Origin of the sequence: Agromyces litoreus, from assembly GCF_040496015.1 — a bacterium.
GTDB classification, from domain to species: domain Bacteria; phylum Actinomycetota; class Actinomycetes; order Actinomycetales; family Microbacteriaceae; genus Agromyces; species Agromyces litoreus.
Genome location: NZ_JBEPKA010000022.1, coordinates 1 through 51,726, shown reverse-complemented (window position 1 = coordinate 51,726; position 51,726 = coordinate 1). Strand labels below are relative to the sequence as shown.

Genomic DNA, 51,726 nt, shown 5'->3' with positions numbered 1-51,726 from the left:
GCCTGGTCGGTGGAGTACGACGGGGCGACCCAGGTCTCGAACCTGCAGACCGGGGTGCGGTCGGGCCCGGTCGGCTCGGCGAGCGGCCAGCACCCGTTCCGGGAGGGACTCGTCGTGCGCGAGGCCCAGCCCGATCGTCGGCTCTACACCCCGCGGTTCGGCCGCGTCGAGGTGGTCGCCGCGATCGACGACCTCGACGAGCACGCGCTCGCCGCGCTGTGGATGATCGGGGTCGAGGAGGACCCCGCGCAGTCGGCCGAGATCTGCGTGTTCGAGGTGTTCGGGCGCGACATCGCCGACGACGGCAGCGCGCTCGTCGGCATGGGCGTGCACCCCTTCAACGACCCGGCGATCACCGACGACTTCGAGCAGGTCCGACTGCACGACGACGTGCGAGAGCCCCACACCTACGCCGTCGATTGGCGACCCGACGAGGTGGTCTTCTCCATCGACGGGCTCGTCCGCAAGCGCGTCGCGCAGTCGCCGCAGTACCCGATGCAGCTCATGCTCAACGTGTACGCGTTCCCGTCGGCCGACGAGGCGCAGCCCGTCGAGCCGGCGTACCCCGAGTCGTTCGCGGTGCACGCCGTGCGCGGCTACCGGCACGACTGACGCCCCGGCGCCGCGCCGGGCGACGAGGAGGCTCGTTCGGACGGGAACCGTCGGACGCCTGCGGTCCGGCGCGACGAATTCCGTCCGATCGGGGCGAACGCGCGGGGGTGCCGGTCAGGCCCGGGGCGCGTGCGCCTCGAGACGGTGCCGGTCATCCCCGAGGCGCGTGCGCCTCGAGGAACTGGTACACCTCGGTCTGATCGACGCCCGGGAAGGTGCCGGTGGGCAGCGCCGCCAGGAGCGAGGTCGGGGTGCGGGCGGCCGGCCACGAGGCATCCGCCCACTTGCCCGACAGGTCGTCGGGCGCGCGCCGGCAGCACGACTCGTCGGGGCAGCGCGACACCGCACGGTGCGGTGTCTCACGGCCGCGGAACCACTTCACGTGCTCGAACGGCACGCCGACCGAGACCGAGTACTCGCCCTCCTTCGCCTTCTCGATGCGCGAGGTGCACCAGAACGTGCCCGACGAGGTGTCGGTGTACTGGTACCACGGGCTGAAGCGGTCCTCGACGTCGAACACTGTGCGGGCCGTCCAGTTGCGGCACACCGTCGTGCCCTCGACGGCGCCGAGCGCGTCGGCGGGGAAGCGCACCGAGTCGTTCTCGTAGGCCTTGATGATGGTGCCCGACTCGTGCACCTTCATGAAGTGCACGGGGATGTCGAGGCGCGCGGTCGCGAGGTTCGTGAACCGGTGCGCGGCGGTCTCGTACGAGACGGCGAAGTGGTCGCGCAGCTCCTCCATCGAGATGCGCCGGAGGTTCTTCGCCTCCGAGAGGTAGCGCACCGCGGCCTGCTCGGGCAGCAGGATCGCCGCCGTCAGGTAGTTCGTCTCGATGCGCTGGCGGAGGAAGTCGCCGTAGTTGCCCGGCTCCTCGTGCCCGAGCAGGTGCGAGGCGAGCGCCTGCAGGATCGGCGAGCGCGAGTCGCGCGACGGGGACTGCTGCGTCGGCAGGTAGATCCGTCCGTGGCGCTTGTCGGTGACCGAGCGCGTCGAGTGCGGCAGGTCGCCGACGTAGTGCAGCGAATAGCCGAGGTGGCTCGCCATGTCGGCGACGAGCTGGTGCGAGACCGGTCCGCCGGCGTGCCCCACGGCCTCGAGGAGCTCGGCCGCCTTCGCCTCGAGCTCGGGGTAGAAGTTGTCGCGCGCCCGCATCTCCGCGCGGAGCTGGGCGTTCGCGCGGCGAGCCTCCTCGGGGGTGGCCGCGCGCTCGCGGTGCAGGCGGTCGATCTCGTTGTGCAGCGCCAGGATCGTCTCGAGCGTCTGGTCGCTCATCGTCTTCGCGACGCGGAACGGCTCCAGGCCGAGTGCGGAGAACACCGGACCGCGCTGCGCGCGCTCCACGGCGATCTCGAGCGCGGCGCGTTCGGACGGCGCATCCGGCCGGAGCAGCTCGTCCGCAGTCGTGCCGAGGGCCATCGCGATCGTCCGCAGCATCGACAGGCGCGGCTCGCGCTTGCCGTTCTCGATCGCGGAGACCTGGCTCGGGGCACGGTCGATCGCCTCCGCCAGGCGGCCGAGGGTCATGCCTGCGGCGAGGCGACGCTCGCGGATGCGGCGCCCGAGCGTGAGCGCGTCGACCTCGTCGGAGCCGGGCTCGGGCGCGGCGGACGATGCGCGTGCGGGCGTCGCGGCATACGCGGCCGGCGGGGTCGCGAGGCGGGCTCGATCGGCGATGACCATGCCTCATGCTCACATGAGCGAGCCGATCCGCAAAACGGAAACCTCCATGGTCTTCTGCGTGGCACACGCGGTTTCGGTGCAGATTCACCGAAAGCGTGTCTGGTCGAAGTGAAATGCGGCCGAAGTTCTGAAACGTCGTGGGTTGCCTGGAGCTCGAGCTCGGCATCACCGCGTTCGCCGACCTCAGCGGGCCGGAGTCCTTCCAGGAGGGCTATGCGGACCCGGAGGGCGCCGTCGCGAGGCTCGAGGACGCCGACGCCAGGTTCGCCGCGACCGTCGCCGGGGTCACCAACCCCGACGTGCAGGTGGCCGCCGCACGCGCCGCCGACGGCATGCACGCCTACGTCGCCGCCGTGAGCGAGATCGTCGCCGATCCCGAGCACGCCGATCTCACCGCGCTGGGCGAGCAGGCCACCGAGCTCGGAGCCGCCTTCGCCGCCGTCGGCGAGTACTGCGACGTGTAGGCCGTACTCGGACGCCGGCGACGGCCGCGACGACGAGCCCTGAGCCGGACGCTCCAGAGCCGACGATCGGCACCTCGCCCTGCCGCTACATTCGTGCCATGGATCTCGTCGACGCCTGGCCGCTCTTCGGCCTGACCCTGCGCACGCCCCGCCTCGAGCTGCGGCCGGTGCGCGACGACGACCTCGCCGCGCTCGCCGACGCGGCGATCCGCGGCATCCACGACCCGGCGGTGATGCCGTTCGCGCACCCGTGGAGCGACGAGCCGCCGGAGGTGCTCCGCCGCGAGCTCGCCCGGTACGTCTGGCGCGAGCGCGTCGGCACGACGCCCGACGCCTGGACGCTCCTGTTCGCGGTGATCGAGGACGGGGTGCCGATCGGCATCCAGGACGTTCGCGGAGTGCAGTTCGCGAAGCTCAGGACGATCTCGACCGGGTCCTGGCTCACCGCCGCGCGCCAGGGCGTCGGAATCGGGATCGAGATGCGCGCGGCGGTCCTGGCGTTCTGCTTCGACCACCTCGGCGCCGAGGTCGCCGAGTCCGGGGCGATCGAGTGGAATGCGGCGTCGCTCGGCGTCTCGCGCCACCTCGGCTACGAACCGAACGGCGTGAAGCGCGTGCTCACGCGCTCCGAGGCGGTCGAGCGCGAACTGCTCCTCCGGCTCGAACCCGCCGGCTTCCGACGTCCCGACTGGACGCTCGAGGTCGAGGGGCTGAATGACGCCGTGCGGGCGCAGCTCGGCGCGTGAGGTCGACCCGGGGCCGCCGGGTCGCCCGCCCGGACACGGGATCCGACCGTCGTCTGGTTCACTGGGTTCGCGGCACACGCCGCACCGACCCTGCTCGGAGGTCCCTGATGTCGCTGCTGCGCACCGCCGTCCTCGTCCCCGCCGCCGTCGGCGCGCTCCTGCTCGCCGGCTGCACCGGCGGAGCGGATGGGACCGCACCGACCACCGTGGAACCGATCCCCACGGATGAAGCCGCATCGGACCAGAGCGTCGAGGAGGCCTGCGCCATCCTCGCCGCCGGATCCCGGGACTTCGTCGAGCTGTCGCAGCGGGACGACCTCCCCCAGTTCGCCGCGACCGACCCCGAGGGCGCCCTCGACCAGCTCGAGTTGGCGGCCGCGACGTTCTCCGACGCCGTAGTGCAGGTCACGGAGCCGGAGGTCCTCCAGGTCGCCGCAGCGGCGGACGGAGCGATGACCGGGTACGTCGCGTACGTCCGGGACCTCCTCGACGACCCGGCGAACGTCGACGTCGAGGAGCTGAACGCGCGCATGGACGGGATGACGCAGAGCTTCGGCGCGATCGGCACCGTCTGCGGCTGACGCCCGCCGGTCGCGGCACGCGTGGTCGAGGCCGCGAGCCGTCCGATCAGGCGACGCGCGTCGCCGTCACGTCGTCCGCGGCGTACACCCGTTCGCCCTCGACGAAGGTCTGCTCGACCCGCGTCGAGGCGATCTCGTCGGCGGGGCCCGCGAACGGGTCGCGGTCGAGCACCACCAGGTCGGCGTACTTGCCCACCTGGATGCTGCCCGTCACGTCGTCGAGGTGGTTCACCCACGCCGAGCCCGCCGTGTAGGCGGTGAGGGAGGTCGCGAGGTCGATCGCCTGCTCGGGCAGGAACGCCTCGTACTCGCCCTCGGCGTACGCGGGCGCCGCCTTCCGGTTCACGGCGGTGTGGATGGCGGCCAGCGGGTCGGGCGTCGAGACCGACCAGTCGCTGCCGGCCGCGAGCACCGCGCCGGAGCGCATGAGGTCGCCGAAGGGGTACTGCCGGGCGCTGCGCGGGTCGCCGAGGAACGGCAGCGTCAGGTCCACCATCTGCGGCTCGAGCGCCGCCCACAGGGACTGCATGTTCGCCGCGACGCCGAGCTCGCGGAATCGAGGCACGTCCTCCGGGTGCACGACCTGGATGTGCGCGATGTGGTGACGGTGGTCGTTGCGTCCGTTCTCCGCGATCGCGTGCTCGACGGCGTCGAGGCACTCCCGCACGGCCCGGTCGCCGATGGCGTGGAAGTGCAGCTGGAAGCCGAGGCGGTCGAGCTCGGCGGCCGCCGGGTTCAGCACCGCCGGGTCGACGAACGAGATGCCGGAGTTGTCGGTGAAGTGCCCGTGCCCGTCGCAGTAGGGCTCGAGCATCGAGGCGGTGAAGTTCTCGGCCACGCCGTCCTGCATGATCTTGATGCTCGTCGCCGCGAAGCGGCCCGCGCGATAGGCGTCGCGCTTGGCCACCAGGTCGGGGATCTGCTCGATCCCGCGCGTGCGGTCCCACCAGATCGCACCGACGACGCGACCGGTCAGGAGCCCGGCGTTCGCGGCGGCGACGTAGGCGTGACCCGGGTCGCCGGCGTCGCCGTACGTGCCGACGATCGCGTCCTGCCATCCGGTGACGCCGTAGGAGTGCAGGTACCGCTGCCCGAGCAGGAGCGCCTCGGTGAGCGTCTCGAGCGTCGTCTCCGGAAGCAGGCGGTTCACGAGCGACATCGCGCCCTCGTGCAGCGTTCCGGTCGGGTGGCCGTCGGCGTCCCGCTCGATCCGGCCGTCGGCGGGGTCGGGGGTGTCGCGGTCGATGCCGGCCAGGCGCAGCGCGGCCGAGTTGACCCAGGCGCCGTGACCGTCGCGGTTGGGCAGGAACGCGGGCCGGTCGGGCACGACCCGGTCGAGTGCCGCCGCGGTGGGGGTGCCGCCGGGGAACGCCGACATCGACCATCCGCCGCCGAGCACCCACTCGTCGTCGGGATGCGACGCCGAGTACGCCGCGATCTGCGCGAGGTACTCCTCCGGCGTGTCGAGCTCGGACAGGTTGCACCGGAGCAGGTCGAGCCCGCCCCAGACGGGGTGCACGTGCGCGTCCTGGAACCCCGGCACGAGCAGGCGCCCTCGGAGGTCGACGACCTCGGTCGACGCGCCGATCAGGTCCCGGACGTCGTGGTCCGAGCCGACGGCGACGATGCGGCCGCCGCGGACCGCGACGGCGCTCGCACGTGAGCGCACGGTGTCCGCCGTGAAGACGGGACCGCCGGTGAAGACGAGGTCGGCGTGGGACATGGCGCGGGACTCCTTCTGGTGCGTCGGTTCGGCGGGTGCGTCGGTCGCTCAGCCGCCGGACATGGTCCGGGCGATCTGGGTCGCCGAGTCGCCGGCGCGCTTCAGCACGACCGCGACGAGGGCGAGTGCGGCGAGCGTGAGCAGCAGCATCACGGTCGAGACCGAGGCGATCTCGGGCCGCAGGCCGCCGCGCAGCGCGCTGAGCACGTACACCGGCCAGGGGGTCGAGCCGGAGACCTGGACGAAGGCGGCCACGACCGTGTTGTCGAGGCTCAGCGTGAACGACAGCAGCAGCCCGGCGAGCACGGCCGGCATCGCCAGCGGCAGCGTCACCCGCCGGAACGTCGTGAACGGCTTCGCGTACAGGTCGGCGGACGCCTCCTCGAGGGCCTCGTCGAGGCCGACGAGCCGGGCGCGCACGATGTAGGTGACGACCGCCGTCGAGAACAGCGAGTGGCCGATCACGAGGCGTGCGGTGCCGTCGTTGAAGAGGGTCATCCCGGCGTCCTGGCCGAGGAACACGAGCCACGGCAGCAGAGAGACCGCATCGACGATCTCGGGCGTGACCGAGACCAGCAGGAGGAGGCCGACGAACCAGAACGCCCACTTGCCGGGCCTCCTCGCCAGCGCGATGCCGCCGAGCGTGCCGAGCAGCGTCGCGAGCACCGCCGCGATCGCCCCGGTGCGCAGCGACACCGCGACGGCGTCGCGCACGGCGGGCTTCTCCCAGAGCGCCCGGTACGGCTCGAAGCCGAACTCGTTCCACGCGATGAGCAGGCGTCCGTTGTTGAACGAGTACACGATGATCACGAGGATCGGGGCGAACAGGAACAGGAAGACGAGCACGCTCCACGCCGTGAGGGCGAGGTCGGCGGGCGACCACCGGCGGCGGCGCGGCGTCGGGGCGGGTGCCGCGGTGCGCGGCGCCGGGGCCTCGGCGACCGGCGTGGTGGGCTCCGCGGCAGTCGTGGTCGAGGGTGCGGTCGTGGTCATGCCGAGGCCTCCAGGACGACGCGGTTGCGGGCACGGGCCGGCAGCGACACGAGCCAGAGCACGAGCCCGATCGTCGCGGCCGAGAGGATGATGACGAGGATCAGCAGTACCGCCATCGCCGAGCCGAGGGCCCAGTTCTGGGCCGCCTGGAACTGGCTGGCCACGAGCTGGCCGACCATGTTGCCCTGCGCGCCGCCGAGCACGGTCGCGGTGATGTAGTCGCCCATGAGCGGGATGTACACGAGCAGCAGGCCCACGATGATCCCGGGCCGGGCGAGCGGGAACGTCACGCGCACGAACGTGCGGACGCGGTTCGCGCCGAGGTCCTTCGACGCCTCGCGCAGTGCCGGCCCGACGCGGTCGAATGCGACGAACAGCGGCAGGATCATCAGCGGCAGGTAGTTGTAGACCACGCCGATGAGCACGGCACTGCGGGTGTAGAGGATCTCGAGGGGACCGTCGGTGATGCCGACGGTCTGCAGCAGCTGCGACATCCAGCCCTCGGGGGCGAGGATGATCTGCCATCCGATGGTGCGGACCAGGAAGTTGGTCCAGTACGGCACCATCACGAGGGCGAGCAGGAGCCCGCGACGGTTCGCGGGTGCCTTCACGGCCATCCAGTACGCGACCGGCAGGCCGATCACGAGGCAGAGCAGGGTGCCGCCGATGCCGACCCACAGGGTGTTCAGGAACACCTCGAAGAAGGTCGGGGAGAGCGCTTCGGCGTACCGGTCGAACGAGAGCTTGTCGGTCGCGTGGGTGCCGAAGATGCCCGGCTTGTACCCGAAGCTGAAGTACAGCACCGCGCCGACCGGCACGACGAAGAAGGTGACGAGCCACGCCCACGCGGGGATCGCGAGGGCGAAGCTCGGCAGGCGGAGACTACGCACCGGCGGCGGCCTTCGCCTTGTTCCAGATGTCGACGTTGCGCTGCTGGGCCTCGTTGACCTCGCCGTCGTGCATGGTCGCGATCTGCTCCTCGGTGAAGAAGACCAGGTCGAGCATGTCGAGGCCCTCGGCGTTCGCGGCCTCCTCGATGCCGGCGGCGCCGGTGTGGTAGCCGATGTAGTCGACCTGCAGGAGCTGGTTCTCGGGGACCATGGTCCAGTCGATGAACGCGTGCGCGGCCTCCGGGTGCGGAGCGCCGACGGGGATCGCCCAGTTGTCCATCCAGAGCTCGGTCGCCGGCGAGCCGAGCACCCACTGCCAGCGGTCGGGGTCCGGGCTCTCCTGGATGCCGATGCGCGCGTCGCCGTTCCAGGCCTGCATGAGCACCTGCGTGGCCTGCGGGATCGCCTGGCCGCCGGGGTACGAGTCGAACGCCGAGATGTGCTGGGCGAGGGTGTTCACGATGAAGTCCTCGCAGGCGGCGAGGTCGGCCTCGTCGGTGGTGTTCCAGTCGATGCCGTTGGCCCAGTAGTAGAGGCCGGTGACCTCGGCCGGGTCGTCGAGCACGCTCGTCTTGCCGCTGGCCTCGTTCTGGGCGGCGTCGATGAAGTCGTTCCAGTCCTTCAGCTCGCGGGTGATGACGGTCTTGTCGTAGACGAAGCCGGTGGTGCCCCACGCCTTGCAGACCGTGTACTCGTTCTCGGGGTCCCAGCTGCGCGCGAGGAACGCCGGGTCCATGTGCTGGAGGTTCGGCAGCAGGTCCTTGTTGAGCTTCTGGATGATGCCGTTCTCGATCATCTGCGGGACGAAGGAGCCCGTCGGGACGATGATGTCGTAGCCCGAGGTGCCCTTCGCGGCGATGAGCTTGGAGATGAGCTCCTCGTTCGAGCCGTAGGAGTCGAAGGTGACCTTCGGGCCGAGCTCGGAGGTGAAGCTCGCGACGACGTCGGGCGAGTCGTAGTCGCCCCAGGTGTAGATGCTCAGGGCGTTCTCGAGCTCGCCGCCGGTCGCCACGGGCGCCGACGAGGCGCTGCCGCCGGGCGACGCGCAGGCGGCGAGGAAGGCCGTGCCGCCGGCCGCGGCGATGAAGCCCAGGAACCGGCGTCGGTCGATCGCGCGCTGGAGGATCGGCACCTGCTCGGCGCTCGCGAGGATCCGGATCGGGGTCTGCTTGTCGGCCATGTCGCTCCTTCGGGGGCAGGGGTGGGGCAGGGTGTGGGGTGGTGCGGGGGTCGTGGCTGCGGTCAGTGCGTCGGCGGGGCGACGTACCCGCCAGCGGCCGCCGCGTCGTCGGAGGGGAACACCTGCACGCAGGCGGCGCTCCACGAGCAGGAGACCGCGGTGCCGACGGCGAGCTCGGGCGCCTCGGGCGTCGGACGGCGCACGATCAGGCTCTGGTCGTCGCCGAGGCGGACGAGGTACTGCATGGTCTCGCCGAGGTGCGAGACGCCGAGGAGCGTCCCGGGCACCCGGTTCGCCCCGGTCGGCTCGGCCACGGCGGACTCGGCCTCGATGCGGACGAACTCCGGGCGCACCGCGGCCTGCGCGGGCGCGCCGTCGGCGATCGCGAGGGCGCGGTCCGAGCGGATGCCGCGGACGAGTCCGTGCGCGGAGTCGACGGCGGCGCCGCCCTCGATGGCCGTGCCGTGGAAGAAGTTCTGCTGCCCGACGAAGGCCGCCACGTACGCCGAGGCCGGGCGGGCGTAGATCGTGTCGGCGTCGGCGAGCTGCTCGATGCGGCCGTCGCGCATGATCGCGATGCGGTCGCTCATCGAGAGCGCCTCGCCCTGGTCGTGCGTCACGAACACGAACGTGATCCCGAGGCGTGACTGGAGCAGCTTCAGCTCGAGCTGCATCTCCTCGCGGAGCTGCCGGTCGAGCGCGCCGAGCGGCTCGTCGAGCAGCAGCACGGAGGGGCGGTTGACGAGCGCGCGGGCGAGGGCGACGCGCTGCTGCTGGCCGCCCGAGAGCTGGGTGGGCTTCCGGTCGGCGAAGCGGCGCATCTGCACGAGGTCCAGCGCGTCGGCGACCCGCTCGCGGATCTCGGCCTTCCCGGTCCGGCGCTGCTGGAGCCCGTAGGCGACGTTCTCGGCGACGCTCATGTGCGGGAAGAGCGCGTAGGCCTGGAACACCGTGTTCACGTCGCGCCGGTACGGCGGCAGGCCCAGGACGGATCGTCCGGAGATGCGGATGTCGCCCGCGTCGGGCTGCTCGAATCCCGCGATCATGCGGAGGGTCGTGGTCTTGCCGCAGCCGGACGGGCCGAGCAGCGAGATGAACTCGCCGGGCTCGATCGTGAGCGACAGGCCGTCGACCGCGGTCGCGTCGCCGTAGCGCTTCGTGACCCGCTCGATCTCGATGGAGCCCGAGGCCCCATCGCGCTCGTCCACGGGGGAGGCGCTCCTCGCCTCGATCGCTGTCGTCACCTCAGGGCACCTCCGGTCCACTCACGCCGCGTCGCGTCCGGCCATTCAAGAACGTTGTTGCACACCTGTGCAATGGCGTGGGCGAGAACCGGACGGAACATCGTGCCGGACCTGTGCGCCTGACAGATCGTCCGGACGTTCGTCACCGGAGCGAAACAGTGCGAGTCGTTTCGTCATGCGGGCGAAACGCGCGCGGCCGGGGCTGCGCCTCGGAGCCGAGGCGCGGGGCTCAGGCGAAGGCGAACAGCGGAGGGAAGGCGATCACGACGAACGCGGCCCACGCCGCGTACACCGGCAGGTAGGCCGTCTGCCAGTGCTCGACCCGGGAGAAGCGGAGCCGCCCCCGCAGGAAGCCGAGTTGCAGCCACGCCGCCCACGCGAGGTTCGCGAGGAGGATGACGTTCAGGCCGAGTGACGCGGTCTTGTTCGCGCTGAAGCCGAACTCGCCGATCCGGGCGAGCATCGCCACGAGCACGACGACGTCGACGGCGAGCGCCGCGCCGAGCATGACGAGCTGGAGTCGGTCGAACCACCCGGCGGGGGCGAGCGGATCACGCGCCGAGTACGAGTAGACGAGCAGTCCGAGCACCACGACCAGCACCAGGTCGAACGCGATGAGCAGGTCGCGGTCCGCCTCGACGAGGTTCCACTGGATCATCGCCGCGGCGATGAGCACCAGCATCATGAGCGTGACGAGCGGCGTGAACACCCGGGTGAGCACCGGCGCGATGTTCTCGATGACCTGCTGCTTCGCCTCCACGAGCCACGCGGCCACGAGCACGGCGCCCGCGGCCCCGCACGGCAGCACCCATGCGGCGACGACGGGCAACGCGTCGAGCCCGATCGCGGCGAACACGCCGACGGTGAGCATCGAGAGCGCGCCGCCGACGAGCGCGATGAGCACGTAGTAGACGGCCCACTCGCCGCTGAAGCGGACGAAGTCCATGCGTGCGGCGTCGCTGCGCCACCGCCCGCCCGTGTACGCGACGCCGGTCGCGAACCACAGCGCCACGGCGGCGTGCGTCGCGGCCAGCACCTCCGTCATCGCCGGCTGCCCCGCGACGTCGGCGGCGAACGGGTAGCCGTCGAGTACCAGCGCGGCGACGGCGAAGGCGCCGGCGACCGCGGCGATCGCGCCGACCGGCGGGCGGTGTCGCCAGGCGAACCAGGCGGCGAGGAACGGCAGGACGAGGATCGCGGCATTGCGAAGGAGGAAGTCCGGCCCGGCGCCGAGCAGGTCGGCCGCCTTGACCGCGAGGCCCGCGCCGACGCCGAGGCCGATCGCGACGGCGAGCCCGTTCGCCCGGCGGGCGAGGGTGATCGGGCGGCCCGAGCCATCCGTCGCCGGTCCGTCCGCGCCCGGTGACCCGTCGAGCACGAGCTGCTTCCAGAGCCGCTCGGAATGCGCTCGCGCGTACTCGCGGGAGAGGTCGTCCACGGCGCCGAGCCGCTTCACGGCGACGAGGAACGCCTCGTCGTCGTGCAGTCCGGCGGTGCGCAGGGCGTCGACGCGGTCGAGCAGGTGGCCCTCGAGTTCGTCGACGTCCTGCTCGCTGAGCGATCGTCGCCCGGCGACCCAGTCGCGCCACGAGGCGACCAGGTCGGCGAGTGCGGGGCGTTCGTCGAGCGGCATCTCACGCACCTCCGAGCGCCGCCCGCGGCGCGCCCGGGCCGTCGGGCCACACCTTGGCGAGCACGTCGCCGACGACGTCCCACTGCCGTCGCTGCTCCGTGAGCGCGGCCGCGCCCTGGGTGCTCAGCCGGTAGTGCTTGCGCCGGCGCCCGGTCGGGGAGTCGCGCCATTCGGACTCGACGTGCCCGAGCCGCTCGAGCCGGTGCAGGAGGGGGTAGAGCATGCCGTCGCTCCACTCGAGCCGACCGCCGGAGAGCTCCGCGATCCGCTGCAGGATCGCGTATCCGTAGGACTCGCCCTCGGCGAGGATCCCGAGCACGACCGGCGTGGCCGAGGCGGCCACGAGGTCCTTCCCGATGCGCATGCGTGCCTCCGTCCGCGGCCCGTTCGGACCGAATGCCTGACAGTGCTATGTACCTTGCAGCACAAGGTATCACTGCGGGCGCACGGAAGCGACCGCGTCCGGCGTCAGGCGTCAGGCGTCAGGCGTCCGCGCGCCCGTCCTGCCCCGTCTCGGGATGAGCCGCCTCCGGATCCCCGGCGATCCCGCCGCCGGGATCAGCGGCATCGCCGGGCGCGGCCTCGCGGGACGAGTCCCCCCGGCGAGCCGCGGCCTCGTCCGCCGCGCGAGCGTCCTCGAGCGCGAAGAGGGTGCGCATCCCGGCCGTCGTGACCCCGAACCCGATCGCGATCCCGGCCACGACGAGCAGGACCCATCGCGGATCCTCCTGCGTCGCCAGCACCACGCCGACCACCGCCACGGCCGTGCCGACCACCGGCCCGCCGACGAACATGGCGACTCCGCGCACGCCCGTGCGCGATCGCCGGCGCTCGCGCCGGAGCGCCTCGCGGGTGTCGCCGTCGTCGTGCGTCACGCCTCCATTCTGCGCGCCGCGGCGCCCGCCGCGCGCGCGGCCCGCGGTTGTTCCGGCACGCAGAACTTTCGCGGAAGTTCACCCCCCGGAACGTCCGGTGAGGGGTGCGAACGCCCCGCAGCATTGAACCCACAGACCCCCGGACGGGCCGTCGCAGACGAACCGGACGGACCACGAGACATCCGCACCGCTGCACCGAAGGAGCACCACGATGAGCACCCAGAACCGCCCCGGCGACCAGACGCAGACCGCCGCCGAGCTCCAGCTCGAGTGGGACGCCGACCCCCGCTGGGAGGGCGTCAAGCGCGACTACACCGCCGAGGACGTCATCGCCCTGCGCGGCCCGGTCCGCGAGGAGCGCACGCTCGCCCGCCGCGGCGCCGAGAAGCTGTGGGAGAACATCCAGAAGAACACCGGCACCGCGTTCGAGCGCATGGAGGACCCGGAGTGGTCGGCCGCGCTCGGCGCCCTGACCGGCAACCAGGCGGTGCAGCAGGTGCGCGCCGGCCTCAAGGCCATCTACCTCTCGGGGTGGCAGGTCGCGGCCGACGCCAACCTCGCCGGCCAGACCTACCCCGACCAGTCGCTCTACCCGGCCAACTCGGTGCCGGCCGTCGTGCGCCGCATCAACAACGCGCTCCTGCGTGCCGGCCAGGTCGAGCAGGGCACCGACGACCGCGACTGGATGGCGCCGATCGTCGCCGACGCCGAGGCCGGCTTCGGCGGACCGCTGAACGCCTACGAGCTCATGCACCAGATGATCGAGGCCGGCGCCGCGGGCGTGCACTGGGAGGACCAGCTCGCCAGCGAGAAGAAGTGCGGCCACATGGGCGGCAAGGTGCTCGTTCCGACCGGCCAGCACATCCGCACGATCAACGCGGCCCGCATGGCGGCGGACGTCGCCGGCGTGCCCTCGATCATCATCGCCCGCACCGACGCGCTCGCCGCGACGCTGCTGACGAGCGACCACGACGAGCGGGACCAGCCGTTCACCACCGGCGAGCGCACCGCCGAGGGCTTCTACCACGTGCAGAACGGCATCGAGCCGGTCATCGCGCGCGGCCTCGCGTACGCCGAGTACGCCGACCTGCTCTGGGTCGAGTCGGCCGAGCCCGACCTCGAGCTCGCCCGCCGGTTCGCCGAGGCCGTGCACGCGAAGTTCCCTGGCAAGCGCCTCTCGTACAACTGCTCGCCGAGCTTCAACTGGAAGCGCCACCTCGACGACGACCAGATCGCGAAGTTCCAGCGCGAGCTCGCGGCGATGGGCTACGCGTTCCAGTTCATCACGCTGGCGGGCTTCCACTCCCTGAACCACGGCATGTTCACGCTCGCCAAGGACTACAACGAGCGCGCCATGTCCGCGTACGTCGAGCTGCAGGAGGCCGAGTTCGCCTCCGAGGCCGACGGCTACACCGCCACGCGCCACCAGCGCGAGGTCGGCACCGGCTACTTCGACCAGATCGCCACGGCGCTGAACCCCAACAGCGCCACCCTCGCCCTCGTCGGATCGACCGAGGAAGAGCAGTTCCAGCACTGACCAACGACCCGTCGGTCGGGTGAGCCCGCGCGGCCGCCCGACCGGCGGGACCGGAAGGAGAAGCCATCATGAGCATGACCATCGAGCGCACCCGCACCGCGCCGCAGCCCACCCGCGAGCGTCCGACGCCGGAGCCCAAGCCGGCCACGGGCAGCTTCCAGACCGTCCAGCCGCACCTCGAGGTCACCGCACCGCTCGGCGAGCGCTACGGCGAGATCCTCACCCCCGAGGCCCTCGACTTCCTCGCGCAGCTGCACGACCGGTTCGCCCACACCCGCCACGAGCTGCTCGCCGTGCGCCTCCAGACGCGCGTCGACGCCGCCAACGGCCGTGACCCGAGGTTCCTCCCCGAGACGGAGTGGATCCGCAACGACGACACCTGGCGGGTCGCCGGGGCCGGCCCGGGCCTCGAGGACCGCCGCGTCGAGATCACCGGCCCGACCGACCGGAAGATGGCGATCAACGCGCTGAACTCCGGCGCGAAGGTGTGGCTCGCCGACCACGAGGACGCCACGAGCCCGACCTGGGCCAACGTCGTCGAGGGCCAGCTGTCGCTGTTCGACTTCCTGCGCGGCGACCTCGAGTACACCAGCCCCGAGGGCAAGGAGTACCGAGTCACCGCCTCGGAGACGCCGACGATCGTCTTCCGCCCGCGCGGATGGCACCTGGTCGAGAAGCACCTGAAGTTCCACGACCGCGCCGGCCGGGCCATGCACGCCTCGGGCTCGCTCGTCGACTTCGGCCTGTACTTCCTCCACAACGCGAAGGCCCTCATCGACGGCGGTCGCGGCCCGTACTTCTACCTCCCGAAGCTCGAATCGCACCGCGAGGCGAAGCTCTGGAACGACATCTTCACCTTCGCCGAGGAGTACGTCGGCATCCCGCACGGCACGATCCGGGCGACGGTGCTGATCGAGACCATCCAGGCCGCGTTCCAGATGGACGAGATCCTCTACGAGCTGCGCGACCACTGCGCGGGACTGAACGCCGGACGCTGGGACTACATCTTCTCGATCGTGAAGACGTTCCGCTCGCGCGGCCGCCGCTGGGTCATGCCCGACCGCAAGCAGATCACGATGACGGTCCCGTTCATGCGGGCCTACACCGAGCTGCTCGTGCAGACCTGCCACAAGCGGGGCGCGCACGCGATCGGCGGCATGAGCGCGTTCATCCCGAACCGCCGCGACCCCGAGGTGACCGAGCGCGCGCTCGCCGCGGTCAGCGCCGACAAGCGCCGCGAGGCCGGCGACGGGTTCGACGGCACCTGGGTCGCGCACCCCGACCTGATCCCGACCGCCCGCGCCGAGTTCGACGCGGTGCTCGGCGACCGGCCGAACCAGGTCGACCGGCTCCGCGACGACGTCGAGGTCACGGCGGCGCAGCTGCTCGACATCCCGTCGGGCGGTGGCGAGGTCACCGAGGCCGGCGTGTACGACAACGTCTCGATCTGCATCCGGTACATCGAGTCGTGGCTCCGAGGGACCGGCGCCGCGGCGATCGAGAACCTGATGGAGGACGCCGCGACGGCCGAGATCTCGCGGTCGCAGGTGTGGCAGTGGCTGCACGACAACACGGTGACCGCCGAGGGCACTCGGATCGACCAGACGTCGATCGTGCGGATCATGGCGGCCGCCGTGGCCGACCTGCCGCGCTTCGAGGGCGACCGGTTCGACGACGCGATCTCGGTGTTCCGGTCCGTCGCGCTCGAGCCCGAGTTCCCGACGTTCCTCACCGTCGGGGCGTACGCCCGGTTCATGTAGGCCGGGCCGCGCGGGAGCGCAGGCGAGCGGATGTCGCGGATGGGAAGCCCGCGGCATCCGCTTCGTCGTGCCCGCCCGCGCGCTCAGCGGAGCGGGACCGGGACGTCGACGCCGCCCTCCGGCGTGACGCGCGCGTTCATCTTCAGCAGCGTCGGCGCCGGCACGAAGCCGCCCGCGAAGAGCGCCTCGCCCTGGCGGAACCACGGCGAGCGCGCGATGAGGCCGGTCGGCGCGTAGCCGAAGTAGGTCGCGAGCCCCTCGAGGTCGATGGGCGAGGACATCTTCATGAGGGCGAGGTTGTCGCACTGCGAGATGATCCCCGGATGCACCTTCGAGGGCCGCTGCGTCGACAGCAGCAGCCACAGGCCGAACTTCCGGCCCTCGGCGGCGATCTGCACGAGCCGCTCCCGCACGGCGACCGCCACGGGCGAGTCGAGCTGCGGCGAGCACAGGTTGTGCGCCTCGTCGATCACGAGCAGCACCGGCCGGCGCTCCTCACGGCGCGCCCAGAGCTCGTCGAGCACGGCGAGCGCGACGACGAGCTGCTGCTCGGGCGTCGAGAAGCCGCCGAGGTCGAGCACCGCGGCATCCGGCCGCTCGTCGATGACGTCGGTGGCGGCGCGCTCGCTGCCCGCCCAGACCTCCCACTCCATGAGCCCGAGGTTCTCGATCCGCAGCGCGAGCTCGCGGTGCGCCGGGTCGGTCGACGAGCGCAGCGTCGGCAGGACCGATCCGAGGTCGTTCGTATCGAGCACGTCGCGCAGGTGCACGATGGCGTTGTACTCGAGGCGGTCGACGACGGGGTCGAGTTGCAGCACGGCGGCCTTGGACGCCATCGGCAGGTCGACGAACCGCGCCCGCAGGCGCTCGGCGCCCTCGGTGCTCGGTCGCAGCACCCGGATGTCGCGCTCGCGCAGCGCGTCGGCGGTCGGCCCGCCCGCGCCGGGCGCGAGTTCGCCGAGCCGGACGAAGTCGGAGTTCGGATCGAACACGACGACCGGCAGCGCGGTGTGCGCGATGACCTGCTCGAGCACGACGCCGAGCGCGTAGGTCTTGCCCGAGCCGCTCTGCCCGCACCAGAACGTGTGCCGGTTGAAGCGATGGGGGAGCAGGCGTGCGGGTCCGCCGGGCGGGGTCAGGTCGGTGCCGACCTCGAGCGCGGCCCCCGTTGCCGCGTGCAGCAGGTCGACGGCGGACGGGTCGACCGCGGCCACGGCGGCCTCGGCGAACGCATCGCTCGTGCGGACGTCGAGGCCCCCGTCGCCCACGGTGCCGAGCAGCCGACCGCGGAGGCTCCCGCGTTCCTCGTCGTGCTGCTCGATGAGGCCGAGCTGCCGATGCTCCCCGTCGTCGACCACCACGAGCGCCCCGACCACGAAGCCCTCGGCGGGCCCGGTGATGCGGAACGAGCGGCCGTCGTCGGATCGGGCGGTGGCGCGGGCACGGCTGGCGTCCATGCCGCGATCCTGCCATCGGGGCGGCGCGGGCGGGAGGGGCCCGCGTGCACGACGCTCGCTGGGATCGATGGACCGGATCGCGTGTCGGGCGGTAGCGTCGGGCCTGTGACCGTGACGATCCGGCCCGCGACGCGCGACGACGGCGAGGCCCTGGCGCGCCTGGCCGCCGTGACGTTCCCGCTCGCGTGCCCGCCGTCGACGACGTCGGACTCGATCGCGTGGTTCCTCGCCGAGCAGCTCTCGGAGGTCCGCTTCGCCGAGTATCTCGCCGATCCGGGGCGGACGCTGTTCGTCGCGGAGCCCGACCACGGCAGCGGCGCGGGCATCGCGTTCGCCGGTTCGGAGGAGGTCGCCGCCACGGGCGGCCTCGTCGCCTGGTCGATGCTCGTCGAGACAGAGGGCGGCGTGCCGGCCGACGCGGATGCCGCGGCGAGCGTGACCACGCGACCGGCGATCGAGCTGAGCAAGCTCTACGTGCACCCCGTGGCGCACGGCGCCGGCATCGCCGGCACGCTGATGACGGCGACGCTCGAGGCGGCGGCCGGCACGGGCGCCGCGGTCGCGTGGCTCGGCGTGAACCAGGAGAACGCGCGTGCCATCCGCTTCTACGAGAAGCAGGGGTTCGAGATCGTCGGCACGAAGCGGTTCCGCGTCGGCGACCGCCTCGAGCACGACTACGTGCTCGAGCGCGCGCTGCGCTGACGCGGGCGGCCACGCGCGGCGCCTACTTCGATGCGTTGACCTTCTCGTACGCCGCGAGCGCGGCGGCGCGCGTCTCCTTGAGGTCGACGATCGGTTCCGGGTAGTCGTCGTCGTCGAGGTCGGGCAGCCAGCGCCCGACGTACTCGCCGTCGGGGTCGAACTTCTCCCGTTGCAGCTCGGGGTTGAAGACGCGGAAGTAGGGCGCCGCGTCGGCGCCGGAGCCGGCGACCCACTGCCAGCCGAACGGGTTCGAGGCGGCGTCGGCGTCGACGAGGGTGTCCCAGAACCACTGCTCGCCGCGGCGCCAGTCGATGAGCAGGTTCTTGGTGAGGAACGACGCGGTGATCATGCGGGCGCGGTTGTGCATCGAGCCGGTGCGCCAGAGCTCGCGCATCGCGGCGTCGACGACGGGCACGCCGGTCCTGCCGCGCTCCCAGGCGGTCAGCGCGCTGGGGTGCAGCCGCGGCCACGGGAACGCGTCGAACTCGCTGCGCCAGTTCTCGGTCGCGAGGTCGGGGAAGTGGAACAGCACGTGGTAGGCGAACTCGCGCCAGCCGACCTCGGAGAGGAACTTGCGGGCGCCCTCGGTGCCCGGGGCGCGCTCGCGGGTGGCGTGCCAGATGGCGTGCGGGCTGATCTCGCCCCAGCGCAGGTGGGGCGAGAGCCGGCTCGTCGCCTGCCGGTCGAGGCGGTCGCGGCCCGTCGAGTAGCGCGCGAGGTCGCCGTCGAGGAACGCGCGCAGCCGCCGATGGGCGGCGCGTTCGCCCGGCTCCCACGCCTCGCGCAGGCCGGCCGCCCAGTCGGGGTGCGTGGGCAGGAGCTCCCAGTCGCCGAGGTCGTCGCCCGCCGGCCCGCCACGACCGTCGGGGCCGCCGTAGCCGTCGAGTTCGCGCGGCGCCGGCAGCGGGTGCCGTGGCTCGTCGGCCGCGAGGCACGCCTTCCAGAACGGGGTGAAGACCGAGAACGGAGTGTCGGATCCCGTCCGGATCGTCCACGGTTCGAAGAGCAGCGAACCGCCGAAGCTGCGGACCTCGAGCCCGTCGTCGCCGAGCTCGGACTTCAGCCCGGCGTCGAGCTCGCGTTCGGCGCCGCCGTATCGCCGGTTCCAGAACACGGCACCGGCTCCGGCGTCGTCGACGACCGAGCGGATGGCGCGGTGCGCCGGTCCGCGCCGGAGCACGAGGCGCACCCCGCGCTCGCGCAGGTCGTCGGCGAGCGCGGCGAGCGAGTGGTGCAGCCACCACTTCGCGGCGCCGCCGAGCGGGCGGATGCCGGGCGACTCCTCGTCGAGCACGTACACCGCGACGATCGGTTCGCCGCGCTCGACGGCGGCGTGCAGCGCGGGGTGGTCGCCCACCCTGAGGTCGTCGCGGAACCAGACGACGGACGGCGAGGCGGTCATCCTCCGACGCTAGCCCGTGCCTCCGTCGAGGCTGCTGGGGGTTGACTGCGGATCGGATCCGCGCCGGCTGAACGAGCCGGCGTCAGGCCGGGTCGTCGGCGACGCGCAGCACCAGCTTGCCGCGCACGTGGCCCTCGCCGAGCCGGTCGTGCGCCGCCTCGCCGTCGGCGAGCGGGTACACGCCGTCGACGTGCACGCGGATCGCGCCGTCGTCGATGAGCCGAGAGATCACGGAGAGGATGCGGGCGTCGGGCGACATCACGAAGCCGGTGGCGCGGATGCCGCGGGCCGCCGCCTCCTCGGCCATCGTCGGCCACGACTTCGTCGGCACGTTCACGACGAGGCCGCCGCGGCGGAGCACGTCGAGCGAGCGCGTGCCGGTGTCGTCGATCACGTTGCCGATGAGGTCGATGACGACGTCCTGCTCGCCGGCGACGTCCTCGAACCGCTCCGACGTGTGGTCGATCACGTGCTGCGCACCCAGGGATCGCAGGAACTCCGCGTTGCGCGGCGACCCGGTCGCCGTCACGTGGGCGCCGAAGTAGCGGGCGAGCTGCACGGCGAAGTGGCCCACGCCGCCCGCGCCCGCGTGGATGAGCATGCGCTGGCCGTCGTGCGTGCGGGCGACGTCCACGACGGCGCCCCAGGCGGTCAGCGCCGCGCACGGCACCGCGGCCGCCTCGACGAACGTCGTCGCGGCCGGCATCGGCGCGAGCGACATCGACGGCACGCTCACGAGTTCCGCGTAGGTGCCGGCCATGCGCGGCACCCGGCCCACGCCGTACACGCGATCGCCGGGCCGGAGCGGATGCGCGGCGTACGGCACCTCCTCGACCACGCCCGCGACGTCGAGTCCGAGGATCGCCGGGTAGGTCGTGATGGCCGCCGAGACGCCGCGGCCGAGCTTCGTCTTCCGGTCGATCGGGTTCACGCCCGCCGCGACGACGCGCACGAGCACCTCGTCCTGGACGCGGAGGGGCGCCGGTACCTCCGCGAGTCGGAACCGGGCGTCCTCGCCCGTCTCGTCGACCACCAGCGCCTGCATCGCATCCCCCGTCGGCTCGGCTCCCGTCCGACCATTCTGGGGCAGTGCCGCTGATCAGGCGAGGGGGCCCGGCCGGTAGAACGAGCGGTCGGGCGGTGCGGCGACCACGGGCTCCGCAGCGCCGGGCTGGGGGCGGATCGCCTCGAGCAGCAGGCCCGCCAGGTGCACCAGGCGGGCGATCTGGTCCTCGTCGCGGTCGATCCACCGGCACTGGGGGTCGCCGACGGGCACGAACCCGTCGTGCTGCTCCCACACGACGAGCGTGCGCTCGGCCCCGAGGACGTACTGCTGCCACCACACCTGGCGGAGGTAGCCCCGGGGGATGCCGCGCCAGGGCTTCGACGTCGTCTTGATCTCGCACAGCTCGAGCGCGCCGTCGGCACGGACCGCGAGCCCGTCCGGCGTCGCGAGGTGGCGGCGGTCGGAGGCGGCGTGGAACAGCAGCGTCGACGGGTCGATGCCGTGCTCGCGGCGCACCCACCTCGCGATCACCGGCTCGCGTTCGCGCCCGTGGTCGGTGTACCGGCTGCCGCCGAAGCCGCGGCTCCGGCCGCCGTACAGCTTCTCGCTCGCGGCGGCCCGGACCGACGACGCGGAGGCGAGCTTCGCGGCGTCCGTCGCCGTGACGCCGCGAGCGCGCGCCTTCAGCCACGCCACGCGGTCGCCGGAGTCGGCGACGATGCGCGTCTCGTGCGGCAGCGCCGGCTGCCGCAGGGCCGACGCCACCCGCGGTGCGACCGACTCGAGGTCGAACAGCGCGAAGGGGGTGTCGGTCACCCGACCACGGTACCCCGGGCCACCCGCGATCGCGGGGCGTCGCGGACGCGCGGCGCGACCCTCGTGAACATCGCCGACGCACCGTCCGGTCGCCGCGCCCACCCCTACGATCGATCCATGCCGTCCGGACCGAGCACCGCCCGTCATCGTCCGCGCCCCGCCTCCGGGTCGCCCCGATCCGCGCGTCCCGCGGACCGGCCCGAGCGCGACCTCTCCCGGCCGCTGCCCGCGGGGCTGAGCTGGGGCGTGCTCGCCGTGTTCGGGTCGGCGATCGCGGTCGGCGCGGTGACCGGGGCGGTGCCGTGGTGGCTCGCCGCGTGGTTCGGCATCGCGAGCGTCGTCGGGTTCGTCGCGTACGCGATCGACAAGGCGGCGGCCCGACGTGCGGCGCCGCGCGTCCCCGAGCGCACGCTTCACCTGGTGGACGTCGCGGGCGGATGGCCCGGTGCGCTCGTCGCGCAGCAGCTGTTCCGCCACAAGACCCGCAAGCGCAGCTTCCGGCGCGTCTTCTGGGCCACCGTCGCGGTGAACCTCCTCATCGCTGCCGCCCTCGTCGCACTGCCGTTCCTGCAGTCCGGCTGATGGCGGATGCCGCGGGGGAGGGGGTCCTGCGGCATCCGCCGGCCGTCCGGCTACACCCGCTCGGTCACCGTCCCGTGCGTGAGGTGCAGCCGCCGCTCGGCGCGCTTCGCGACCGCCGAGTCGTGCGTGACGATCACGAGCGTGAGCCCGCGGTCGCGGTGCAGCCCGGCGAGGAGGTCCATGATCTCGTCGCGGGTCTGCTCGTCGAGGTTGCCCGTGGGCTCGTCGGCCAGCAGCACGTCGGGCTCCTTCACGAGCGCCCGGGCGATCGCCACGCGCTGCTGCTGCCCGCCCGACAGCTCACTCGGCACGTGGTGGGCGCGTTCGCCGAGGCCGACCGATTCGAGGGCGGCGGTCGCCCGCCGCCGTCGCTCGTCGCCGGAGACGCCGAGGGGCTCGAGCGCGGTCTCCACGTTCTCCTGCGCGGTGAGCGTGGGGATGAGGTTGAAGCCCTGGAACACGAACCCGATCTCGGCGGCGCGGATGCGGCCGAGCTTCGCGTCGGGCATGCCCGACAGGTCGGACTCGCCGAGCGCGACCTGCCCGGAGCTCGGGCGATCGAGGGCGCCGAGCAGCTGGAGCAGCGTCGACTTGCCGCCGCCGGTCGGCCCCTGGATCGCGACGAGCTGGCCCGTCGGGATCTCGAGGCTGACGTCCGTCAGCGCGTGGATGGTGCGTTCCTTCTGGCGGTACGTCTTCGAGACGTTCTCGAGGGTGTACATGGTTCCTTCTTCCGGTCGTTCGGGGTGGATGGGCGCGGGCCCGGTCAGCCCACGCTGCGCAGCGCCTCGGCGGGCCGGAGGCGGCTGGCGCGCCATCCGCCGATCGCACCGGCGAGCAGGCCCCCGACCACGGCGAGCCCGACCGCGAGCGCGACCACGGTCCAGGTGACCGGGGCGCCCAGGGCGACCTCGGTGGTCTGCTGCAGGCCGGCGAGCGGGCCCCCGGCGCCGCCGACGCCGCCGGCCCGCCCGCCCGCGGCGGCGCCCTCGGCGGCCAGCGGGATCGAGGTGGCGGCGAGGCTCGGCGAGATCGCGTTCACGATGCCGATGCCGACGAAGCCCAGCGCGAGGCCTGCGACGCCGCCGATGAGGCCCTGCACGAGCGACTCGCCCGCGACCTGGCCGACGACCCGCGTGTTCGACCATCCGATCGCCTTCAGCGTGCCGAACTCGCGCGTCCGGCGCGTCACGCCCTGGATGGTGAAGAGGATGGCGATGAGGAACGCGGCGGCGAGCACCGCGACCGACAGCCACAGGCCGAGGCTCGAGATGAGCGAGCTCGCGCTGCCGAGGGAACCCGACACGCTCGCCGCGAGGTCCTCCTGCGAGCTCACGGTCTGGTCGGGCAGGGCCGCCTCGAGGTCGGCCTTCACCGCGGGGATGTCGGCGGCCGACGCCGCCTGCACCGAGATGTCGGTGACCTGGCCCTCGGCGCCGGAGAGCTCCTGCGCGACGTCGAGCGGGATGTAGGCGTCGGAGGCGGTGGAGGCGTCCGCCGAGGTCGAGCCGACCGTGCCGACCACCTCGAACTCGGAACCGCCGAGCTCGATCACGTCGCCCACGGCGATGCCCTCGGTCGTGGCGTAGGCGGCGTCGAGCACCGCGACCTGCGTGCCGGCGTCCGCGGCATCGAGGCCGCGACCGTCGGCGAGCTCCACGGCGCTGAGGGGTCCGATGGCGGTGGCGGCGGGGTCGATGCCCGTGACCGTCGTGCTCGAGACGTCGAACGCGCCGCCGCCGAAGCCGCCCGCGCCGCCGGCGGCGCCCGCGCCGCCCTCGCCGGGTGCGGCGGCCGTGCCGTCGCCGGCGGCCTGGTCGCCGGCGGGGCGCTCGGGCAGCTCGCCGTCGAAGCTGATGTCGGTGAGGCTGAGCGTCGCGGAGGCCGCGGCGACCCCGTCGATCGACTCGACCGTGTCGAGCTTCGCGGCGTCGAAGGTGGCGGATCCGCGCTCGGTGACGAGCCGCGAGGTGCTGAGGGCGGTGCCGTCGTCGGTGGACTCGCCGTCCTCCGAGCCGAACTCGAAGCGCACGCCCGGGCCCTCGCCGGAGCCGGGTTCGGGCGGGGCGGCCGCCTCCGACACGGTCAGGTCGGTGCCCACGCCGTAGACGGACTCGAGCACGGCGGCCTGCGCGTCGCGCACGCCCGCCGAGACGCTGTTCACGATCATGACGAGCGCGATCGCGAGCGCCATCCCGACCGCGACGATCGCGGTCTGCCGTCGGCGCCCGGCGAGCTCGCGCCGGAGGTAGGTGAAGAACATGGGGTCCCCATCGGGTCGTTCGCGGCCCACGGCGGTCGCGGGCTCGTCGAGGACGCTATGGACGCGGGCTGTGCCGCTCCGATGGCCGGCCTATGGATCGTCCATGAGGCGGATGCCGTCATTGCCGGGTCACAGCCCGCACTCGCGGGGGTCATAGGAACCCCACAGGTCGGCGCGCATACTCGGAGGCATGAGCATCGAGACCGGCACCGCGCATCGACCCCATGTGGCGAAGGCGGACGGCACCCCCGTGCGCGTGCTCGTCGTCGACGACGAGCACTCCCTCACCGACCTGCTGAAGATGGCGCTGCGCTACGAGGGCTGGGAGGTGCGCACCGCCGCCGACGGGCTGGGCGCCGTGCGGATCGCGCGCGAGTTCCGGCCCGACGCGATCGTGCTCGACATCATGCTCCCCGACATCGACGGACTCGAGGTGCTCCAGCGCGTGCGCGCCGACGGGACCGAGACGCCCGTGCTCTTCCTCACCGCGAAGGACTCGCTCGACGACCGCATCGCGGGCCTGACCGCCGGCGGCGACGACTACGTGACCAAGCCGTTCAGCCTCGAGGAGGTCGTGGCGCGGCTGCGCGGGCTCATCCGCCGCTCGACGCTCACGCTCGCGCAGGCGAAGGACCCGGTGCTGCGCGTCGGCGACCTCTCGCTCGACGAGGACTCGTACGAGGTCGCGCGCGCCGGCGCCCCCATCGAGCTCACCGCGACCGAGTTCGAGCTGCTCCGGTTCCTCATGCGCAACCCGCGGCGCGTGCTCTCGAAGGCGCAGATCCTCGACCGCGTCTGGAACTACGACTTCGGCGGGAAGGAGTCGGTCGTCGAGCTGTACATCTCGTACCTCCGCAAGAAGGTCGACGCGGGTCGCGACCCGATGATCCACACCGTGCGCGGTGCGGGCTACATGCTCAAGGCGGCCGGATGACGCATCCCGGCACCCCCGGCTACGCGGCGGCCGCCCGGCGTGCCGCCACGGAGCGCGCCCACCCGCCGGCGGACCCGACGGCCGACCAGCCGGAGCCCCCCGCCGCGACGGTGCCCGCTCGCCCGCATCGTCGGCCGGCGCCGCAGACGCTCCGGCGCCGACTGCTCGTCGTCATCGCCGCCCTCGTCGTGCTCGTCAGCGCGATCGTGGGACTCGTGAGCGTCGCAGCGCTGCACAACCAGCTCCTCGCCCGCCTCGACGCGCAGCTCGTCCAGGCGACGGACCGCGCCGCCCGCACCCTCGGCGACGAGCGCGACGAGCGCGAGGAGCCGGACGAGCGCGAGGACCGGGTGCCGCTCCCGCCGGAGGGCGCCGAGGCGCTGCTGCGCATCCCCGGGCAGCCCGTCGGGGCGATCGCCGCACTCGCGACGGACCGCGCGGTCGTGACGTTCGGCGCGATCGGCGAGGAGGGGGAGTTCATCGATCCGCCGCAGGCCGTGGCGCCGGTGCTCGCCTCCGTGCCGACCGATCGCACGCCGGTCACCATCGAGCTCGACGAGCTCGGCGAGTACCGGGCGATCGCCGCGCCCACCGACGGCGGGTACTCGTTCGTGGTCGCGTTCCCGCTCGCGGACGTGAACGCGACCACCGCGCAGCTCGCCATCACCGTCGCCGTCGTCGCGCTCGCCGGCCTCGCCGCGGCGCTGGCGCTCGGCGCGGTCATCGTCCGGCGCGCGCTCGTGCCCCTCGACCGCGTCACCGAGACCGCGACGCTCGTCTCCGAGCTCCCGCTCGCACGCGGCGACGTCGAACTGCCCGAGGAGGTGCCCGTCGACGACGAGCGCACCGAGGTGGGCCGGCTCGGCACGGCCTTCAATCGCATGCTCGGCCACGTGTCGTCCTCGCTGTCGGCCCGCGAGCGCTCGGAGCGCAAGGTGCGCCGGTTCGTCGCCGACGCGAGCCACGAGTTGCGGACCCCGCTCGCGTCCATCCGCGGCTACGCCGAGCTCACGCGGCTGCACGGCGGGGAGCTCCCGCCCGACGTGCTGCACGCGCTCGGGCGCATCGAGGCGGAGTCGCTGCGGATGACCGACCTCGTGGAGGACCTGCTGCTCCTGGCCCGACTGGACGAGGGCCGCGAGCTGCGGCACGACCCCGTCGACCTCACCCGGCTCGTGGTCGACGCGGTCGGCGACGCGCAGGTCGCGGCGCCCGGGCACGACTGGCGCGTCGAGGTGCCCGACGACGCGGTGACCGTCGAGGGCGACGCCAGTCGTCTCACCCAGGTCGTGGCGAACCTGCTCGCCAATGCGCGCACGCACACGCCCGACGGCACCGAGGTCGTGGTGCGCCTCGAGCGCGCCGACGGCGTGGGCGCGCAGCCGGGCCGCGTGCGGATCACGGTGGCCGACGACGGCCCCGGCATCGACGAGGGGCTGCGCACGACGCTGTTCGAGCGGTTCGCACGAGGCGACGCCTCGCGGTCCCGGCGGGCGGGCAGCACCGGGCTCGGGCTCGCGATCGTGAAGGCCGTGGTCGAGGCGCACCGCGGCACGGTCGACGTGCGCAGCGAGCCGGGGGCGACCGAGTTCGTCGTGGACCTGCCCGCGACCGCCTGACGGGTCGGCGTCAGGCCTCGGCGACCACGCGCAGCAGCTCGGCGAACCGGCGGAGGTCGTCGGCGGGGTGGTCCCGCAGCGCGGCACGCAGGCGCGACTGGTTCGCCTCGCGGACGGCGCGGATGCGCTCCTCGGCCTCGGCGGTCGCCGCGAGCAGCCGGAGCCGTCCGTCGCGTTCGTCGGGACGGCTCGTGACCAGGCCGATCTCCTCGAGCGCGCGCACTTGGCGGCTGACCACGCTCTTGTCCATGTCGAGGTGCTCGGCGAGCACGTGCGCGTTCGTCGGGCCGAGTCGCACGATCGCGCTGAGCAGCTTGTAGCCGGCCGGCTGCAGGTCGGGGTGGACCTGCTCGGCGGACTGCTTCCACACCGTGCGGATGCGGTTGAACATCACGCCGAACTGCTCTTCGACCAGCGCGATGGCCTCGTCGACGGCGGGATCGGCGGTCATGCCGTTCATGCTACTTGCGCGCCCCCGTCGCGGCGGCGTCGCGCTCGGCCGCCCGTGGCGCGTCGACGACGGCGATCGACGACGTGGCCGACGAGCCGACCTCGGCCTCGGCGAGGTCGATCGCGGCCCGCTCGGCCTCCTCCTCGAGCTGCTCGGCCGCGTTCCGGCGAGAGAGGGGCCGGTTCGGCAGCAACGCGATCGCGATCAGGCTCAGCACCGCGAGCGGGATCGCGATCAGGAACACGTCGGCGATGCCCTGGCCGTACGCGCCCTCGACGATCACGCGGATCGCGTCGGGCAGCTCGCCGACCTTCGGCACGCCGCCGCCGGCGAGGCCCTGGAGGGCGGCGACCTCCTCCGGCGAGGTCGGCGTGTACGAGGACAGCCCGTCGGTGACGCGCGTGGTGACCTGGGTGGCGAGCACGGAGCCCATGACCGTCACGCCGATGGTGCCCGCGATCGTGCGGAAGAAGTTCACGTTCGAGCTCGCGGCGCCGAGCTGGCTCGCCGGGGTGTCGTTCTGCACGACGAGCGTGAGGTTCTGCATGACCATGCCGAGCCCCGCGCCGAGGACGACCATGAACACCGAGACCCACAGGAAGTCGGTGTCGTAGCGCAGGGTCGACATGAGCGTGACGCCGACGACGATGAGCGCGGACCCGAGCAGCATCCAGCCCTTCCACCTGCCGAAGCGGCTGACGAGTGCGCCGATGCCGATCGACGCCCCCATCTGCCCGACGACCATCGGGATCGTCATGAGGCCCGACTCGGTCGGGGTCGCGCCGCGCGCGAGCTGGAAGTACTGCGCGAGGAAGACGCTCGTGGCGAACATCGCCACCCCGACGGCGATCGACGCGATCACGGCGAGCGTGAAGGTGCGGTTCGCGAAGAGGGTCATCGGCACGATCGGCTCCTCGACGAGGAACTCGGTGACGACGAACCCGACCAGCGCGACCGCGGCGACCCCGATCACCACGTAGCTGGTGACCGAGTCCCAGGCGAACTGGCTGCCGCCGAGCGAGACCCAGACGAGCAGCAGCGAGACGCCGACGGCGAGCAGCGCCGCACCGACGTAGTCGATGCGCACCCGTTCGCGGGTCGCCTTCGGCAGGTGGAGGGTGCGCTGGATCAGGATGAGCGCCGCGACGGCGAAGGGGATGCCGAGGAAGAAGTTGGCGCGCCATCCGAAGGCGTCGGTGACGACGCCGCCGAGCAGCGGCCCGCCGATGGTGGCGAGCGCCATGACGCCGCCGACGATGCCCATGTACCTGCCGCGCTCGCGCGGCGAGATGATCAGCGCGACCGCGACCATCACGAGCGACATGAGGCCGCCGGCGCCGACGCCCTGCACGACGCGGACGGCGATGAGCATGGTCGTGTCCTGGGCGAAGCCGGCGATCGCGGTGCCGACCACGAAGATGCCGAGCGCGAGCTGGAGGAGCACCTTGCGGTCGACGAGGTCGGCGAGCTTGCCCCAGATCGGGGTCGTGACGGCCGTCGCGAGCAGGCTCGCGGTGATGACCCACGTGTAGGCGGCCTGGTCGCCGCCGAGGTCGGCGATGATGCGGGGCATCGAGGTCGAGACGACCGTGCCGGAGAGCACGGCGACGAACATGCCCATGACGAGGCCCGACAGGGCCGTGAGCACCTCGCGGTGCGAGCGGGTCGCCGGCGGCGCGTCGGCGGTGGTGGGTGATGCGGTCATGGAGCCCCTGTCCAATAGTTGATGACGGTCAACCATACGAAGATCGTTGCATTATGTCAACTATCGACCACGGTCAACTATTCCCGCCCCCGAAGCGTTTCTCAGCAGGACGCGATTTGGCGGCGGATGCGCCATCCGGTACGCTGGTCCGAGCCGAAGACCGCTGGTCGTCGTGCGCGCAGGTCGAGAGACCGGTTCGTGCGACCGAAGCTCTGCGAATGCAGGGGCCCGCGCAGGTGTGACGAAGACTTTCCCGATGATCGGGTCCGAGCTCCGCGCGTCTGCGCCGGAGCTCTTTTTCATTCCCACACGTTTCCAGCGGCTCCGAGGCCGTGCATCGCCACCGCGGTGCACGTTGAAGACACAAGGAGTGGCCATGGCGAACAAGGAAGCCGCGGTTGCCGAGCTCACCGAGAAGTTCGAGAGCTCGACCGCCGTTCTGCTGACCGAATACCGCGGCCTCACTGTTGCCCAGCTCAAGGAGCTGCGCAAGTCCATCAGTGGGGACGCGAGCTACGCCGTGGTGAAGAACACGCTGACCAAGATCGCGGCGAACAACGCCGGGATCACCGCGTTCGACGACCAGCTCGCTGGCCCGTCGGCCGTGGCCTTCGTGCACGGCGACCCCGTCGCCGTCGCGAAGTCGCTGCGTGACTTCGCCAAGGCGAACCCCCTCCTCGTGGTCAAGGGCGGCTATTTCGATGGCAAGCCCCTGACCGCCGAAGAGGTAGGCAAGCTCGCCGACCTCGAGTCCCGCGAAGTGCTCCTGGCGAAGCTCGCCGGTGCCTTCAAGGCCTCGCTGTTCGGAGCCGCATATCTGTTCAACGCGCCGCTGTCGAAGGCCGTCCGCACGGTCGACGCGCTGCGTGAGAAGCAGGAGTCCGCTGCGTAGGCGCGAGCCTCTCAAGCGGTGAGTTACCAGAAATCTAAGGAGAAGAATCATGGCGAAGCTGTCCACTGAGGAGCTGCTCGAGCAGTTCAAGGGCCTGACCCTCATCGAGCTCTCGGAGTTCGTCAAGGCGTTCGAGGAGACCTTCGAGGTCACCGCGGCCGCCCCCGTCGCCGTTGCCGGCCCGGCCGCCGCCGGCGGTGGCGCCGCTGCCGAGGAGGTCGAGGAGAAGGACTCGTTCGACGTCGTCCTCGAGGCCGCCGGCGACAAGAAGATCCAGGTCATCAAGGTCGTCCGCGAGCTCACCTCGCTCGGCCTCGGCGAGGCGAAGGCCGTCGTCGACGGTGCTCCGAAGGCCGTCCTCGAGGGCGCCAACAAGGAGACCGCCGACAAGGCGAAGGAGGCCCTCGAGGCCGCCGGCGCCACCGTCACCCTCAAGTAAGCCTGCGCGCTCGCTCGAGCGCCGCAGCATGAGGTGACCTGCGTCACCCAGCACACGGATGCCCCGTGCCGATCCACTCGGCACGGGGCATCCGTCGTTCCCGCTCCGCTCAGTCGTGCTCGCTCCGCACCACGAGTGCGGCGAGTCCCGCGTACGTGTTCGGCCCGGGCGCCCCGTCGATCGGTCCCGTGTACCCGCCCCGCTGGGCGATGCGCTGCAGGCCCCGCCACGTGTTCGCCCCGGGGACGCCGTCGATCGGACCCGAGTACCCGGCGCCGGCGAGGATGGCCTGGACCCCGCGCCACGAGTTCGTGCCCATGACGCCGTCGTACGGCCCGAAGTACCCGCCGATGCGCGCCATGGTCTGCAGCGCGCGGTAGGTGTCGGTGTCCGGGACGCCGTCGACCGGCATCACGTAGCTGAACGGCCCGAGCAGTCGCTGCACGCCCTTCCACGATTCGACGCCCATGGCGCCGTCGATCGGGCCGGTGTAGCCGTCGAGCGCCGCGAAGCGCTGGAGCGCCTTCCAGGTGTTCGTGCCCGGTGCGCCGTCGATCGGGCCGGTGTAGCCGTAGCCGGTGACCAGCTGCTGCAGCGCCCGCCACGTGTTCGGACCGGGAATGCCGTCGTTGGGGCCGTCGTACCCGCCGCCGCGGGCGATCCCCTGCAGCGTGAGGCCGTCGGCGTGCGTGATCGCGCCGCCGCGGGCGGCCGTCGTCTCCGTGGTCATCGTGCCCTCCTTCATCGATGGGCGGCGTTCGGTTCCCGATGGAGATCACCGGCGACCGGGTCGCCCGCTGGCGAAGCTACGAGCGAGTGCGTCGCGACTCGACCGGGCTGTCCCTGATCGCACCTCCCGGGGCGCCCGGAGCTCCGGCCCCGGATCACTCGGCGAGGACCGGCCGCAGCGTCGGTGCCGTCGTGCTGCCGCGCACCCTCAGCCGCGTCTCGAGCGGACGGTCGAAGTCGGGCAGGCCGTCGGGCGTCAGCGGATCGTCGTCGCTGGTCGGCTCGCCGAGCAGTCTCAGCACGGCGTCTACGGCGAGCCGCCCCTGGGCGCCGGGCCACTGCTCGATGGTCGTGAGGCCGAACAGCTCCGAATGCTCGTGGCCGTCGAACCCGATGATCGAGAGCGTGCCGGGCACGGAGATGCCGAGCCGTTCGGCGGCGCGCATGACCCCGAACGCGATCTCGTCGGAGGCGGCGAAGACCGCGGTCGGGCGGGTTCCGGGGTGCCCGAGCAGCTGCAGCCCGGCGGCGTACCCGCCGGGCAGCGTCATCTCGGCCTCGACGATGCCGCCGTCGCCGCCGACCGGATCGAGCCCGGCCTCGCCCATCGCATCCAGGAAGCCGGTCCGGCGCATCGCCTGCACGCTCTGCGCCGCGGCACCCGCCCGCGCTCCCGCGAGGTGCGCGATGCGCGTGTGCCCCTGGTCGATGAGGTGCTCGGTCGCGAGTCGAGCGGCGCCGCGGTCGTCGATCGCGAGGCGGGGCGCACCAGGGGCGGTGCCGCCGAGCGCGATCACGGGCTTGCCGCGGCGTTCGACGAGCTCGACCTCGTCGCCGGTGAGGTCGACGCCGACCGCGATCACCGCGTCGACCCGGCGCCGGGCGAGGAAGTAGTCGAACACGCGATGCCGCTCGGGGCCGGCGAGCGCCAGGTTGTAGAGCGTGAGGTCGTAGCCGGCGGCCAGCAGCGTGCGCTCGATGCCCTCGAGCACCTCGCCGAAGAACCAGCGGTTGATGAACGGGATGACCACGCCGACGTTCTTGGTCCGGCCCGTGACGAGGCTCGCGGCGTTCGGCGAGGCGATGTAGCCGATCTCGGCGGCGGCCTCGACGACGCGCTGCCGCGTCGCCTCCGAGACGTACCCGCGGCCGGTGAGGGCGCGGGATGCGGTCGACTTCGAGACCCCGGCCAGCCGCGCGACATCCGAGATCGCCGTCATCGCACTCCCTCCGTCGGGCACCTGCGCCTCCGACTGTACTTCGAAACGAGTCTGATGTGGAACCGGTGCCAGTCGCGAGGGTCGTCACCCGATCGTGATGCGCGGAAACCTTGCCTCATCCCACCGGCGTCGCCTAGCGTGGGGATCTGGAACCGATTCCCGGTTCCAGCCTGCACCACACTCAACGAGGAGAAGACATGAGACTCACACGGCATCGCCGTTGGGCGGTCCCGGTGGTGGCCGTCGCTGCGGCTGGCCTCGCGCTCACCGGCTGCACCGGCGACATCGCCGCCGAGGATGCGGGCGACGTCGACTGCGGACCGTACGAGGAGTACGGCACGTTCGACGGCGCCAGCGTCACGATCGGCGGCACCATCCTCGATATCGAAGCCGACCGGCTGGTCGAGTCGTGGTCCGACTTCGCCAGCTGCACCGGCATCGAGATCGACTACCAGGGCTCGAGCGAGTTCGAGGCCCAGATCGCGGTGCTGGCCGAGGGCGGCAATGCGCCCGACATCGGCTTCGTGCCCCAGCCTGGCCTCGTCCAGCGGCTGGCCGACGGCGGCTGGCTGATCCCGGGCTCGGAGTCGGTCGAGGCGAACGTCGACGAGTGGTGGTCCGAGGACTGGAAGGGCTACGGCACCGTCGACGACACGTTCTACGGCGCCCCGCTCATGGCCAGCATCAAGGGCTACGTCTGGTACTCGCCGGCCGAGTTCGAGGAGAAGGGCTACGAGATCCCGACCACGCTCGACGAGCTGACCGACCTGTCGCAGCAGATCGCCGACGAGGGCGAGCACAAGCCCTGGTGCGTGGGCCTGGAGTCCGGTGAGGCCACCGGCTGGCCCGGCACCGACTGGGTCGAGGACTACATGCTCCGCCTGCACGGCGCCGACGTGTACGACCAGTGGGTGACCCACGAGATCCCGTTCAACGACCCGCAGGTGGCCGAGGCCTTCGACGCGGTCGGCGAGTACCTGAAGAACGAGGACATGGTCAACGGCGGCATCGGAGACGTGTCGACCCAGATCACCGAGGCGTTCCAGACCGCCGGCCTGCCGATCCTCGACGGGGAGTGCTCGCTGCACCACCAGGCGTCGTTCTACGAGACGTTCTGGAACCCCGAGGGCGGCGAGGAGAACACCGTGGCCTCCGACGGCACCGTGTTCGCCTTCCTGCTCCCGCCCGAGACCGCCGGCGACCCGCTGTCGGTGACCGGCGGCGGCGAGATCGTGGTCGCGTTCACCGACGCCGAGGAGGTCGAGGCGGTTCGCACCTTCCTCTCCAGCGACACGTGGGCCAACAACCGCGTGAGCCTGGGCGGCGTCATCAGCGCGAACAAGGGCGTCGACCCCGAGAACGCGTCGAGCGAGCTGCTCGTGCAGTCGATCGAGATCCTGCAGGATCCCGAGACCACGTTCCGGTTCGACGGTTCCGACCTGATGCCCGGTGCCGTCGGCGCCGACTCCTTCTGGAAGGGCATCGTGGCCTGGGTCAGCGGCGACAGCACCGAGCAGGTGCTCGACACCATCGAGGCGAGCTGGCCCAACTGATCGCCCGCGCGTCGTGAGCGCCGGTGACGGCGAGCGCGACATCATCGAGGGGCGGGGCTGGTACCCCGCCCCTCGGCACCCCCAGATTCAACGACGAAACCGGGAGGCAAGATGACCACTGGTGACCTGCTCGGCAAGATCCTCCAGGTGGTGATGGGGTTGGCGATCTTCGCCGCCATCATCGGCCTGCTGATCTTCTTCATCGATCGCGCACCCAAACGGGGACGCGACTACTGGCAGCTCGCGGGGTTCCTCGCCCCGGCGCTGATCTTCCTCGCGATCGGCCTCGTCTACCCGGCGATCCGCACGAGCATCCTCGCCTTCCAGGACCGCGACGGCGCGTTCACCTGGGACAACTTCATCTGGATGTTCACCCAGCCGACCGCGATCCGGACCCTGATCAACACGGTGATCTGGGTGCTCATCGTGCCGACGGTCTCCACGATCATCGGGCTCGCCTACGCGATCTTCATCGACCGGTCCCGCGGCGAGCGGTACTACAAGGTCATCCTGTTCATGCCCATCGCGATCTCGTTCGTGGGCGCCGGCATCATCTGGCGGTTCGTGTACGAGTACCGCTCACCGGGACGTGAGCAGATCGGCTTGCTCAACGCGGTCGTCGAGCTCTTCGGCGGCCAACCCGTGCAGTGGCTCCAGACCGACCCGATCAACACCTTCCTGCTGATCGTGGTCATGATCTGGATCCAGACCGGTTTCGCGATGGTGCTGTTGAGCGCGGCCATCAAGGGCGTGCCGACCGAGCAGATCGAGGCGGCGCAGCTCGACGGCACGAACGCGTGGCAGCGCTTCGTGAACGTCACGGTGCCCGGCATCCGCGGCGCACTCGTCGTGGTGCTGACGACGATCTCGATCGCGACGCTGAAGGTCTTCGACATCGTCCGGACGATGACCGCCGGAAACTTCAACACGAGCGTCGTGGCGAACGAGATGTACACCCAGGCGTTCCGTGCGAGCGAGATCGGGCGCGGATCCGCGCTGGCGCTGATCCTGTTCCTGCTGGTGATGCCGATCGTCATCTACAACGTCAACGTGCTTCGCAAGCAGAGGGAGATCCGATGAGCAGCGTCGCCCCCGCAGACCTCCCCGTCGGCAAGGACGAAGGGTCGCTCGAAGCGGCCGAGGAGGCGGAGTACGCCCAGCCGAAGACCGCTCGGGTCAAGAAGCGGCTGACCTCGCGCACCGCGACGATCGCCTCGCTGATCATCGCGGTGCTCTGGACGATCCCCACCTTCGGCCTGTTCATCTCGTCGTTCCGGCCGGCGGAGCTGATCCGCACGACCGGATGGTGGACGATCTTCCAGAACCCGGGGTTCACGTTCGACAACTACGCCGAGGTGCTGCTCTCGCCGTCGGCGTCGTCGCCGCAGCTGGGCGCGTACATCGTCAACTCGATCGCGATCGCGCTGCTCGGCACCCTGATCCCGCTCGTGATCGCGACCATGGCCGCGTACGCGTTCGCGTGGATCAAGTTCCCGGGTTCGAACGCCCTGTTCATCTTCGTGTTCGCCCTGCAGATCGTGCCGCTGCAGATGGCCCTGGTGCCGCTGCTGCAGATCTTCTCGAACTGGCTGCGCCCGGCGCAGATCTGGCTGCACGACCTGATCCCGATCATCCCGGAGCAGAACTACGCACCGGTGTGGATCGCGCACGCCATGTTCGCGATGCCGCTGGCGATCTTCCTGCTCCACAACTTCATCTCGGAGATCCCGAACGACGTGATCGAGGCGGCGCGCGTCGACGGCGCCACGCACGGGCAGACGTTCTTCCGGATCGTGCTGCCGCTCGCGACGCCGGCCATCGCCTCCTTCGCGATCTTCCAGTTCATCTGGGTGTGGAACGACCTGCTCGTCGCCCTGATCTTCTCGGGCGGCACACAGGATGTCGCGCCACTCACCCAGCGATTGGCGGAGCTGACCGGTACACGCGGCCAGGCGTGGGAGCTGCTGACCGCGGGTGCGTTCATCTCGATCGTCATTCCGCTCATCGTGTTCTTCAGCCTGCAGCGCTACTTCGTGCGCGGCCTGCTGGCGGGCTCGACGAAGGGCTGACCCGGGGGTGGGTCACGCCGCGATCGCGGCGGCTCGAGGGGCGGATGCGACGCGCATCCGCCCCTCGATGCGTCCGCGGCCGCCCTTGACGCGAACCGGAGGGTTCCATATCGTGCGGACCGTACGGTCCGTCAAGGGGGAAGGGGAACCGCACGATGAAGAGGATGATGCTCGCCGGCGCCGCCGCGGTGGCGCTCGCGATCGGGATGGCGTCGCCGGCAGCGGCCGCGCCGCAGGAGTGCAACTGGGGCGAGGCGACCAGGAACTTCGTCGCCGCCGAGGGCGGGCAGACGCAGGGCATGCACGCCGCCGACCCGTCGGGTGACGGGCGCGGGTACGAGTCGAGGGTCGGCCTGCCGAACCTCGACCCGAACGCCAGCGGCCAGGGCAAGCTCGTCGCGACCTGCCTGATCGTCACCGGAGGATAGGCCGAGTCGACCGACGGATGCGGCGGGGGCGCGGCCCTCGCCGCATCCGCGTGTCCGGGCGGTTCGTCGTCCCGCCCCGGCCCGGTCGTCCGCCGGACGCCGTCACCGCCTCGGCCGGTCACGCCCTCGGCGAACGTCGCCCGCGAGGACGCCCCGGGCGGCCGCGGTCCGTTCCGGCGCGCCTAGGCTCGAACGCATGAGCATGCACGGGAGCGCGCCGGGCGGCCCCGCCGGGCGGGCGGGCGGCGGCCGGCCACGCGGGCGCATCAGCGCGGCCGACGAGAGCGCCCAGCGCGCCGAGAACGCGGAGGCGCCGAAGATCCCGCACCTGATGCGGCGCATCGCGGAGCTCTTCCGGCCGCACCGCCCGCAGCTCGCGCTCACCGTCGCCCTGGTGCTGCTCGGCGCCGCGTTGAGCGTGATCCCGCCGCTGCTGACCGAGCGGGCGTTCGACGACGGGCTCTTCCCGGTCGGCCCCGACGGGCAGGTCGCCGGCCCGAACCTCCCCGTGCTCACGACCATCGTCGTGGCGATGCTCACGGTGTTCATCGTCTCGTCGCTGCTCGGCGTCTGGCAGACCTGGCTGACCGCGAACGTCGGCAACAAGGTCATGGGCGCGCTGCGCGTGCGCATGTTCACCCACCTGCAGCGGATGGAGCTCAGCTTCTTCACGCGCACGAAGACGGGCGTCATCCAGTCCCGCCTGCAGAACGACGTCGGCGGCGTCGCCTCCGTGCTCACCAACACGGTCTCGAGCGTGCTCGGCAACACGGTCACGGTGCTCGCGGCGTTCGTGGCGATGCTTCTGCTGAACTGGCAGCTCACCCTCATCGCGCTCGTGCTGCTGCCCGTGATGGTGGTCGCGCAGCGGCGGGTCGGCCAGGTCCGCGCCCGCATCGCGGCGAAGACGCAGGAGTCGCTCTCGGAGATGACCGCGATCACGCAGGAGACGCTGTCGGTCTCCGGCATCCTGCTCTCGAAGAGCTTCACGCGGCAGCGCAGCGAGATCGAGCGCTACGGCCAGGAGAACGACAACCAGGTGCGGCTGCAGGTGCGCCAGCAGATGACCGGCCAGTGGTTCTTCGCGATGGTCGGCATCTTCATGTCGGCGATCCCGGCGATCGTGTACCTGGTCTCCGGATGGCTCATCGCCGGCGGCACGACCGACATCACCGCCGGCACGATCGTGGCGTTCACGACCGTGCAGGCGCGGCTGCTGTTCCCGCTCATGGCGCTGATGCGCGTGGCGCTCGACCTGCAGACCTCGGGCGCGCTGTTCGCCCGCATCTTCGAGTACCTCGACCTGCGCCCCGCCATCACCGACGCGCCGGACGCCCGGCCGGTGCCGGACGGGACCGATGCCGAGGGCCGCGCGCGCCTCGGCCGCGTGGAGTTCGAGCACGTCTCCTTCCGCTACCCGGACGCCGGCGACGACGGCCCGCCCACGCTCGACGACGTGTCGTTCACCATCGAGCCGGGCCAGTACGCGGCGTTCGTCGGGCCGAGCGGCGCGGGCAAGACGACCGTGTCGTACCTCGTGCCGCGCCTCTACGAGGCCACGGATGGCGCGGTCCGGTTCGCAGGCACCGACGTGCGCGAGCTCGAGCACGAGTCCCTCGTGTCGAACATCGGGATCGTGAGCCAGGAGACCTACCTGTTCCACGCCTCGATCGCCGACAACCTCCGGTACGCCAAGCCGGACGCCACCGACGACGAGCTCGAGGCGGCCGCGCGCGCGGCGAACATCCACGACACGATCGCGTCGTTCCCCGACGGGTACGACACCGTGGTCGGCGAGCGCGGGTACCGCCTGTCGGGCGGCGAGAAGCAGCGGATCGCGATCGCGCGGGTGCTGCTGAAGGACCCGCCGGTGCTCGTGCTCGACGAGGCGACGAGCGCGCTCGACACCATCAGCGAGCGCGTCGTGCAGTCCGCGCTCGACGACGCCTCCCGCGGGCGCACGACCATCGCGATCGCGCACCGCCTCTCGACGGTCGTCGCCGCCGACGTCATCTTCGTGATCGTCGCCGGCCGCATCGCCGAGCGCGGCACGCACGCCGAGCTCATCGCGCAGGGCGGCGTCTACGCGTCGCTCTCCCGCCAGCAGGCGGAGCGACCCGAGGTGCCGATCGGGTAGGGCCCGGATCAGGACCGCTCGGCGAGCATGCCCTCCATCAGCTCGATCTCGGCCTGCTGGCTCAGGATGATCGACTCGGCCAGCGACACCACGACCGGATAGGTCGAGCGGTCGAGCACGGCCTCGGCCATCTCCACGGCGCCCTCGTGGTGGAGGATCATGAGCTCGAGGAATCGCCGCTCGGCTGCGACCCCGTCGAGTTCGCGCAGTCCGGCGAGCTGCTCGGCCGTGGCGAGCCCCGGCATCGGCTCGCCGGCCACGTGGGCCGACCCGTCGTCGCCGTGGTCGTGGCTGCTCCCGTCGAGCGCCGGCCGGGTCATCCAGGTCATCGACGGCTCGGGGCCGGCCTGGGGCAGGCCCCACTCGGCGAGCCATCCGTACATCTGCCCGGACTGCTGCGCCTGCGCGGTCGCGATGTCGTACGCGAGCCGGCGCACCGCATCGTCGTCGGTCGCGTCGCGCACGATCATGGCGAGCTCGACGCCCTGCTGGTGGTGGACCTGCATGTCGCGGGCGAAGCCCGACTCGGCGCTCGCGTTCGCGGGCGCCTCCTCGCCGAGCGTCGAGAGCCGGCCGAACGAGAACGCGACCGCCGCGACCGCGACCACCGCGACCGACGCCGCGATCACGGCCGCCCAGCGGCCGACCCCGCCGCGGCGACCGCCATCGGCCCGATCGGGATCGCCGTCGCTCACGCGACCTTGCCCGGTGCGTCGATCCCGCCCGTGCAGAAGGCCCCGGGCTCCGGCACGTCCTGGCTCTGCCAGTACTCCTCGACGTACTCGCCGATGCGCGGGTCGTCGACCGCATCGACCTGCAGCTGCGAGTTCCACCCGCTCAGCACGATCGCCGAGGGCAGTCCCTCGAACGGCGACAGGATCACGTAGGTGCTCGGAAGCAGCGCTCGGAGCGCGTCGACGTCCTCGTCGGAGAGCGACTCGGGGTCGTAGGTGACCCAGATCGCGCCGTGCTCGAGCGAGTGCACGGCGTTCTCGTTCGGCACCGGCTCCTCGTACACCCCGCAGTTCAGCCAGACGGGATTGTGCTCGCCGCCGGCGGGGGGCGTCTGCGGGTAGTCGACGGCGCCCTCGACGTGCGACGAGGCGTTCTCGAACGTCTCGACACCGTCGATCTCGGCCCCGGTGCCCCCTGCCGTGTAGTCGGGGCGCTGCGGCGTGAGCGCGATGGAGCCGACGACGAGGGCGATGATCGCGACCCCCGCGGCGACCGATCCCCAGATCGCGATGCGGCGGTTGCGCTTCATGCGCGCCTCCCGCCTGCGGTGCTCCTCGAGCTTGCGCTCGCGCTCCGCTGCGCGCTGCTGCTTGACGCTGGGCTTCCGACCGGGCTGGGACGCGCTCACGCGGGGCCTTCCTCGTCTGGGGAGTTGGGGATGGAACCATCCGACCGCAGTCGACTGGGAGAACGCCGTCAGGGCGGGTGTGCGGGATGTTCCACCGGCGCCGCCGTGGCGTGCCGATCGATCCCGGTTCCGCGGGTCTAGCATGCGGGTGTCGGCATGGGGGCGACCTCGTGCGGGCCGGTGCTCCGGCCCGGGTCGGCGGGCCGGCGGGGGAGGTCGACGCATGGCCGAGGGCACGGACGCCGTCACTGCGGACGCCGAGGACGGCCCCGACGCGGGGCGCGGCAGCGGACTCAACCGGCGGGTGATCGCGCTCGCCGTCGCCGGCGCGGTCGGCGGGTTCCTGTTCGGGTTCGACTCATCGGTGGTCAACGGCGCGGTCGACGCGATCGAGCAGGAGTTCAGCCTGTCCGCGGGCCTCACCGGGCTCGCGATCGCGAGCGCGCTGCTCGGCTGCGCCGTCGGCGCCGAGCTCGCCGGACGGCTGGCGGACCGGTTCGGACGCATCCCGGTGATGATCATCGGCGCGAGCCTGTTCCTCGTCTCGGCCATCGGGTCGGGCCTGGCGCTCGGGGTGTGGGACCTCATCGCCTGGCGCGTCATCGGCGGCATCGGCATCGGCATCGCGTCGGTCGTCTCGCCGGCCTACATCGCCGAGATCTCGCCGCGGCGCGCCCGGGGTCGGCTCGCGTCGCTGCAGCAGCTCGCGATCGTCTTCGGCATCTTCACCGCACTGCTCTCGGACGCGCTCTTCGCATGGGCCGCCGGCGGCGCCGCCGAACCGCTCTGGTTCGGGCTCGGCGCCTGGCGGTGGATGTTCCTCGCCGGGATCGTGCCGAGCATCGCGTACGGGCTCATCGCCATGTCGCTCCCCGAGTCGCCGCGGTTCCTCGTGCGGCAGGGGAAGGAGGACGAGGCGCGCACGGTGCTCGCGCGGATCCAGCCCGGCGAGGTGGAGCGCGCGGTGCGCGACATCCGCTCGAGCATGAAGGCCGACGCGGAGGCGGCGCAGGCGAAGGGGGCGCTGCGGGGCCCGGTCATGGGCCTCCGCGGCATCGTGTGGATCGGCATCCTGCTGTCGGTGTTCCAGCAGTTCGTCGGCATCAACGTGATCTTCTACTACTCGACGACGCTGTGGAGCGCGGTCGGGTTCGGCGAGTCGAACGCCTTCGCGATCAGCGTGTTCACCTCCATCACGAACATCCTCGTCACCTTCGTCGCGATCGCACTGGTCGACCGGGTGGGGCGCCGTCCGCTGCTGCTCGTCGGGTCGGCCGGCATGGCGATCTCGCTCGGCACCATGGCGCTCGCGTTCGGCAACGCGAGCGGTTCGGGGGAGGACCTCACCCTGCCCGGCGCCTGGGGACCGGTCGCACTGGTGGCCGCGAACCTCTTCGTGGTGTTCTTCGGGTTCTCGTGGGGCCCGCTGGTCTGGGTGCTGCTCGGCGAGATCTTCCCGAACCGCATCCGAGCCCGGGCGCTCGGCCTCGCCGCCGCCGCGCAGTGGATCGCGAACTTCGCGGTGACGGTCACCTTCCCGCTGCTCGCCGACGTGTCGCTGCTCATGACCTACGGCCTGTACGCGACGTTCGCGGCGCTGTCGTTCTTCTTCGTGCTCGCGAAGATCCCCGAGACGAACGGGATGTCGCTCGAGGAGTCGGACACCCTGCTCCCGCCCCGCAGGTCCGCCACCCGCTAGGCTGGCCGCGTGAGCTTCTCGTGCCGGTGTTGTCGTCGCTAGGCAGGCGACCCCTCCCATCGCGTCACGCGCCGACCGCGCGCCGCTCGACGCATCCGACACCAAGGAACGAACTCCGGTCATGAAGTACGCAGCCCACATCACCGATCTCGTCGGCGACACGCCGCTCGTGAAGCTCAACCGCGTCACCGAGGGGGTGACCGAGGCGACGGTGCTCGTGAAGCTCGAGTACGTGAACCCCGGCGGCTCCTCCAAGGACCGCATCGCGCGGAACATCATCGACGCCGCGGAGCGCGAGGGGAAGCTGGAGCCGGGCGGCACGATCGTCGAGCCGACCTCCGGCAACACCGGCGTCGGCCTCGCCCTGGTCGCCCAGGAGCGCGGCTACCGGTGCGTGTTCGTGTGCCCCGACAAGGTGTCGGAGGACAAGCGCAACGTGCTGAAGGCCTACGGCGCCGAGGTCGTGGTGACCCCGACCGCGGTCGCCCCCGACAGCCCCGAGTCCTACTACGGGGTGTCGGACCGGCTGGCGCGCGAGATCCCCGGCGCGTTCAAGCCCGACCAGTACTCCAACCCGAACGGACCGCTCTCGCACTACGAGACGACCGGCCCGGAGATCTGGCGAGACACCGACGGGAAGGTCACCCACTTCGTCGCGGGCGTCGGCACCGGCGGCACCATCACCGGCACCGGCCGGTACCTGCGCGAGGTGTCGGGCGACTCGGTGCGCATCATCGGCGCCGACCCCGAGGGCTCGGTCTACTCGGGCGGCACCGGCCGGCCCTACTTCGTCGAGGGCGTCGGCGAGGACTTCTGGCCGTCGGCCTACGACCCGAGCGTGCCGCACGAGGTCATCGCCGTGACCGACGCCGAGTCGATCGCGATGACGCGCCGGCTCGCGCGCGAGGAGGGCATCCTCGTGGGCGGCTCGAGCGGCATGGCGGTCGTGGCGGCGCTGAAGGCCGCGTCGCGGCCCGAGGTGACGAAGGACGACGTGTTCGTCGTGCTGCTGCCGGACTCGGGCCGCGGCTACCTCGGCAAGATCTTCAACGACAAGTGGCTGCGCGCGTACGGCTTCGGGAACGCACCGGCCGGGCACACGATCCGCGACATCCTCGAGGCGAAGGCCGACCGCACGGCGCCGCTCGTCTACGTGCACCCGAACGACACGGTGCGCGAGGCGATCGACCGGATGACCGAGGCGGGCGTCTCGCAGCTCGTCGTGCTCTCGGCCGAGCCGCCCGTCGTGCTCGGCGAGGTCGTCGGGGCGCTGCACGAGGAGGCCCTGCTCGAGCAGGTGTTCTCGGGGCGTGCGAAGCTCACCGACGAGGTCTCGGCCGTCGTCGGCGAGCCGCTGCCGCTCATCGGCGTCACCGAGCCGGTCGCGACCGCCCGCCAGGCGTTCGGCGAGGCGCCGGCGATGCTCGTGACCGACGGCGGAAAGGCGCTCGGCGTGATCACCCGCGCCGACCTCCTCACCTACCTCTCCTCCTGACGTTTCTCAGGAGGAACGCGCGGACATGGCATCGGCCCGCGCGTGATTCAAGTTCAGAGACTTCATCTCCAACCGAAAGGACGGCGAGCACCGTGGACCTTCCTGAGAACGGCATGCGCTTCGACACGCGGGCCATCCACGCCGGACAGGCCTTCGACCCCACCACCGGCGCGGTCATCCCGCCGATCTACCAGACCTCGACCTACGTGCAGGACGGCATCGGCGGCCTCCGCAGCGGGTACGAGTACTCGCGCGGCGGCAACCCGACCCGGACCGCGCTCGAGTCGCAGCTCGCGGCGCTCGAAGGCGGCGTCCGCGGCCTGTCGTTCGCCTCGGGCCTGGCGGCCGAGGACGCACTGCTGCGCACCGTGCTGCAGCCCGGCGACCACGTCGTGATCGGCAACGACGTGTACGGCGGCACGCACCGCCTCATCCGCCGCATCTTCGGCGACTGGGGCGTGCGCCACACGACCGTCGACACGAGCGACCTCGCCGCCGTGCGCGCGGCGCTCGAGCTCGGCACCACGAAGGTGCTCTGGGTCGAGACGCCGTCGAACCCGCTCATGAAGATCTCCGACATCGCGGCACTCGCCGAGCTCGGCGACGAGGCCGGGATCCTCGTCGTGGTCGACAACACGTTCGCGAGCCCCGCGCTCCAGCAGCCGATCGGGCTCGGCGCCGACGTCGTCGTGCACTCCACGACCAAGTACCTCGGCGGGCACTCGGACGTGGTCGGCGGCGCCCTCGTGTTCGCCGAGGGGCAGGAGGAGCTCGCCGAGCGCGCCGCCTTCACGCAGTTCGCGGCGGGCGCCGTGTCGGGCCCGTTCGACGCGTTCCTCACCTCGAGGGGCATCAAGACCCTCGGCGTGCGGATGCAGCGGCACAGCCAGAACGCGCTGGCGATCGCCCGGCGGCTCGAGGAGCACCCCGCGGTCGCCCGCGTGCTCTACCCGGGCCTCGCCTCGCACCCCGGGCATGCGCTCGCCGCGCGCCAGATGTCCGGGTTCGGCGGCATGGTCTCGATCGACCTCGAGGGCGGGGCCGCAGCGGCACGGCGCTTCGCCGAGTCGACGTCGGTGTTCCAGCTGGCGGAGTCGCTCGGCGGGGTCGAGTCGCTCGTGAACTACCCGTCCGAGATGACGCACGCCTCGGTGAAGGGCACGGAGGCCGAGGTGCCGGAGTCGATCGTGCGGCTCTCGGTGGGCATCGAGGACGTCGACGACCTGCTCGCCGACATCGATCGCGCCCTCGAGCAGCTGTAGCCGAAGGCCCGCGGCCGCGTTGGCAGGATCTGCACGAACCCTGTCGTTTCTGCCAGCGCGGCCGGCCGCGGCATCCGACACGATGATCCCGTGAGCACGAGGACACTGGACATCGCGCCGGCATCGGCGGCGACCGCACCCGCCCGTGGCCGTCTCGGCCTGGGGCAGGGCACCGCCCTGTACGTGGCGAGCGTGCTCGGCACCGGCATCCTCGTGCTCCCCGGGCTCGCGGCCCAGGCCGCGGGGCCCGCGTCGATCGTCGCGGTCGCCGCGGTGCTCGCGCTCTCCATCCCGCTCGCCGGGACCTTCGCGGCGCTCGCCGCGCGCTACCCCGATGCCGGCGGCGTCGCGAGCTACGTGCGCCGCGCGCTCGGCGGCACGGCCGCCCGGATGACCGGGTACTGGTTCTACTTCGGTGTCTGCGTCGGCGCGCCCGTCGTGGCCGTGCTCGGCGGCGAGTACGTCGTCGCGGTGCTCGGGGTCGACCGCTCGGCCGTGCCGGTGATCGGCCTCGCCGTGTTCGTGCCGCCGTTCCTCGCGAACTGGTTCGGCGTCCGCGTCGCCGGCTGGGTGCAGTTCGTGCTCACCGGCCTGCTGCTCGCCGTCGTCGTCGGCGTCGTCTCCGTCACCTTCCCCGCGGCCGATCCCGCGAACCTCACGCCGTTCCTGCCGAACGGCTGGGCGGGCGTGGGCGTCGCGATCAGCCTCTTCGTCTGGGCGTTCGCCGGATGGGAGGTCGGCACGCACATCGCGGGCGAGTTCCGCGATCCGCGGCGCACCATCCCCCTCGCGACGGGCATCGCGATCCTCGTCGTCGGCGGGGGATATCTCGCCCTGCAGGTGGCCACCGTCTCCGTGCTCGGCGACGCCGCCGGCGGGAGCCAGGTGTCCCTCCTCGACCTCGTCGAGTCGACCGCGCCCGGCGTCGGCTCGGTGCTCGTCGCGATCGTCGCCGCGATCGTCACGCTCGGCGTCCTGAACGCCTACCTGCCGGCGTTCGGCAAGCTCGGCGCGGCGCTCGGGCGCGACGGCGACCTGCCCGCGTTCTTCGCCAAGGGCGCGGAAGACGGCGCGGTGCCACGGCGTGCGCTCCTGCTCACGGCGGCGCTCATCCTCGTCTACTTCGGGCTCATGCTGCTGAACGGACTCGAGCTCTCGACGTTCATCCTGATCCACACGAGCAACATGGTGAGCATCTACGCGCTCGGCATGCTCGCCGCGACGATGATCCTGCGCCGCTGGTCGTTCGGCTGGTGGCTCGCGGTCGTCGCGACCGTGCTCACCGCCGGGCTCCTGGTGCTCGCCTGGCAGAACCTGTTCGTCCCGCTCGCCCTCGCCGGCGCCTCCGTCGTCGTGACGCTGGTGCGGCGCGCACGGGCACGCAAGCGGCTGGGAATCGGCGCCACCCCCGCCGGTCGGCTGGCGGGCGAGGTGCGATCGGGGTGAGGATGGTGGGCATGACCGCCCACGCCTATGCGCTCGCCGACGGCAACACCATCCCCGCGATCGGCCTGGGCACCTACGGATTGAACGACCAGACGGGCGTCGACGCGATCGTCTCGGCCATCCGCGACGGGTACCGGCTCATCGACACGGCGTACAACTACGGCAACGAGGAGGTCGTCGCCGAGGCGATCCGCCGCGCCGAGGTCGACCGCAGTGACCTCTTCGTCACGACGAAGCTCCCCGGGCGGCACCACGGCGTCGACGAGACGCTCGCGAGCTTCGAGCAGTCCCGCCGCCGACTCGACCTGGACTGGGTCGACCTCTACCTCATCCACTGGCCGAACCCGAAGCGCGACCGCTACGTCGACAGCTGGCGCTCGATGATCAAGCTCAAGGAGCGCGGCGTCGTCCGCTCGATCGGCGTCTCGAACTTCACGCCGGCGATGCTCGACCGCCTCGCCGCCGAGACGGGCCTCATGCCCGTGGTCAACCAGGTCGAACTGCATCCGTACTTCCCGCAGGCCGAGCTGCGCGCCTACCACGCCGAGCACGCCATCCGCACCGAGAGCTGGAGCCCGCTCGGCAAGCGCACCGACCTGCTCGCCGAGCCCGTGCTGACCGAGATCGCCGAGCGCCACGAGGTCACCCCGGCGCAGGCCGTGCTCGCCTGGCACCTGGCGCTCGGCTGCGTGCCCATCCCGAAGTCGGCCGACGCCGAGCGCCGTCGGGCGAACCTCGACGTCTTCGACATCGAGCTCGACGAGGCCGAGGTCGAGGCGATCTCGGGCCTCGAGCGCGGGCGGATCTGGGGCGCCGACCCCGAGACGCACGAGGAGCTCTGAGCGGCGCTCCCGGGCCCGCGCCGGCGCAGGCGGACGCGTCGGGCGGATGCCGGCGGGCGGACGTAGGCTCGATCAGGTGACCGAACGCTCCGTCCCGGCGCCCGCCGACGACCCGGCCTCGCGCGACCGCGAGTCGTCCACCGACCCCGGGGCGCCGGTCGACGACGGCGCACCGGTCGTCGAGGCCGGCCCCGGCGCGCCCGCGGGCGGCGTCTTCGCACCCTCCTGGCGGTGGCTGTCGCTCGGCATGTTCTCGCTGGTCTTCCTCGCGGCGTTCGAGGTGCTCGCCGTGACGACCGCGATGCCGCTCGTCGCCGCCGACCTCGACGGCGAGCGCCTGTACGCGCTGGCGTTCTCGGTCCCGCTCGCCGCGGGCGTGATCGGCATGGTCGTCGCGGGCAACTGGAGCGACCGTTCGGGTCCGCTGCCGCCGCTGCTGGCCGCCGGCGGGCTCTTCGTGACGGGCCTCGTGATCGCGGGCCTCGCGCCGAGCATGCCCGTGCTGGTCCTCGGGCGGCTCGTGCACGGCATCGGCGGCGCGGCGGTCATCGTGCCGCTCTACGTCATCGTCGCGCGCGTCTATCCCGCATCGGTGCGTTCGCGCGTCTTCGCCGGGTTCGCGGCGGCCTGGGTCATCCCGTCGATCGTCGGGCCGGCCATCGCCGGGTACGTCGCCGAGCACGTGGGCTGGCGGTGGGTCTTCCTCGGGGTCATCGCACTCGTGCTCCCGGCCGCGCTCATGATGCTCGCGCCGCTGCGCCGCGTGCTCGACCGCGTGCAGGGCGACCGCACGGTGCCGTGGAGCCGGCGGCGACTCGGCTGGTCCCTCCTCGCCGCGGCCGCGGCGCTCGGGGTCGGCGTCGCGGCCGGCCTGGCCGAGCCGTGGCGGTGGGTGGTGGCCCTCGCGTCCATCGCGGTGACCGTGGTCGTCGTGCGGCCGCTGCTGCCGACCGGCACCCTCCGGGCCGCGCGCGGGATCCCGGCGACGGTGCTCGTCCGGGCGGTCGTGGCGGGCGCGTTCTTCGGCAGCGAGATCTACCTGCCGAAGCTCCTCATCGAGCGCGACGGACTGCCCGCCGGCCTCGCCGGCGCCGTGCTCACGGGCGCCGGCATCTCGTGGGCGGCGGCGTCGTGGCTGCAGGGTCGCCTCGACGCCCGCCTGTCGAACACCGAGGTCATCCGGATCGGCGCGGTGACGCTCGCCACGGCCGTGGCGCTCGTGCTGCTCATCGCCGTGTTCGCGCTTCCGCCGTTCGCCGCGTTCGTCGCGTGGACGCTCGCAGGCGCCGCGATGGGCTTCATGTACCCGAGGTTCTCGGTCGCCGTGCTCGAGCAGTCGGCGCAGCGGGAGCAGGGCTTCAACAGCGCGGCGCTGTCGATCGGCGAGTCCCTCGGCGCGGCGATCGCGCTCGCGGTGACCGCGCTCGTCGCGACGGCGACCGCGAGCGTGCCCTTCACGCCCGAGTTCGCCGTGACGCTGGCCATCGCGGTCGTGGCCGTGGTGCTCGCGCCCCGGGTCCGCCCGCAGGGCGGGCGACCGAGCAGCGCCGTTCGCTGAGGCCGGTGTTCATGTGACCGTCACATTTGTGACGGTCACATTGCCGCATCCGCGTGCATAATGGTCTGGCCGAACCGTGTGACCGTGAACATGCCGACATCGATCGAGGTCCCCGTGCCAGAGACGTCCGAGGAGCGCCCGAAGGGTCGCCCGCCGAGCATTCGCGATGTCGCGCGCCTCGCCGGGGTGTCGCACCAGACGGTCTCGCGCGTGCTCAACCACCATCCGAGCATCCGCCCGGAGACCAAGCAGCGCGTGCTCGACGTGATGGCCGAGCTGCAGTACACGCCGAACCGCGCCGCGCGGGCGCTCGTCACGAGCCGGTCGCGCACGATCGGGATCCTCTCGTCGTCGAGCACGCACTACGGGCCCGCCTCGAGCATCGCGGCCATCGAGGCCGCGGCCCGCGCTGCCGGGTACTGGGTGAGCACCGCGAACATCGAGTCCTCGGATGCCGAGTCGATCGCGGGCGGGCTGGCGCACCTGCGCGCCCAGGGGATCGAGGGCCTCGTCGTGATCGCGCCGCAGGTCCGGGTCTTCGACACGCTCGCCGACCTCTCGATCGACCTGCCCTACGTGACCCTGCAGTCGACGGGCCGCGACCCGGCGCACACGCTCTCGGTCGACCAGATCGCCGGCGCGAGGCTCGCCACGCGGCACCTGATCGAGCGCGGTCACCGGGCGATCTACCACCTCGCCGGCCCGCAGGACTGGATCGAGGCCGAGGCGCGCATGCGGGGGTTCCTCGACGAGATGGGCGCGCACGACGTGCCGACGACGGCCCCGATCCTCGGCGACTGGACGGCCGACTTCGGCTACTACGCGGGCCGCGAGCTGCTCACGGTGCGCGACTTCACCGCGATCTTCTCGTCGAACGACCAGATGGCGCTCGGCGTCATGCACGCCGTGCGCGACGCGGGCCTCGAGATCCCGCGCGACGTGTCGATCGTGGGCTTCGACGACATCCCCGAGGCCGGCCACTTCTGGCCGCCGCTGACCACCGTGCGACAGGACTTCCCCGAGCTCGGCCGCCGGTGCGTGGCCCTGCTCCTCGGCGACCTCGACCCGTCGGCGCCCGAGTACCGCGGCACGATCGTGCCCGAGCTCATCGTGCGCGACACGGTCGGCCCGCCCGCGTTCTGATGGCGTGCCGCCCCGGATCGGGCGGGGAGGGCGCGAAACCGGCGCGTTACCGTTCCGTGACCTTCCACTGTTGACAGGTCCGGGAAACCTGTGGCTAACATGGCTCTCGCGATGTGAACGGTCACATGGGACGTCACATCCGAACGGTTCCACCGCCCATGGCGACGCACCCGCGACGAAGGAGTCCACGTGATCGACACGACCGCCCCGCGACGGCCGGTGCGCGCATGACCAGCCGCACGACGAGCTTCGGGCCGCAGGTCGAGGTCGCGATCGCGCGGACCAGGGCCGAGGTGGCCCGCCTGCACGGCGAGCTGACCCGGTACGGCCTCGTGGTCTGGACAGGCGGCAACGTGTCGGGCCGGGTGCCGGGTGCCGACCTGTTCGTGATCAAGCCGTCAGGCGTGAGCTACGACGACCTCGCGCCGGAGAACATGATCCTGTGCGACCTCGACGGCGAGGTCATCGCCGGCACCCCGGGCGCCGAGCGGTCGCCCTCGAGCGACACGGCGGCGCACGCCTACGTGTACCGGAACATGCCCGAGGTCGGCGGGGTCGTGCACACGCACTCGACCTACGCCACGGCGTGGGCGGCGCGGGGCGAGGAGATCCCCTGCGTGATCACCGCGATGGCCGACGAGTTCGGCGGGCCGATCCCGATCGGCCCGTTCGCGATCATCGGCGACGACTCGATCGGTCGCGGCATCGTCGAGACGCTGACCGGGCACCGCAGCCGTGCGGTGCTGATGCAGAACCACGGCCCGTTCACGATCGGTTCCAGCGCACGCGACGCGGTCAAGGCCGCGGTGATGGTCGAGGACGTGGCCCGCACGGTCCACCTGGCCCGCGAGGCGGGCGAGCTGATCCCGATGCCCGAGGAGGCGATCGACCGGTTGTACGACCGGTACCAGAACGTGTACGGCCAGGCGTCCGACGCCCGCCGTGCGCCGCACAAGTGAACACCTGAAAGCCTGCGGCATCCCGTGTCCCGAGGATGCCGAAGGGGAGCCGGTCGTCATGGACGAGGCCGGCTTCCGCACCCCCGTCACGAGACGACGACGTCCATGACCACACAGTGAAAGGACACACCGTGAACACCACGAAGAAGGTGCTGCTGGCCACCCTGGCCGCCGGTTCGATGCTCGCGCTCGCCGCGTGCTCGGGCGGCACGGGCGGCGGCGACGGCGGCGGCGACGGCGGCCTGATCGGCGTCGCGATGCCCACGAAGAGCTCGGAGCGCTGGATCCAGGACGGCGACGCCGTCAAGGAGCAGCTCGAGGAGCAGGGCTTCTCGGTCGACCTGCAGTACGCCGAGGACGACATCCCCACCCAGGTCTCGCAGATCGAGAACATGATCACCAAGGGCGCCGAGGCGCTGATCATCGCCTCGATCGACGGCACCACGCTCTCCGAGGTGCTGCAGAACGCGGCCGACGCCGACATCCCGGTCATCGCCTACGACCGCCTCATCCGCGACTCCGAGAACGTCGACTACTACGCGTCGTTCGACAACTACGTCGTCGGCGTGCAGCAGGCCACCTCGCTCCTGGCGGGCCTGGGCCTCACCGACCTCGAAGGCGCAGAGGCCGCCGACGCGCCCGAGGGCCCGTTCAACATCGAGCTGTTCGCCGGTTCGCCCGACGACAACAACGCCACGTTCTTCTGGAACGGCGCGATCGACACGCTGCAGCCCTACATCGACGAGGGCACCCTGGTCGTGAAGTCGGGCCAGACCGAGTTCGAGCAGGCCGCCATCCTCCGTTGGGACGGCGAGGTCGCGCAGAGCCGCATGGAGGACATCCTCGTCTCGACGTACTCGGACGGCTCGAAGGTCGACGCGGTGCTCTCGCCCTACGACGGCCTCTCGCGCGGCATCATCTCGGCCCTCACCGACGCCGGCTACTCGGTCGGCGACGAGTGGCCGGTCATCTCGGGCCAGGACGCCGAGCTCGACTCGGTGAAGGCGATCAACGCGGGCGAGCAGTACTCGACCATCTTCAAGGACACCCGCAACCTCGCGGCCGTGGCCGTGGACATGGCGACCGCCCTGCTGAACGGCGAGGAGCCCGAGGTCAACAACACCGAGGACTACGACAACGGCGTGAAGGTCGTGCCCTCGTACCTCCTCGAGTCGCAGATCGTCGTCGCGGACAACATCACCGAGGTCCTCGTCGACTCCGGCTACTGGACCGAAGAGGAGATCAACGGCTGAACCGGCCGCTGATCCCGAACGGATGAACCACCGCGTGTCGGGACCTGCGGCGGGAGTACTCTCGCCTCAGGTCCCGGCCGCGGCATCCGCCACCCGGCCGGCCCCACACCGGCGATGGAGCAGGAGCAAGGGATGACCAACCACATTCTCGAGATGCGCGGCATCACGAAGACCTTCCCCGGCGTCAAGGCGCTCGCGAACGTCAACCTCGGCGTGGAACGCGGCGAGGTGCACGCGATCTGCGGCGAGAACGGCGCGGGCAAGTCCACGCTCATGAAGGTGCTCTCGGGCGTCTACCCGCACGGCACCTACGACGGCGCGATCGTCTTCGAGGGCGAGGAGGTCGAGTTCAAGGACCTCACCGACTCCGAGGCCAAGGGCAT

General features: G+C 71.9%; 48 protein-coding genes. 27 read left to right on the top strand and 21 right to left on the bottom strand.

The features are described from left to right. Window positions 1–612: glycoside hydrolase family 16 protein (locus tag ABME01_RS14635; RefSeq protein ID WP_353829159.1), on the top strand; the 612-nt coding region annotated here is incomplete at its 5' end. A 151-nt stretch (window positions 613–763) separates the two neighbouring features. Here ABME01_RS14635 and ABME01_RS14630 read toward each other — a convergent pair. Next, on the bottom strand, window positions 764–2,293 hold the full coding sequence (locus tag ABME01_RS14630) for a helix-turn-helix domain-containing protein (protein WP_353829158.1): 1,530 nt from the start codon (window positions 2,291–2,293) through the stop codon (window positions 764–766). 137 nt (window positions 2,294–2,430) lie between these two features. Between ABME01_RS14630 and ABME01_RS14625 the strand changes: the two genes are divergently transcribed. From ABME01_RS14625 to ABME01_RS14615, 3 genes are all read left to right on the top strand, one after another. After that, on the top strand, window positions 2,431–2,757 hold the full coding sequence (locus ABME01_RS14625; protein ID WP_353829157.1) for a hypothetical protein: 327 nt from the start codon (window positions 2,431–2,433) through the stop codon (window positions 2,755–2,757). Window positions 2,758–2,855: 98 nt separating this feature from the next. Further along, complete coding sequence (locus tag ABME01_RS14620; protein ID WP_353829156.1) at window positions 2,856–3,503, top strand: GNAT family N-acetyltransferase; 648 nt, start codon at window positions 2,856–2,858, stop codon at window positions 3,501–3,503. A 107-nt stretch (window positions 3,504–3,610) separates the two neighbouring features. Beyond that, the gene (locus tag ABME01_RS14615) at window positions 3,611–4,084 is read left to right on the top strand and encodes a hypothetical protein (protein ID WP_353829155.1); all 474 of its coding nucleotides are present in this window, start codon (window positions 3,611–3,613) and stop codon (window positions 4,082–4,084) included. Between the two features lie 46 nt (window positions 4,085–4,130). Here ABME01_RS14615 and ABME01_RS14610 read toward each other — a convergent pair whose 3' ends face one another. The 8 genes from ABME01_RS14610 to ABME01_RS14575 all read right to left on the bottom strand — a co-directional run bounded on the left by ABME01_RS14610 (window position 4,131) and on the right by ABME01_RS14575 (window position 12,622). Continuing rightward, window positions 4,131–5,807, bottom strand: coding sequence for an amidohydrolase (locus ABME01_RS14610; protein WP_353829154.1), 1,677 nt, complete (start codon window positions 5,805–5,807; stop codon window positions 4,131–4,133). 48 nt (window positions 5,808–5,855) lie between these two features. Then, on the bottom strand, window positions 5,856–6,800 hold the full coding sequence (locus ABME01_RS14605; protein WP_353829153.1) for an ABC transporter permease: 945 nt from the start codon (window positions 6,798–6,800) through the stop codon (window positions 5,856–5,858). Next, complete coding sequence (locus ABME01_RS14600) at window positions 6,797–7,690, bottom strand: ABC transporter permease (protein ID WP_353829152.1); 894 nt, start codon at window positions 7,688–7,690, stop codon at window positions 6,797–6,799. Before ABME01_RS14600 ends, ABME01_RS14605 begins: the two co-directional genes overlap by 4 nt. Beyond that, window positions 7,683–8,870 carry a polyamine ABC transporter substrate-binding protein gene (locus ABME01_RS14595; protein ID WP_353829151.1) on the bottom strand — a complete coding sequence of 396 codons (1,188 nt, stop codon included), beginning with the start codon at window positions 8,868–8,870 and terminating at the stop codon, window positions 7,683–7,685. The genes ABME01_RS14600 and ABME01_RS14595 overlap by 8 nt, the downstream gene beginning before the upstream one ends. Window positions 8,871–8,932: 62 nt before the next feature. Further along, window positions 8,933–10,114 carry an ABC transporter ATP-binding protein gene (locus ABME01_RS14590; protein ID WP_353829150.1) on the bottom strand — a complete coding sequence of 394 codons (1,182 nt, stop codon included), beginning with the start codon at window positions 10,112–10,114 and terminating at the stop codon, window positions 8,933–8,935. A 229-nt stretch (window positions 10,115–10,343) separates the two neighbouring features. Further along, on the bottom strand, window positions 10,344–11,747 hold the full coding sequence (locus ABME01_RS14585) for a permease prefix domain 1-containing protein (RefSeq protein WP_353829149.1): 1,404 nt from the start codon (window positions 11,745–11,747) through the stop codon (window positions 10,344–10,346). Window position 11,748: 1 nt separating this feature from the next. Beyond that, window positions 11,749–12,111, bottom strand: a complete 363-nt coding sequence (locus ABME01_RS14580; RefSeq protein WP_353829148.1) for a PadR family transcriptional regulator — start codon at window positions 12,109–12,111, stop codon at window positions 11,749–11,751. Between the two features lie 118 nt (window positions 12,112–12,229). Next, complete coding sequence (locus tag ABME01_RS14575; RefSeq protein ID WP_353829147.1) at window positions 12,230–12,622, bottom strand: hypothetical protein; 393 nt, start codon at window positions 12,620–12,622, stop codon at window positions 12,230–12,232. A gap of 211 nt (window positions 12,623–12,833) precedes the next feature. Here ABME01_RS14575 and aceA point away from each other — a divergent pair, with 211 nt between their 5' ends. Together aceA and aceB are read left to right on the top strand one after the other, a co-directional pair. Then, window positions 12,834–14,159: an isocitrate lyase gene (aceA, locus tag ABME01_RS14570; protein ID WP_353829146.1), complete on the top strand. Its 1,326-nt coding sequence runs from the start codon at window positions 12,834–12,836 to the stop codon at window positions 14,157–14,159. Window positions 14,160–14,233: 74 nt separating this feature from the next. Further along, entirely contained in the window at window positions 14,234–15,919 is a 1,686-nt protein-coding gene (gene aceB / locus ABME01_RS14565) for a malate synthase A (protein WP_436407443.1), read from the top strand. An 83-nt stretch (window positions 15,920–16,002) separates the two neighbouring features. Here the strand turns inward: aceB and ABME01_RS14560 are convergent, their stop codons facing one another. After that, window positions 16,003–17,376, bottom strand: a complete 1,374-nt coding sequence (locus ABME01_RS14560; protein ID WP_353829144.1) for an ATP-binding protein — start codon at window positions 17,374–17,376, stop codon at window positions 16,003–16,005. A gap of 105 nt (window positions 17,377–17,481) precedes the next feature. On the opposite strand from ABME01_RS14560, the gene ABME01_RS14555 reads away from it, so the two are divergent. Next, window positions 17,482–18,078: a GNAT family N-acetyltransferase gene (locus ABME01_RS14555; protein ID WP_353829143.1), complete on the top strand. Its 597-nt coding sequence runs from the start codon at window positions 17,482–17,484 to the stop codon at window positions 18,076–18,078. 22 nt (window positions 18,079–18,100) lie between these two features. Here ABME01_RS14555 and ABME01_RS14550 read toward each other — a convergent pair whose 3' ends face one another. From ABME01_RS14550 to ABME01_RS14540, 3 genes are all read right to left on the bottom strand, one after another. Next, window positions 18,101–19,480 (bottom strand): cryptochrome/photolyase family protein, encoded by a 1,380-nt coding sequence (locus ABME01_RS14550; protein WP_353829142.1) that lies wholly within the window; start codon window positions 19,478–19,480, stop codon window positions 18,101–18,103. Window positions 19,481–19,562: 82 nt separating this feature from the next. Then, a complete protein-coding gene (locus tag ABME01_RS14545) occupies window positions 19,563–20,525 on the bottom strand; it encodes an NADP-dependent oxidoreductase (RefSeq protein WP_353829141.1) in 963 nt (320 codons plus the stop codon). Window positions 20,526–20,579: 54 nt separating this feature from the next. Then, window positions 20,580–21,251, bottom strand: a complete 672-nt coding sequence (locus ABME01_RS14540) for a YqaJ viral recombinase family protein (RefSeq protein WP_353829164.1) — start codon at window positions 21,249–21,251, stop codon at window positions 20,580–20,582. A gap of 168 nt (window positions 21,252–21,419) precedes the next feature. On the opposite strand from ABME01_RS14540, the gene ABME01_RS14535 reads away from it, so the two are divergent. Then, the gene (locus ABME01_RS14535) at window positions 21,420–21,884 is read left to right on the top strand and encodes a DUF1294 domain-containing protein (protein WP_353829140.1); all 465 of its coding nucleotides are present in this window, start codon (window positions 21,420–21,422) and stop codon (window positions 21,882–21,884) included. Window positions 21,885–21,934: 50 nt separating this feature from the next. Here the strand turns inward: ABME01_RS14535 and ABME01_RS14530 are convergent, their stop codons facing one another. Together ABME01_RS14530 and ABME01_RS14525 are read right to left on the bottom strand one after the other, a co-directional pair. Beyond that, window positions 21,935–22,606, bottom strand: a complete 672-nt coding sequence (locus tag ABME01_RS14530; RefSeq protein WP_353829139.1) for an ABC transporter ATP-binding protein — start codon at window positions 22,604–22,606, stop codon at window positions 21,935–21,937. A 44-nt stretch (window positions 22,607–22,650) separates the two neighbouring features. Further along, on the bottom strand, window positions 22,651–24,147 hold the full coding sequence (locus ABME01_RS14525; protein ID WP_353829138.1) for an ABC transporter permease: 1,497 nt from the start codon (window positions 24,145–24,147) through the stop codon (window positions 22,651–22,653). 190 nt (window positions 24,148–24,337) lie between these two features. On the opposite strand from ABME01_RS14525, the gene ABME01_RS14520 reads away from it, so the two are divergent. Both ABME01_RS14520 and ABME01_RS14515 read left to right on the top strand, forming a co-directional pair. After that, on the top strand, window positions 24,338–25,081 hold the full coding sequence (locus tag ABME01_RS14520) for a response regulator transcription factor (protein WP_353829137.1): 744 nt from the start codon (window positions 24,338–24,340) through the stop codon (window positions 25,079–25,081). Continuing rightward, entirely contained in the window at window positions 25,078–26,700 is a 1,623-nt protein-coding gene (locus tag ABME01_RS14515; RefSeq protein WP_353829136.1) for a sensor histidine kinase, read from the top strand. Before ABME01_RS14520 ends, ABME01_RS14515 begins: the two co-directional genes overlap by 4 nt. Window positions 26,701–26,710: 10 nt before the next feature. Here the strand turns inward: ABME01_RS14515 and ABME01_RS14510 are convergent, their stop codons facing one another. Together ABME01_RS14510 and ABME01_RS14505 are read right to left on the bottom strand one after the other, a co-directional pair. Then, entirely contained in the window at window positions 26,711–27,151 is a 441-nt protein-coding gene (locus tag ABME01_RS14510; protein WP_353829135.1) for a MarR family winged helix-turn-helix transcriptional regulator, read from the bottom strand. A gap of 10 nt (window positions 27,152–27,161) precedes the next feature. Further along, window positions 27,162–28,856, bottom strand: coding sequence for an MFS transporter (locus ABME01_RS14505; protein WP_353829134.1), 1,695 nt, complete (start codon window positions 28,854–28,856; stop codon window positions 27,162–27,164). A gap of 376 nt (window positions 28,857–29,232) precedes the next feature. Between ABME01_RS14505 and rplJ the strand changes: the two genes are divergently transcribed. Together rplJ and rplL are read left to right on the top strand one after the other, a co-directional pair. Further along, complete coding sequence (gene rplJ, locus ABME01_RS14500) at window positions 29,233–29,748, top strand: 50S ribosomal protein L10 (protein ID WP_344374136.1); 516 nt, start codon at window positions 29,233–29,235, stop codon at window positions 29,746–29,748. Between the two features lie 49 nt (window positions 29,749–29,797). Continuing rightward, window positions 29,798–30,187, top strand: a complete 390-nt coding sequence (gene rplL / locus ABME01_RS14495) for a 50S ribosomal protein L7/L12 (protein WP_344374139.1) — start codon at window positions 29,798–29,800, stop codon at window positions 30,185–30,187. A gap of 109 nt (window positions 30,188–30,296) precedes the next feature. On the opposite strand, the gene ABME01_RS14490 is transcribed toward rplL, so the two are convergent. Beyond that, window positions 30,297–30,917 carry a peptidoglycan-binding domain-containing protein gene (locus ABME01_RS14490; RefSeq protein WP_353829133.1) on the bottom strand — a complete coding sequence of 207 codons (621 nt, stop codon included), beginning with the start codon at window positions 30,915–30,917 and terminating at the stop codon, window positions 30,297–30,299. Window positions 30,918–31,071: 154 nt separating this feature from the next. Next, window positions 31,072–32,136, bottom strand: a complete 1,065-nt coding sequence (locus tag ABME01_RS14485) for a LacI family DNA-binding transcriptional regulator (RefSeq protein WP_353829132.1) — start codon at window positions 32,134–32,136, stop codon at window positions 31,072–31,074. 197 nt (window positions 32,137–32,333) lie between these two features. Here ABME01_RS14485 and ABME01_RS14480 point away from each other — a divergent pair, with 197 nt between their 5' ends. From ABME01_RS14480 to ABME01_RS14460, 5 genes are all read left to right on the top strand, one after another. Beyond that, complete coding sequence (locus ABME01_RS14480) at window positions 32,334–33,689, top strand: ABC transporter substrate-binding protein (protein WP_353829131.1); 1,356 nt, start codon at window positions 32,334–32,336, stop codon at window positions 33,687–33,689. A gap of 111 nt (window positions 33,690–33,800) precedes the next feature. Continuing rightward, on the top strand, window positions 33,801–34,769 hold the full coding sequence (locus ABME01_RS14475; protein WP_353829130.1) for a carbohydrate ABC transporter permease: 969 nt from the start codon (window positions 33,801–33,803) through the stop codon (window positions 34,767–34,769). Beyond that, window positions 34,766–35,758 carry a carbohydrate ABC transporter permease gene (locus ABME01_RS14470; RefSeq protein WP_353829129.1) on the top strand — a complete coding sequence of 331 codons (993 nt, stop codon included), beginning with the start codon at window positions 34,766–34,768 and terminating at the stop codon, window positions 35,756–35,758. Before ABME01_RS14475 ends, ABME01_RS14470 begins: the two co-directional genes overlap by 4 nt. 155 nt (window positions 35,759–35,913) lie before the next feature. Further along, on the top strand, window positions 35,914–36,186 hold the full coding sequence (locus tag ABME01_RS14465; RefSeq protein WP_353829128.1) for a hypothetical protein: 273 nt from the start codon (window positions 35,914–35,916) through the stop codon (window positions 36,184–36,186). A gap of 202 nt (window positions 36,187–36,388) precedes the next feature. Then, window positions 36,389–38,323 carry an ABC transporter ATP-binding protein gene (locus tag ABME01_RS14460; RefSeq protein ID WP_353829163.1) on the top strand — a complete coding sequence of 645 codons (1,935 nt, stop codon included), beginning with the start codon at window positions 36,389–36,391 and terminating at the stop codon, window positions 38,321–38,323. A gap of 8 nt (window positions 38,324–38,331) precedes the next feature. Here the strand turns inward: ABME01_RS14460 and ABME01_RS14455 are convergent, their stop codons facing one another. Together ABME01_RS14455 and ABME01_RS14450 are read right to left on the bottom strand one after the other, a co-directional pair. Beyond that, entirely contained in the window at window positions 38,332–39,018 is a 687-nt protein-coding gene (locus tag ABME01_RS14455) for a DUF305 domain-containing protein (protein ID WP_353829127.1), read from the bottom strand. Then, entirely contained in the window at window positions 39,015–39,686 is a 672-nt protein-coding gene (locus ABME01_RS14450) for a DUF3105 domain-containing protein (RefSeq protein ID WP_353829126.1), read from the bottom strand. The genes ABME01_RS14455 and ABME01_RS14450 overlap by 4 nt, the downstream gene beginning before the upstream one ends. Window positions 39,687–39,909: 223 nt before the next feature. Here ABME01_RS14450 and ABME01_RS14445 point away from each other — a divergent pair, with 223 nt between their 5' ends. The 10 genes from ABME01_RS14445 to ABME01_RS14400 form a co-directional block, all read left to right on the top strand. After that, on the top strand, window positions 39,910–41,385 hold the full coding sequence (locus ABME01_RS14445) for a sugar porter family MFS transporter (protein WP_353829125.1): 1,476 nt from the start codon (window positions 39,910–39,912) through the stop codon (window positions 41,383–41,385). A gap of 121 nt (window positions 41,386–41,506) precedes the next feature. Further along, window positions 41,507–42,880 carry a cystathionine beta-synthase gene (locus ABME01_RS14440; protein WP_353829124.1) on the top strand — a complete coding sequence of 458 codons (1,374 nt, stop codon included), beginning with the start codon at window positions 41,507–41,509 and terminating at the stop codon, window positions 42,878–42,880. Window positions 42,881–42,993: 113 nt separating this feature from the next. Then, window positions 42,994–44,142 carry a cystathionine gamma-synthase gene (locus ABME01_RS14435; RefSeq protein ID WP_353829162.1) on the top strand — a complete coding sequence of 383 codons (1,149 nt, stop codon included), beginning with the start codon at window positions 42,994–42,996 and terminating at the stop codon, window positions 44,140–44,142. Between the two features lie 90 nt (window positions 44,143–44,232). Further along, window positions 44,233–45,588 (top strand): APC family permease, encoded by a 1,356-nt coding sequence (locus tag ABME01_RS14430; protein ID WP_353829123.1) that lies wholly within the window; start codon window positions 44,233–44,235, stop codon window positions 45,586–45,588. A gap of 11 nt (window positions 45,589–45,599) precedes the next feature. Further along, window positions 45,600–46,430 (top strand): aldo/keto reductase, encoded by an 831-nt coding sequence (locus tag ABME01_RS14425; RefSeq protein WP_353829122.1) that lies wholly within the window; start codon window positions 45,600–45,602, stop codon window positions 46,428–46,430. A gap of 76 nt (window positions 46,431–46,506) precedes the next feature. Continuing rightward, complete coding sequence (locus ABME01_RS14420; protein WP_353829121.1) at window positions 46,507–47,988, top strand: MFS transporter; 1,482 nt, start codon at window positions 46,507–46,509, stop codon at window positions 47,986–47,988. A 90-nt stretch (window positions 47,989–48,078) separates the two neighbouring features. Continuing rightward, window positions 48,079–49,131, top strand: coding sequence for a LacI family DNA-binding transcriptional regulator (locus tag ABME01_RS14415; protein ID WP_353829161.1), 1,053 nt, complete (start codon window positions 48,079–48,081; stop codon window positions 49,129–49,131). Window positions 49,132–49,358: 227 nt separating this feature from the next. Further along, window positions 49,359–50,090, top strand: coding sequence for an L-ribulose-5-phosphate 4-epimerase (locus tag ABME01_RS14410; protein ID WP_353829120.1), 732 nt, complete (start codon window positions 49,359–49,361; stop codon window positions 50,088–50,090). A gap of 179 nt (window positions 50,091–50,269) precedes the next feature. After that, entirely contained in the window at window positions 50,270–51,343 is a 1,074-nt protein-coding gene (gene chvE, locus ABME01_RS14405; RefSeq protein ID WP_353829160.1) for a multiple monosaccharide ABC transporter substrate-binding protein, read from the top strand. A gap of 132 nt (window positions 51,344–51,475) precedes the next feature. After that, on the top strand, window positions 51,476–51,726 hold a 251-nt coding region (locus ABME01_RS14400), incomplete at its 3' end, for an ATP-binding cassette domain-containing protein (protein WP_353829119.1).

Bases quoted from the DNA above. Each gene is read 5' to 3' on its own strand.
- ABME01_RS14630 (WP_353829158.1), bottom strand. From the start codon at position 2,293: ATGGTCATCGCCGATCGAGCCCGCCTCGCGACCCCGCCGGCCGCGTAT.
- ABME01_RS14620 (WP_353829156.1), top strand. From the start codon at position 2,856: ATGGATCTCGTCGACGCCTGGCCGCTCTTCGGCCTGACCCTGCGCACG.
- ABME01_RS14615 (WP_353829155.1), top strand. From the start codon at position 3,611: ATGTCGCTGCTGCGCACCGCCGTCCTCGTCCCCGCCGCCGTCGGCGCG.
- ABME01_RS14610 (WP_353829154.1), bottom strand. From the start codon at position 5,807: ATGTCCCACGCCGACCTCGTCTTCACCGGCGGTCCCGTCTTCACGGCG.
- ABME01_RS14605 (WP_353829153.1), bottom strand. From the start codon at position 6,800: ATGACCACGACCGCACCCTCGACCACGACTGCCGCGGAGCCCACCACG.
- ABME01_RS14595 (WP_353829151.1), bottom strand. From the start codon at position 8,870: ATGGCCGACAAGCAGACCCCGATCCGGATCCTCGCGAGCGCCGAGCAG.
- ABME01_RS14585 (WP_353829149.1), bottom strand. From the start codon at position 11,747: ATGCCGCTCGACGAACGCCCCGCACTCGCCGACCTGGTCGCCTCGTGG.
- ABME01_RS14580 (WP_353829148.1), bottom strand. From the start codon at position 12,111: ATGCGCATCGGGAAGGACCTCGTGGCCGCCTCGGCCACGCCGGTCGTG.
- aceA (WP_353829146.1), top strand. From the start codon at position 12,834: ATGAGCACCCAGAACCGCCCCGGCGACCAGACGCAGACCGCCGCCGAG.
- aceB (WP_436407443.1), top strand. From the start codon at position 14,234: ATGACCATCGAGCGCACCCGCACCGCGCCGCAGCCCACCCGCGAGCGT.
- ABME01_RS14560 (WP_353829144.1), bottom strand. From the start codon at position 17,376: ATGGACGCCAGCCGTGCCCGCGCCACCGCCCGATCCGACGACGGCCGC.
- ABME01_RS14550 (WP_353829142.1), bottom strand. From the start codon at position 19,480: ATGACCGCCTCGCCGTCCGTCGTCTGGTTCCGCGACGACCTCAGGGTG.
- ABME01_RS14545 (WP_353829141.1), bottom strand. From the start codon at position 20,525: ATGCAGGCGCTGGTGGTCGACGAGACGGGCGAGGACGCCCGGTTCCGA.
- ABME01_RS14535 (WP_353829140.1), top strand. From the start codon at position 21,420: ATGCCGTCCGGACCGAGCACCGCCCGTCATCGTCCGCGCCCCGCCTCC.
- ABME01_RS14530 (WP_353829139.1), bottom strand. From the start codon at position 22,606: ATGTACACCCTCGAGAACGTCTCGAAGACGTACCGCCAGAAGGAACGC.
- ABME01_RS14525 (WP_353829138.1), bottom strand. From the start codon at position 24,147: ATGTTCTTCACCTACCTCCGGCGCGAGCTCGCCGGGCGCCGACGGCAG.
- ABME01_RS14520 (WP_353829137.1), top strand. From the start codon at position 24,338: ATGAGCATCGAGACCGGCACCGCGCATCGACCCCATGTGGCGAAGGCG.
- ABME01_RS14515 (WP_353829136.1), top strand. From the start codon at position 25,078: ATGACGCATCCCGGCACCCCCGGCTACGCGGCGGCCGCCCGGCGTGCC.
- ABME01_RS14510 (WP_353829135.1), bottom strand. From the start codon at position 27,151: ATGACCGCCGATCCCGCCGTCGACGAGGCCATCGCGCTGGTCGAAGAG.
- ABME01_RS14505 (WP_353829134.1), bottom strand. From the start codon at position 28,856: ATGACCGCATCACCCACCACCGCCGACGCGCCGCCGGCGACCCGCTCG.
- rplJ (WP_344374136.1), top strand. From the start codon at position 29,233: ATGGCGAACAAGGAAGCCGCGGTTGCCGAGCTCACCGAGAAGTTCGAG.
- rplL (WP_344374139.1), top strand. From the start codon at position 29,798: ATGGCGAAGCTGTCCACTGAGGAGCTGCTCGAGCAGTTCAAGGGCCTG.
- ABME01_RS14490 (WP_353829133.1), bottom strand. From the start codon at position 30,917: ATGACCACGGAGACGACGGCCGCCCGCGGCGGCGCGATCACGCACGCC.
- ABME01_RS14485 (WP_353829132.1), bottom strand. From the start codon at position 32,136: ATGACGGCGATCTCGGATGTCGCGCGGCTGGCCGGGGTCTCGAAGTCG.
- ABME01_RS14480 (WP_353829131.1), top strand. From the start codon at position 32,334: ATGAGACTCACACGGCATCGCCGTTGGGCGGTCCCGGTGGTGGCCGTC.
- ABME01_RS14475 (WP_353829130.1), top strand. From the start codon at position 33,801: ATGACCACTGGTGACCTGCTCGGCAAGATCCTCCAGGTGGTGATGGGG.
- ABME01_RS14470 (WP_353829129.1), top strand. From the start codon at position 34,766: ATGAGCAGCGTCGCCCCCGCAGACCTCCCCGTCGGCAAGGACGAAGGG.
- ABME01_RS14465 (WP_353829128.1), top strand. From the start codon at position 35,914: ATGAAGAGGATGATGCTCGCCGGCGCCGCCGCGGTGGCGCTCGCGATC.
- ABME01_RS14460 (WP_353829163.1), top strand. From the start codon at position 36,389: ATGCACGGGAGCGCGCCGGGCGGCCCCGCCGGGCGGGCGGGCGGCGGC.
- ABME01_RS14445 (WP_353829125.1), top strand. From the start codon at position 39,910: ATGGCCGAGGGCACGGACGCCGTCACTGCGGACGCCGAGGACGGCCCC.
- ABME01_RS14440 (WP_353829124.1), top strand. From the start codon at position 41,507: ATGAAGTACGCAGCCCACATCACCGATCTCGTCGGCGACACGCCGCTC.
- ABME01_RS14435 (WP_353829162.1), top strand. From the start codon at position 42,994: ATGCGCTTCGACACGCGGGCCATCCACGCCGGACAGGCCTTCGACCCC.
- ABME01_RS14425 (WP_353829122.1), top strand. From the start codon at position 45,600: ATGACCGCCCACGCCTATGCGCTCGCCGACGGCAACACCATCCCCGCG.
- ABME01_RS14415 (WP_353829161.1), top strand. From the start codon at position 48,079: ATGCCGACATCGATCGAGGTCCCCGTGCCAGAGACGTCCGAGGAGCGC.
- ABME01_RS14410 (WP_353829120.1), top strand. From the start codon at position 49,359: ATGACCAGCCGCACGACGAGCTTCGGGCCGCAGGTCGAGGTCGCGATC.
- chvE (WP_353829160.1), top strand. From the start codon at position 50,270: ATGCTCGCGCTCGCCGCGTGCTCGGGCGGCACGGGCGGCGGCGACGGC.